The organism is Pseudarthrobacter naphthalenicus (genome assembly GCF_029076445.1).
GTDB classification, from domain to species: Bacteria; Actinomycetota; Actinomycetes; order Actinomycetales; family Micrococcaceae; genus Arthrobacter; species Arthrobacter naphthalenicus.
In genome coordinates this window covers 1-56,428 of the sequence record NZ_JARESG010000021.1, presented here as the reverse complement: position 1 = coordinate 56,428, position 56,428 = coordinate 1, and the positions used below count along the sequence as shown (strand labels likewise).

The window sequence follows — 56,428 nt, the reverse complement described above, 5'->3', positions numbered from 1 at the left end:
TCCTCGATGCTGCCAAGGCGTATATTCCGTCCATGGCAAAGGATCCGGTCCAGACCAACCCGGCTAATTATCGGGTGGCCTTTGAAAATGAACGTGTACGCGTGCTCGAGTATGTCGACTCCCCCGGGCACGCGACAACCGAACACAACCACCCCGACAGCGTGATGATCACGCTTAGTTCTTTCCGCCGCCGGATCTCGTCCAACGGGAATTCAATGGAGGTGGAGCTACCTGCCGGAGTCGCGCGCTGGGTGCCCGCACAGCAGCACTCCGGAGAAAACATCGGGGCGACTGACACCCACACGTTCTTCATCGAACTCAAAGAATCCCGACCGTCTCCCGATGGTGCGACAGAACACTTGGGACCGACACCCTCCTAGTTCGCTCCTCGGTCATGCCAGTTGTCTTCCTCGCCTACCGCACGGCAACGACCCGGAACGCCAGCTTTCAGGACTAGGGATTGACGTTCCGGTGGGCTTAAGCCGGTGTGCTCGTAGAAATCCGGCGGCTACTCGAAGATTTCGATGCGCGGTTCGCCCTGAACACCGCCCCGCTGCATGGCTTCCTTGAGGTCCTTCCGGCCGAAGAATGCCTTCGCGGTTTCTACATTGTCGAAATGGTGGATCACGAGGACATTGTTCGGATCATCGGCCATCCGGTACACGGATGCCTGGCTGACCCCGCCGTCGTTCTGCATGTCACTCACCGAGTCATAGACCTTGCGCCATGCGTCGTAGTCGGCGACCCGGTGAAGGATGATTGAAACAGCCATGGCTTCTCCTTTGAAGCGTGCCGCGCCATGTGCTCCGGACGGTCCTTGGGTCGAACGCTGCAGCCCTTGATCGTTGGGGGCGCGTACACAATTTGCCTGCGGCGACCCGGACTGAGCCGTCCAAAGCTGTATTACTCCCACGCTGACCAGGCTGTCAACGGTCCGCATTTTGCCTTGAGGTCGCAGGGGTTGTGCCAGTGCTGCTGATCAGTTCGTTTGTCGGCGGCCGCGCACCCTGATGACCTCAGCGACCCCGCCCAAGGCCATTGGGTAGGCCACGACGGCGGCCACGTACCGCTTCAGGTCGTAGGGGTTATCCAGTGTCGCCCATCCCACGAGAGCCCCCGGCAGCCCGACACAGATGGTCACCCAGAGGCGGTTCTCCCGCGCACCCGACCAGACTGCGGACGTGATGGACAGTGCGCAGCCGGCGAAGATGAAGCGATTGCCGATCCAGACCTGTTCCTGATCGGCTGGCACGGGCAGCCAGATATGCCAGCCGGCACGCCAGATCCCGTAGCCGATCATGGCCATCGAGGCGAGGACAAGCAGGACCCACGCGATGGTTCCAGCCCGCCGGCGCCCTGCATCAGACATCGTCATCCCCCTTACCCCTGAGCTTAGAGTGCCCGGGGGCTGGCAACTCTGGTGAGCCTACGACGAATGACGGTTCGTTTCTCCGTGGAGTATTCATGCGGCGCCAATGCGGGGTGTTCGCACTCGGTCATTTGCTTCTAGACTGGCGCCATGGACACCACAACGGATGAGCCCCGGCTGCGCGCCGCGGTGACAGCCCTCACCGGCGGACCTGCGGAGCCATTCACCCCAGGCCGGCGCCGACGCCTGAGCGGTAGCAAAGGCATCTCGCCAGGGCCGGTGCGAGTCCCGGAATAAGGAGCAGACCATGCCGGATCCGGAGCCCACCCAGTGATGTTTGGGAAGGTCGCCCTGGTTACTGGGGCGAGCCGGGGCATCGGGGCAGCCATCGCGGACGCCTTGGCACGCGCCGGTGCACACGTTGTTCTAACCGCGCGGGATCAGGATGCTTTGTCGCGCCAGGTGCAGGTCCTGAAGTCGGACGGGCTCCAGGCCACGGCCGTCCCCGCTGACGTCAGGGACGAGGCTTCTGTGAAGGCTCTTCTGGCGGAAATTCGTGAGCGGTGCGGACGTCTGGATGCCGCGGTGAATAACGCCGCGGGCGGCGGCCGGCCGCCGGCACCGTTAGGCGAGTGGACGGTTGAAGACTTCGACGGGGCCATCGCCGTGAACCTGCGCGGAGTCTTCCTGTGCCTGAAGTACGAAATCGAACTCATGCTTGAGACCGGAACCGGTGCAGCGATTGTGAACATGTCATCCACCGCTGGAGAGCAGGGCGTCGCCGGCCTCACCGGGTACACTGCGAGCAAGTTCGGGGTCGGTGGCCTCACCCGCGTGGCGGCCCTGGACTACGCCGCCCAGGGAATCCGGGTGAATGCGATTGCTCCCGGACCGATACTTACCGACCGGCTCGCCGCTGCAGGGCAGGCGGCCCAGGACGGGGTTGCCGCGACCGTACCGCTGGGCCGGATCGGTGTTCCCGGCGATGTTGCCGCCGCAGCCCTCTGGCTGTGCTCAGACCAGTCCTCGTTCGTCACCGGGACCGTGCTTACCGTCGACGGTGGCCGGCTCGCAGGAACACCGGCGTTCAAGGTCAGCGGTTGAGGCCGCACGCCTTCACTACGGGAGCTCGGTGTCTGGAACTGGACCAGACATATCCGCCCTACCGGGGCCAGGGATGGTTGACACACTCACTCGATCGAGGCGATGTACGCAGCTACGCTTTAAGGGACAAGAATGTCAGACCGGAGGCACATATGCCAGTACTCCTAATCGCCCGTTTTCGTGGGGACGTCGAAGAATTGACTCGAGCGTATGATCGGGCACATAAAGTGATCATGGATGCTGGCGGACCGCCTGGAGAACTGCGGCATCATTGCGCGCTAGGCGACGGCTCACTCTATCTGATCGGCGTATGGGAGTCCGAGGATCTGATGAGGACACGCTTCGCCAGTGAGGGCTTCAATAAAATCCTCGCTGAGTCTGGGTTCCCTTCCATGGACGAAGCCGAGATCACGATTCTGGATCTACACGCAGTCGAACCGCCGCTTCTTCCGCCTACAGGCCTCTCCCCGGGAACCCCTGCCCCCCAGGCCAGAGGCGTTTGAGGTTGTTTGGTTGCCCGGTCGAACGCCAATACCTCGTTATTGCCATCAAGATCCTGCTCTCAGGCAGCGTTGAACGAATGGGGGATGTTTCCGGAGCGCGATAGGCCCTCCGGGTCAGCCACTGGACTCGAAGTCGTCCTCCTGGAAGCCTCCCTCGGCCTCACCTGAGCCGCCCGGCCGGGAGCGGGTAGCCCCTAACCCTCTAAACAGGTACCGCGCCCAATGTACGCCGCAAGTGAGCTCGCCTAATGTGTGAAGCGGGGCCGGCGGTGAGTGGCGCGATCTATGGTCGTCGCACCACCCCCAGCCATCGCTGGCCCCTTCTACTCCGCCGCTTCCGAATCGCCCGGCCTTCCTGGGTGAGGCTGGCCCACTGTCGGCCCGATAGGCTTTCTCCCCATTACTACCGCCAAACGCCGCGCATCCTACCCGGAGTGGGTTCATATGTACCGGCAGGGCATCCCATCATCGAAAATCGCTCTCGATACCGGCGCGCCGTCGAGCACCGTCAGGTATCGCCTTCACCTGGCCGGTCGGGACGACCCCACTCTCCGTGACGCCCGCAAGGCTGCGCTGCGAGCTGTCACCCGCAAGACCTCCGCCGGCCAGCGGAACCTCGATGACATCATCGCGTTCCACAAGGCGGAGGGCCGACCGCCAACAACGGGCGGGCAGGCACCGCGGAAAAGGCACTGGGTGCTTGGCTGCACCGCCGCCGGCAGGACGCCGCAGTAGGTGCCCTTCCCCCGCCCACCGGGATGCCTTGAACATCGTCCCGGGCTGGGAGTACCGGCCACCTGAGAGGCCGACAACGCTGCCCGCTCGGGCCGCCGACTCGCTGAGCTGATCGAGTACCGCGCCGCCGGCAACGACTGGCCCCGGCACAAAGGGTGGCGACGATTCCCTCCCCGTTTGTGGCTAGTAGTTCTAGAAGCTGGGAGACCGGGTCCAGGATCCCGGGCCCGTGAGCGAAAAGCATCCTGGCTGGATGCAGTTCGCTGAGTTTGCGCAGCGAAAGTTCAGCTTCGTCAGCGTCCGCGGTGAACGCCGAAGGTGCACGGGTCAAAGTCCCTGTCACGGTGGCTACCGCATCCCCGACAAACAGGATTCCATCATCCTCCTGCAGCAGGCTGATGTGGCCCTTCGTGTTGCCCAGTTAGCTGCAGTGCGTTTTCCCCGTTTTGCCGAAATTGCGCCGCAGACGGAGCGACGGCAGCTCAAGGCAATTGCTTTGGGCGGCCGTGGGTCTTGGCTGAGGAGCGCGATGGCACCTTGAATCCGGGCACGCTCCTCCGGAAGCAGCACCCGTTCAGGGCACCCCCGCCCGGTCCCGGAGTGGTTACCGATCAAACGAAGTAAAAATGACCAACTCGTTGCATCCGGTCGTGACGCTGCAATGCGCAGCGAAGCCGACCGGGACGGCCAGCCAGGAGAAGCGAGCGGGGCCCGAGCATGGCGCTCACCGAGGTCAATGCCATGGCGGCACTGCCGCCCCAGAAACCGACAGCGATGGAGATCACCCCCGGCGGAAATCCTCAGTGCCGACGTCGCCCGGCAGGGTAGGACATTGACGCAGACAAAGTGCAGACATGAGCATACGATGCAGTCATTACCACGCCGGCTGTCCGGCGGCGGTGCCTGCACTGATGGCTCTGGGGGAACACAGTGAAGCAAAAAACAGCAATCATCACCATTGTCATCGCCCTGGTGCTCGCCGTTACGACTGCGCTCTATATTGTCCGGGCTACTGAAGACAGGGTTACTGCGGATTTTGTCGCCCGGGTCGATCGCTTCGCCATTCCTGCCGACTGGAAGCAGGAGTCGGAAATTGTCCGGCCGGAGCGCTTCCTGTGCATGAGCCCCAATCCGTGCCCAGCATCTCCAAGCGCTGGGATGCAGGCAAAGAGACCTCCCTGGATGAACTCAAGTCAGTGATCTCCGGGGTCGGCTTTGAGATGAAGATTGAAAGGAACTGCCAGCGGCGGGGCGACGCCATCGGTAACACGACTGTCTGTGAGGCCACGGGAAATGACGGTGCGTATGACTACATCCTGAACGTCGCCAGCCCCGATCCAAACGAACCCAACACCATTGTGCTCAGCGTGCAACCACACTTGTGATTCTGCAAAATCCTCTGAACGATTTATCTAGTCACTGGAGAAAAGGACGAGTCCCCTGAGAGCATGCAGGCCGCGCCCACGACCTTGAGCCGCAGGCCAGGGCGGCATTTCCGTTCAGTAACCAAGGGGGGTAAATGCTGTGCGCCCGAAACTCCCCACTACTTAACCGCCGCCACGTTGACGGCAGCACTCGCAGCTTTGGCGCTGATCGCTCCGCCGGCATCCGCTGCGGATCCGTTGACCGAATGTGTGCCAACGTGGAGACGATCTTTGCCCGGGCTCCCATGCATCAGCAGATAGGGCCGCTCATTCAGGATGGCCAGAGGTTCAGAAGACGAAGACTAGAAGTCCCAGTCCTCATCCTCAGTGTTGACAGCCTTGCCGATTACGTACGACGAACCTGACCCGGAGAAGAAGTCGTGGTTCTCGTCGGCGTTCGGCGACAGTGCCGAGAGGATGGCCGGGTTCACGTCGATGACGGACGCCGGGAACATGGCTTCGTAGCCCAGGTTCATCAGGGCCTTGTTGGCGTTGTAGTGCAGGAACTTCTTGACGTCCTCGGCCAGGCCCACGGAGTCGTAGAGATCGTGCGTGTACTGGACCTCGTTCTCGTACAGCTCGAAGAGCAGTTCGAACGTGTAGTCCTTGATCTCCTGCTTGCGCTCCTCGGACAGGCCTTCAAGGCCCTTCTGGAACTTGTAACCGATGTAGTAGCCGTGCACGGCTTCGTCGCGGATGATCAGGCGGATCAGGTCAGCCGTGTTCGTCAGCTTGGCCCGTGAGGACCAGTACATGGGCAGGTAAAAGCCCGAGTAGAACAGAAAGCTCTCCAGCAGCGTGGAGGCCACTTTGCGCTTCAGCGGGTCATCGCCCTGGTAGTAGTCCATGACGATCTGCGCCTTCTTCTGAAGGTTCGCGTTCTCGGTGGACCAGCGGAATGCCTCGTCGATCTCCTTGGTGGAGGCCAGCGTGGAGAAGATGGAGGAGTAGCTCTTGGCGTGCACGGACTCCATGAAAGCAATGTTGGTGTACACCGCTTCTTCGTGCGGGGTGATCGCGTCCGGAATCAGGGAGACGGCGCCTACTGTTGCCTGCACCGTGTCCAGCAGGGTCAGGCCGGTGAATACGCGCATGGTGAGCTGCTGCTCGTCCGGGGTCAGCGTGGCCCACGACTGCACGTCGTTGGACAGCGGGATCTTCTCCGGCAGCCAGAAGTTGTTGACCAGGCGGTTCCAGACGTCTACGTCCTTGTCGTCCTGGATGCGGTTCCAGTTGATCGCTTCGACGTGGCTAAGCAGCTTGACCTTCTCGGTCATGTCATCCCCTAAAAGTTGGGTTGGTTCTTTGAAGTTAAGCGTACGACGGCGGGCGGGCACCCGCCGTCGTACACTCACCGATTTAGTTGAAGATTAAAGCATGCAGCTGACGCAGCCGTCCACCTCGGTCCCTTCCAGCGCGAGCTGGCGGAGACGGATGTAGTAGATGGTCTTGATGCCCTTCTTCCAGGCGTAGATCTGGGCCCGGTTGATGTCGCGCGTGGTGGCGGTGTCCTTGAAGAACAGCGTCAGGGACAGGCCCTGGTCCACGTGCTGGGTGGCGGCGGCGTAGGTGTCGATGACCTTCTCGTAGCCGATCTCGTACGCGTCCTGGTAGTACTCCAGGTTGTCGTTGGTGAGGTACGGCGCCGGGTAGTACACGCGGCCCAGCTTGCCTTCCTTGCGGATCTCAATCTTGGACGCCACCGGGTGGATCGAGGAGGTGGAGTTGTTGATGTAGGAGATCGAGCCGGTGGGCGGCACAGCCTGCAGGTTCTGGTTGTAGATGCCGTGCTTCATGACCGAAGCCTTCAGCTCGCGCCAGTCCTCCTGCGTGGGGATGTGGATGTTCTTGAACAGCTCCGCGACCTTCTCGGTCTGCGGCACCCACTCCTGCTCCGTGTACTTGTCGAAGAACTCGCCCGACGCGTACTTGGACTTCTCGAAGCCGCCGAAGGTCTGCCCGGTCTGGATGGACAGCAGGTTGGAAGCGCGGATGGCGTGGTAGACCACCGAGTAGAAGTAGATGTTGGTGAAGTCCAGGCCCTCTTCGGAGCCGTAGTGGACCCGCTCGCGGGCAAGGTAGCCGTGCAGGTTCATCTGGCCCAGGCCAATGGCGTGGCTCTGGTCGTTGCCGCGGGCGATGGACGGCACCGAGGTGATGTTGGACATGTCCGAGACAGCCGAGAGGGACCGGATGGCCGTCTCGATGGTCAGGCCGAAGTCAGGGCTGTCCATGGTCTTGGCGATGTTCAGCGAGCCCAGGTTGCAGGAGATGTCCTTGCCGGTCTGGTCGTAGGACAGGTCATCGTGGTACGTGGTGGGCTGCGAAACCTGGAGGATCTCCGAGCACAGGTTGGACATGATGATCTTGCCGTCAATCGGGTTTTCCCGGTTCACGGTGTCCTCGAACATGATGTACGGGTAGCCCGATTCGAACTGGATCTCGGCGAGGGTCTGGAAGAACTCACGCGCCTTGATCTTGGTCTTCTTGATCCGGGAATCGTCCACCATCTCGTAGTACTTCTCGGTGACCGAGACGTCGGAGAACGGCATGCCGTACACCTTTTCGACGTCGTACGGCGAGAACAGGTACATGTCCTCGTCCTTCTTGGCCAGCTCGAACGTGATGTCCGGGATGACAACGCCCAGCGAGAGGGTCTTGATGCGGATCTTCTCATCCGCGTTCTCGCGCTTGGTGTCCAGGAAGCGGTAAATGTCCGGGTGGTGCGCGTGCAGGTACACAGCACCGGCACCCTGGCGCGCCCCGAGCTGGTTGGCGTAGGAGAAGCTGTCCTCGAGGAGCTTCATCACGGGGATAACGCCGGAGGACTGGTTCTCGATCTGCTTGATGGGGGCGCCCACTTCGCGGATGTTGGTCAGCGCGAACGCCACACCGCCGCCACGCTTGGAGAGCTGCAGCGCGGAGTTGATGGACCGGCCGATCGACTCCATGTTGTCTTCGATGCGCAGCAGGAAGCAGGAGACCAGCTCGCCGCGCTGGCGCTTTCCGGCATTCAGGAACGTGGGGGTGGCCGGCTGGAAGCGGCCTTCGATGATCTCGTCCACCATCTGCATGGCCAGCTTCTCGTCGCCGCGGGCCAGGTGCAGGGCCACCATGCAGACACGGTCCTCGTAGCGTTCCAGGAAACGCTTGCCGTCGAACGTCTTCAGTGTGTAGGACGTGTAGAACTTGAACGCGCCGAGGAACGTCTCGAAGCGGAACTTCTTCTTGTACGCGCGGTTGTAGAGCTCGCGGATGAAGTTCATCGTGTACTGGTCGAGGGTTTCGCGCTCGTAGTACTGGTTCTTCACCAGGTAGTCGAGCTTCTCTTCCAGGTCATGGAAAAAGACGGTGTTGTTGTTCACGTGCTGCAGGAAGTACTGGTGGGCAGCCTCGCGGTCCGCCCCGAACTGGATCTCACCGTTCGGTCCGTAGAGGTTCAGCATGGCGTTGAGCTCGTGATAGCCCAACCCCTTGTAGGCGGCCGGCATCTCAGGCTTCTCGAGGTCGACGCCGTGCTTCTCGACGGCGGCACTCGCGCGGGTGCCCTGGCCTTCGGCCCTGGTTACTTCTGTGTCTGCGACAGTCGTGTCCAAAACGTGTCCAATCCATTGTTTACGCGGGCCACGTCTTCTGGCGTGCCCATAAGTTCAAAGCGATAGAGCGGGGGTACGTGGCATTTCGCCGCGATGATGTCCGCGGCCATGCAGTAGTTGTCCCCAAAGTTTGTGTTGCCTGCACCGATGACCCCGCGGATCAGTTGCCTGTTCTGCGGGTTGTTCAGGAAGCGGATGACCTGCTTGGGCACTGAGCCCGCACCCCCGGTGCCGCCGTATGTCGGAACCACCAGCACGTACGGCTCGGTGGCGAGGAGCGGGGCGTCCTTGGCCTGGAGCGGGATCCGCGCCGCGTCGACGCCCAACTTGGCGACGAAGCGGCTGGTGTTCTCGGAAGTGGAGGAAAAGTAGATAAGCCGGCTGTGCGTGGTGACAGGCGGCAACGGGGCCGCCTGGGCCCTGGCTTCTGCCAGTGCTGCCACGGGAGTCACCTCATGTGTGGGTCGAAAAAATGCCGGTTGGCTGGAAGTGGAGGCTAGGCCACGGAGGAGACGGCAGCCTGTGCCAGTTCCTCGATCTTGTCCGGGCGGAAGCCTGACCAGTGGTCCTGGTCGGTGACCACAACAGGTGCCTGCATGTAGCCAAGTGCCTTCAGGCGCTCCAGTGCCTCGGCGTCCTGGGAGATGTCAACGCTCTGGTAGGCGATGCCCTTTTTGTCCAGCGCTCGGTACGTTGCATTGCACTGCACACATGCAGGCTTGGTGTAAACCGTAACGGTCATGGTTCCCTGTCCCCTTTATCGAAATCTTCGCTCGTCTTTGTCCCGCCCAAGCTGTACGTCGATACTACATGTAGTGCAGACGGCTCTTCGGAACCCCAAGATGATGTATTACAAGTATGTCATTTAATGCACTTTTAATCCACAGGCACCGGCCTTCAAAATGTCCGGATTCCAGGGTTTTTTGCGGACGAAATCCACACCCTGTGGAGTACTTCCCAACAATTAACGGCCAGCGTGTCGCGTTCTGGACGGCGTGTCGCCGTGCCCGGAACGTCGGCCAGAACAGTGCCGCCAACCACAACATGTAGTGGTCAGCACTACATGTTGTGAGGGGCCCATGGACCCGGGACGAAGCGGCGGCCACCCCGTACCATCAACCGTGTGGGCGACTGCCCTCACAGAAGCCGGACCTGGGCTACATCTGTAGCGGGGACTCCAAGGGAATTGAGGGTCAGCATGAAATTGAAGACACTAGCGTGGACTGCGGCCGCCACAGCCGCGACTGCCGCCGCCGGCGGAGCGGCTACGGACCCTAACAGCTCCTGGTACCGCCAGCTGCGCAAGCCGGACTGGCAGCCGCCGGCCCTCGCTTTCCCTGTTGTATGGACCGCACTGTACGCGGACCTTGCCGTCAGCTCCGCGGCCGCCCTGGACAGTAGCAACGGAGAAGACAGCGGGAACAGGAAAACCAGTGGCACCGGGGCTGGCAGCCAGAAGCCCGGCGGCACAGCGAGGAAGCAGGAAATCCGCGCCTATCGCGGCGCCCTGGCCACCAACTTCGTCCTCAATGCTGCCTGGAGCTGGCTTTTCTGGCGCTCACGCCGGCCCTGGCTCGCCGCGGCGGAGGCGGCAGTGCTGGCGGCCAGCAGCGCCGACCTGGTCCGGCGGACCTACCGGCTGAACCAACGGGCCGGGGTGTCGCTTGCTCCCTATGCGGCCTGGTGTGGCTTCGCCACCATCCTGTCCACGGCAATCGCCAGGCTCAACCCCGGAACTGGCATCCGGCAGAAGTAGCCTGCCGGTTCAGTCCCGGGCCACCAAGGTGTCCCGGATCTCCCGGCGCAGGACTTTGCCAATAAGCGAACGCGGCAGCGAATCGAGCACAACCACCCTGCGGGGCACCTTGTAGGCTGTCAGCTGCTCCCGGGCATAGGCCAACAGCGCCGCGGAATCGAGGGTGCTGCCCGGGATCGGGACCACCGCCGCCACCACGTCCTCTCCCCCGCCGGGCCGGGGCAGCCCTACCACGGAGACTTCGGATACGCCGGGGAAGGTGGCGATGACATCTTCCACCTCACTGGGCGAGACGTTGAAGCCACCGGTGATAATCAGCTCCTTGATCCGGTCCCGGATGGTGACGAAGTAGTCGTTGTCCACCGAGACGATGTCGCCGGTGCGGAACCAACCGCCGTCGAGCAGGGCCTCTTCGGTCTCCTCCGGCCGGTTCCAGTACCCCGCAAATACCTGCGGCCCGCGGATCAGCAGCTCCCCCTCCTCCCCCGGGGCCCGGTCCAGGGCCACGTTCTTCGGATCCACCACCCGGATGTCCGTCAGCGGGAACGGCACGCCAACGGTGCCGGGCTTCCTGCTGGGTCCGAACGGGTTGCCTATGGCGATGGGGGAAGTTTCGGTCAGCCCGTAGCCTTCGATCAGGTAGCCGCCGGTCGCTTTCTCCCAGGTCTCCACCGTTGCTGTGGGCAGGTTCATGGCGCCGGAGATGGAGAAGCGGATGCTTTCCAGGCCGATACCGCGCTCAGACGCCGCGGCGGCGATGCGGTCATAGATCGGCGGTACGGCGGGCAGGAACGTGGCAGGAGACTTCCTGAGGGCCTTCAAGACGAGGTCCACGTCGAACTTGGGGAACAGGACCAGCTTCGCGCCGATGCTGAGGGCGAACGTCATGCACACGGTGAGGCCATAGGCATGGAACATCGGCAGCACCGCGTAGACGGTTTCCTTGCCTTCCTTCAGCCCCGGCACCCAGGCCCGGCCCTGCGCGGCGTTGGCCTGCAGGTTGGCGTGGGTGAGCATGGCGCCCTTGGGCAGGCCGGTGGTGCCGGACGTGTACTGAAGGACAGCGAGGTCCTCGGCAGCGGGACGCGGATGTTTCTTCTTGAGCTCCCCGGCATCGAGGAGCTGCCGCCACGGCAGCACCGGACGCGTGGCGGCAGCTGGCCGGCCCTTCGCCTCGCCCCTGCCGACGGTAAGGGCGGCACGGGCCTTGCGGGCGGCGGGCACCGGAAGCCGCAGCGCCAGCCGCTGCGGCAGCGGCATCGCGGGGATCAGTTCCACCGAGACAATCGTGCGGAGTCCGACGTCGGCCGGCAGCTGACGCACCCGCTCCACCGCCTTGTCCCACACGATCGCGACGGCGGCCCCATGGTCCTCGAACAGGTGGCGCAGTTCACGGTCCGTGTAGAGCGGGTTGTGTTCCACCACCACTGCGCCGAGACGCAGCACGGCGTGGAAAGCGATGACGTGTTGTGGGCAGTTCGGCATCACGAGGGCCACCCTGTCGCCGGCTTTGACGCCCAGTTTCTTCAAGCCGGCAGCAGCCCGGCTGATCAGTCTTCCGAGCTCACGGTAGCTGGTGCCGGCGCCGAAGAACTCCAAAGCGGTCTTGGACCCGTACCGGCGCACGGACTTGTCTAAAAGGTCCACCAGTGAACCCTTCGGGAGCACCAAGTCCGCCGGGACACCAGGCCCGTAGGAACTGGTCCACGGGCGCTCACTCCAGGGCATCCCCGGCAGCGCTGCGGCACCCTGCCCTGTATCGTCGTCGGACGTCTTCCGCGTGGTCTTCTTCATCATCAGTCCTTGCCGCCGGAATCTGCCGAGTGTGCGCGCAATCTGCACGCCGCAAGAATCCTACCGGCGCGCGGACGGATGAGCGTGCCTACAACTGCAGTCTCGCTTGAATGTCAGACCCCCTTGTCATGATGGCTACATGAGGAACCCGGCAGTGGCAAAGGCATTTGCGGACATCACCGCGGCCATTACGGTGCTCACCGGCGTGGCCAGCGAATCTGGTCCCGCTGCGTTTTATTCGGCGGGCGATCCATTGCGGGAATTGTCCGAGGATTGCCTGGATATTCTGGCCGGCGCCGCGGCAGCTGACGCGCAGATTGCTGCTTTGAAGGCCGGGGCTGCCGTGACATACGCGGACACTGCCCAGGCCGCAGCGCCTCCGGACGCTTCGGTGCAGGCCCAGGAGATGGCGGTCACCGCGGAGGTCGCGTGTGCCATGACCATTGGTGACCGGGCGGCGGGTTCGTTCCTGGCCGTTTCCCAGGCCCTGACCACAACTTTGCCCCTGACCCTGGCCGCTCTGCAGGCGGGCACCATCTCCTGGCAGCACGCCCGGGTCATGGCGGACGAAGCCGCCACCCTTGACCGGGCCGGCGCCGCAGCCCTGGAGGCCCACTTCCTGGACCCGGACGCACCGGACGCCGCCCGGGGCTGTCCCGCCGGGGAAATGCCGGCGTCCCGGTTCCGTCACCGGGCCCGTACCTGGCGCGAACGCCACCACACCGAGAGTATCGAGACGCGCCACGCCAAGGGTGTCCTGGACCGGCGGGTGGAGTACTGCCCGGACCAGGACGGGATGGCCTGGGTCACGGCCTACCTCCCCGGGGACCAGGCAGTCGCCATCTGGAACCGGACCACCGCCATCTCCCGGGGCCTGCAGGGCCCGGCGGAGCAGCGGACCCTCACCCAACTCCGCGCCGATGTCTTCGCCGCCGCCCTCCTGACCACCGCGGACCTGACCACCACGGACCTGCGCAACAGCGGGGACCCGGCCAGGAATGGGAGCTCTGAAGAACACGACCCGGGGCAGGTCCCGTCGCCGCGGGCCCAGGTGCTGGTGACCGTGCCGGTGTTCTCGTTGCTCGGGGCCACCGAGGAGCCGGCCATGCTGGACGGTTACGGTCCCATCCCGGCGTCGATGGCCAGGGACCTGGTGGCGAACGGGGCCGAGTCGTTCCACCGGGTCCTGATTGACCCGCGCGACGGGGCGCCGCTGGAGATCGGCCGCACCAGCTACCGGCTCACCAAAGCCATGCGGCAATGGTTGCGGCTGCGGGACGGCAAGTGCCCGTTCCCTGGCTGCAGCAACAACTCACTGGACAACGAGGCCGACCATATCCTTGCCTGGGCCAAGGGCGGCACCACCGGAGTTTCCAACCTGGGACAGCCATGTCCCAAACACCACAAACTCAGACACTCCGGCCCCTGGACCCCCACCCCGGCAACCAAAGACCACCCGCCCGGCTGGATCTCCCCGTCCGGCCGGCACTACAAAAGCGAACACCAGGACTGGGAACCACCCCACTGGCCCAACCAACTCGAACCCCATGAAGAATCGAAGGACGGACCACAGGGGGGTCTCGCGGACGGCTACCCGGATCTCGTCCACATCGGACTCTCGCTTGGGGAAGAGGGCCTGGAGAGGCTCCTCCACGCCCGGGTTTGAGAAGGAACGATGTGCGGCGGTGGCTACAGCTGTGTCTCCCGTGGTTGCTACAGCTGCGCCTCCCGGCGGTCCAGCACAATCTGCTGCACGTCCAGGTAGCCGGACTGGAAACCGGCGCGGGAGTAGCAGAGGTAGAACAGCCACATCCGCTGGAAAACGGCGTCGAAGCCCAGTTCCCCCACTTCCTGCGAGCGCGCCATGAAGCGCTCCTCCCAGAGGCGCAGGGTCGCCGCGTAGTGATCGCCCATGCCCATCCGTTCACGCACCCGGAGTGTGGTGTGCTGCTGGGTCACGCCCTCGATCGCCCGCACGGACGGCAGGAAACCGCCGGGGAAGATGTACTTGTGCACCCACGTGTATGCGTTGCGCGTCGCCAGCATCCGGCCGTGCGGCATGGTGATGGCTTGGATGGCCACCTTGCCGCCCGGGGCCAGCACCCGGTCGATGGTCTGAAAGTAGATGGGCCAGTATTCATAGCCAACCGCCTCGATCATTTCAACGGAAACGACGGCGTCGAACTCGCCTTCCACCGCCCGGTAGTCCTGCAACGCGACCGTCACCTTGTCCGCGTAGCCCGCGGCCGCAATTCGCTCCTGCGCGAGCGCCCGCTGTTCGCTGGACAAAGTCACGCTGTAAACAGTGGCGCCGCGGGCAGCGGCGCGGAGTGCCAGTTCGCCCCAGCCGGTGCCGATCTCCAGCAGCCGGGTGCCGGATCTGACGCCGGCTTTATCCAGCAGCCTGTCAATCTTCGCCTGCTGCGCTTCCGCCAGAGCCTCCCAGGGGACCGAGTCCAACGCCCCCTCGCTCCGTGGGAACAGCGCCGAGGAGTAGCTCATGGTGGTGTCCAGGAAATTCGCGAAGAGCTCGTTGGACAGATCGTAGTGGCGTGAGATGTTGCTTCGCGTGTTCTGCTCTTCGTTGCGTTCCTGCCGCGGAGTCCGTGGCAGGTACAGGGTCCGCAGCGTCTGCAGCGGCTTTGGGATCAGTGTGTCCACCGAGGCAGCAAAGACCTCCAGTACCCCAGCCAGGTCCGAGGCCTCCCAGTCACCCGCCATAAACGATTCTCCGAGCCCGATGAGGCCGTTGTCCCCGATGCGCCGCTCGAAGTCCTCCGGCCGGAGCATTGTCATAACCGGAGCCCCGGGGCCGCCAGTGCCCAGGACTGAACCGTCAGGGTAGGCCACCTGCAGTGGCAACCGGCGCACGGCTGCCTTGAACAGCAGGCCTGCGGCCTTGCCCGCGATGACGGCCTTGGCGCCCGACGGCGCGTGCGCAACACCGGGCCAAACCTCCGGATCGATGGTGGCGGGCGACGCCGGTACCCCGGCAGCGTTGTCACCTCCAGCTTTGTTCCCGGCAAGGGGCAGCCGCGCGGACGTCGCGGCGGGAACCTGCGCAGCGGCCGTTCCGTTCTCATCGGTCATTGTCATTGAACTGCCTCCTGTGAGGGGTGATGTGGCCTTTTGACGACGGGCAGGCGCCTTGCCCAGAGTTTAACGCCCTGAAAACGGATTAATGCGGATACCAGCAGCGGCGCGGCCGGCACGGCGATGGCCGCCGCCAGGATGTTACCGAGGGTGGCCGGGCGCCGTTCACCATCCATGGTGGCGACGAAGGGCCGGTGCCCCTCGCGCTCCAGGACGATGGAGACGGAAAGCCGTTCCTCCGGAGCAGGCACCTTCATCCGGTAGCTCCCGTCGACGTCGTTGAACGGCGAGACGTAGAACGCCTTGGGCACGCTGGCCCTGCCGGAAGCGTCCGTGTCCAGGAGGTAGCAGTGGCGTTCCCCATAGGTGTTGTGGACCTCGGCGATGACGCACTGCAGATCCCCGGAAGCCCGGTAGCACCAGAAAAGAGTGAGTGGATTAAAGACGTGCCCGAAAACCCGGGCGCTGGTCAGCATCCGGATGGGCCCGCCGTCGGGCTCCATGCCCCGGGCCCGCAAAAACCGTTCCACGTTGCTGCGGATTGTGGAGGCGGGATCACCCAGGTGGTCGGCGGCCCGGAAAACAGCCAGCGCCCGCAGTAACCGGGGCAGCTTCGGCAACCGGTCCACGTCCACGAACCAGCTGTAGCTCCGGTAGGTGAATGCATTCTTCAGCGGGGTCTTCCGCACGTGGGAGATGGACGTGCGGTAGATCGCTGCCGTTGGGCTCATGCGCCCTCCGTTGCTGCCATCAGTTCCGGCTCGCCTGCAGTCGTTTCAGGAGACTCGACGCCGGGTGCGTCCCAAGCGCGTCCCAGGCTGGCCGCGGCCCGGACACCGGAGAGTGCGCCGTCCTCGTGGAAACCCCAGCCCAGGTAGGCGCCGGCGTAGGCGATCCGGTCATCGCTGAGCAGGGCGATCTGTTGCTGTGCGCGAAGGGACTCGGGTGTGTATTGCGGGTGCTCGTACACCATCCGGTCCAGCACACTGTCCTCCTTGATCAGTTCCGACTCCCCCAGGCTCACCAGGTATGGCCGGCCATCAGCAGGCTGCAGCCGCTGGAGGCGGGTGAGGTCGTAACTGACCAGGACCTTATCCGGCCTGGCATCGCAGCCGGGGAGCCGGTAGTTCCATGATGCCCGGGCGTTGTCCGCTGCGGGCAGGACGGCCGGGTCCCGGTGGAAGACTGTGTGGTTGACCGAGTAGGGCATGGCGCCAAGCGCCTCCTTTTCGGCCGGTGTGGCGTCGGCGAGGAAGCCAAGGGCCTGGGCCGGGTGTGTGGCAATGACTACCGCTTCGAAGTCTTCGATGCCCGCGGCGGTGTCCACTTCGACACCGAGGGCGTGCCGGCGGACAGCGGTCACGGGACTGTTGAGCCGGATGTCCGGGAGCGTCGCGGCCAGCTTTTCAACGTACTGGCCCGAACCGCCGGTGACCGTCCGCCACTGCGGCGAACCCTTGACGCCCAGCATGCCGTGATGGCCCAGGAAGGTGAAGAGGTACCTTGCCGGATAGGACAGTGCCGTGGTGGGGTCGCAGGACCAGACCGCACTCACCACGGGCGTCATGAAGTGGGAGATGAAGTAGGGGCTGAAGCGCTCCTTGTCGAGGAATTCGCCGAGGGTGAGCTCATCACCGCCGGTACCGGCGCCGGCGTCGGACGTTGCGCCCGCATCGATCAGCGCGCGCGCCCGCCGGTAGAAACGCATCACTTCAACCAGCATCAGCAGATAGCGTCCGCGCAGGAGGCTGGAAGGCCGGGCGATGATGCCTTTACCGCCGTCGCGGGCTCCCGCATACTCCAGGCCGCAGCCGTCGCACCGGATGGACATGCTCATTTCAGAATTCTGGGTCTTGACCCCCAGTTCCGCAAACAGCCGCAGCAAGGTGGGATAGGTCCGCTCGTTGTGGACGATAAATCCGGTGTCCACGCCAAGAGTGGAGCCGTCAGGCTGCGGGACGCTGTGCGTGTGTGCGTGGCCGCCGAGCCTGCTGTCCGCCTCGAACAGGGTGACCTGGTCATGCCGGTTCAGGATATAAGCGGCCGTCAGGCCGGCCACGCCGCTGCCCACGACGGCGATGCGCCTGGCTGCGGCGGCGCCCAATGTTGGGGGTAGTGACACCTTATGCTCCTCTGCTGAACGGTTGCCCTTGGATATACACAGGGCAATTCGGAACAGCGGGTGGGGTGGATGGGTCGATGGGTTGGCACTTTTATCAGCAACGAGCCGGCAGCAGTAGTGTGGGCTGGTGGTCAATCCCGTACATCTGAAGACCCTCCTTGAGGTTACCCGGCTGGGTTCGTTCTCAGCCGCCGCGGCACGCCTGGGCTACACGGCCTCGGCGGTGTCCCAGCAAATGTCCGCCCTGGAACGCGAGGCGGGGGTGATCCTCTTCCAGCGTTCGGCACGCAGCGTGGTTCCCACCGAGGCCGCAGTGGTGATGAGCCGGCACGCCGCGAAAGTACTGACGGACATTGAAGCCCTGATGGCCGCTGCCGCCAAAACCCAGGGCAGTAAGAGCCAGGAACTCCGGCTGGGCATCTTCCCCAGCCTTGCCACCTACGTCCTGCCGCGCATCCTGAAGAACCCTGCATGGAAGGACCTGGGCATTGATCTCCGGGTGTCCGTTGCCGAACCGTCCCAGACCATCCAGGGTCTCCGGTCCGGCGGTGACCTGGATGTGGGCCTGGTGTTTCAGGTGGGCCAGTCCGGCTTGGCCTGGCCGCAGACAATCAACAGGCAATGGATCGGCGATGACAACTTCCGCGTGGTGCTTCCGGCCGGCTGGGGCTTCGGACCCGAAGCGAAAGTGGCTGCGGACCATCTGTCAGAACTGCCGTGGATCATGCACCACCCCGGGAGTCCGGATGCCGTGGTGATCGACCGGCTTTTTGCAGGCTGCAACCTGCACCCGCGGGTGGTGGCACGCAGCGATGATTTCCATGCAAGCCTGGAAATGGCCGCGGCCGGGCTGGGCGCCGCGCTGGTACCGGAGCTTGCGCTGCGGAACCGGCCAGCCGGCGTCGTGGTGCTGGACGTGCCGGAGGTACGGCTGGCCCGGAACGTCTTCGCGCTCGTCCTCAACGAGAAAAAAACCGCCCGCGTCCAGCTGTTCGTGGACCTGCTGGCTGAGACTCTGGCGGGCCTCGGGACGGCGGGGAAATAGCCCCGAACGCTGGAATGCGCAGCGCTGGGGGTCTATGTTGAAGATATGAACAGGGTAGCGAGCCAGCACTTTGGAGAAATCGAGCTCAACCACGGCAGGGACCACAACGTCGCTGCCAAACATGAACTCGGCGGCCAAACCCTGGAACTCGACCTGAACATCAACGCGCACGACCATTTCGACGAAGCTGCCATGCACAAGGTGGACTACCGGCTGCGTTTCCTTCCAGAGCTCGTGGACGAAGTCCGGGAGATGATCGCCGAAGAACTGGGGCAGGAAGGCACCAGCCCGCAGGAGTACCTCAATTTCCATTGCAGCGCGCTCAAGACTGAGACGCTGCAGAAAATCTTCGGTGTCCAGAACCGCAGCCAGCTCACCCCTGATGTCTTCCTCAAAGCCCTCAAGCTCGGCCATGTGGGCATCTTCCCCGGCCAGCCCGAACGCTACTTTGTCCTGGACTTCACCTTGGGGGCGCACTTCACCGACGAGGTACTGGTGGCCTCAGCGGATGAGGACGGCGTCGTGGACGACGAAATCCTCTGGGAGTCCTGAACCCGCACCCGTTAAACCCCGAAGGTCCGCCTGCGTAGCGTTCACTGGGCTGCGCCGCGTCCGCGACGCAGCGTAGCCAGCCGTGCGGTGTACTCGTTCTCATCGATTTCACCGCGGGCAAACCGCTCAGCGAGCAAATCCTCCGCTAATTCGTGACCTGGCCCTCGGGCGTCGTACCGCCGGCCGCCGGCTCCCAGGGCTCGCGCCAGAAGGACGATGGCGGTGATGATGGTCCCCCAGAACAATACAAAGCTCACGATCGTCAGGACATAGCCCCAGCCTCCCATGTCTCCGCCCCAGTACATCATCGCTAACGCCTCCTGAATGTCGATGCCCGCCCTTTCTTTGACTATCAGGTGCGGCCCTGTGAAGTGTCAGAGCCTTTGGTCCCCTACGCCGGGCGACGGCCGCTCCACCCCCACCAATTCCGGCCCCGGGAACACCGGCCCCGCCACTTCCACGCTCCGCCAGTTCCACGCTTGCGGTCCACCCACCGGGACTGGGGACCTTTAGCCCTACTGCGCTCCGCTGGCCCGTTTTCACCATTAGCTATGGATAAGCGCAGACGATGGCGCCTAGCGGCGTGGCTGCTTTTCGCCGGTGTGCTGGCCTCCCTGGTGGCGGGCCTGTTCCACGCCGAATCAGGGGACGCCAACGATCATGTGGCCTCGTTCGCGGCGTATGCCGCCAGCGGGATCTGGACGTTTGTGCACCTGGGCCAGTTTGTGGGCATGGCCCTGCTGATCGCCGGGCTGTTTGTCCTCCTGCCTGCCCTTGTTGTCCGGCCGGGCCTCCTCGCCGTGACCGCCAGATTCGGCGCCCTGGCCGCGGCAACCGCTCTAGCTCTGTATGGCGCGCTCCAAGCCGTGGACGGCGTCGCCCTCAAACACGCCGCCGACGCCTGGGCAGCCGCTCCCGCGCCCGAGGAGCCGGCGCGTTTTGCCACCGCCGAGGGCATCCGCTGGCTGGAATGGGGCATGCGAAGCTATCAGAGTTTTATGCTGGGAACCGCCCTGGTACTTTTCGGCATTGTCATAGCCGCAACGCGTCAAGTGTCCCGCGTCATCGGCTATCTCATGGTGCTGTCCGGGGTTGCTTACCTTGTTCAGGGCTGGATCATCGGAGCGGAAGGATTCGCACCCGCAAACACGTTGCCCACCCTGATCGGAATTCTGGCCACCGTCGCCTGGAGCCTGTGGTTGCTCGTCAGTGCCCTGCGGATGCAGCCGCCCGCCCGCTCAACCGCCGGAACCTAAAGCGCGACGGCGGCCGCTCACCGAAAGGTGACCGGCCGCCGTCGGGCTTTATTCAGATGTCCAGCGGGACGCCTTAGTTGGCCGCGGCCAGCAGGCCCGCCCGGATGGTCTTGGTGGCCTTGACCAGGTTACGCAGGGACTCTTCGGTCTCGGCGTAGCCGCGGGTCTTCAGGCCGCAGTCCGGGTTGACCCAGAGCTGTCGGGACGGGACGTGCTTGACGGCGGTGGCCAGCAGTTCGGTGACCTCAGCCTCACCCGGAACACGCGGCGAGTGGATGTCGTAGACACCCGGGCCCACGCCGCGGCCGAAGCCGTGGGACTCGAGGTCGTGGACAACCTCCATCCGTGAGCGGGCAGCTTCGATGGAAGTCACGTCGGCGTCGAGCCCGTCGATCGCGTCGATGATCACGCCGAACTCCGAGTAGCAGAGGTGGGTGTGGATCTGGGTTGCGTCGGCGGCACCGGCGGTGGCCAGCCGGAAAGATTCCACGGACCACTTCAGGTAGGCTGCCTGCTCTGCCTTGCGCAGGGGCAGAAGCTCCCGCAGGGCAGGCTCGTCCACCTGGATGATCTTGATCCCGGCTGCTTCGAGGTCAGCGATCTCGTCGCGCAGGGCCAGGCCCACCTGGTTGGCTGTCTCGCCCAAAGGCTGGTCGTCGCGGACGAAGGACCAGGCCAGGATGGTGACCGGCCCGGTGAGCATGCCCTTCATCGGCTTGCCCGTCAGCGACTGGGCGTACTCAGCCCACTTGACCGTGATGGGGGCGCTACGGGTGACGTCGCCCCACAGGATGGACGGCCGGGTGCAGCGTGAGCCGTAGGACTGGACCCAGCCGTGGACCGTGACGTCGAAGCCGTCGAGGTTCTCGGCGAAGTACTGGACCATGTCGTTGCGCTCGGGTTCGCCGTGCACCAGGACGTCGTAGCCCAGTTCCTCCTGCAACTCAACAACGCGCTTGATCTCGTCCTTCATGAGCTGCTCGTACTGTGCGTTAGTGAGCTCGCCCTTGTTGTTGCGGGCACGGGCCGACCGGATCTCGGAGGTTTGCGGGAAGGAACCGATGGTGGTGGTGGGCAGCGGCGGCAGGTGCAGGGCCTTTTCCTGGGCAGCCTCGCGGACCGCGTACTCGGAGCGGCTGAAGTCGGCGTCGGTCAGCGAACCGGTGCGGGTGCGGACCTCCTCACGGCGAACTCCCGCGGCGGCGGCGCGGCCGGCGATCGCGGCCGATGCCTCGTCAATGGCTGCCCGGGCAGAAGCGGGATCGGCCAGGTAAGAGGCTAGTGCCTTGACCTCAACAGCCTTCTGGTCAGCGAAGGCGAGCCAGCTGCGCAAGTCGTCGGAAAGCTGGCCCTCTTCGGTGACATCGTGCGGGACGTGCTGGGTGGATGTGGAGGTACTGACGGTGACGCGGCCGGCCGCCGCCTTCAGTTCATCCAGCTTCGCGGCTGAGGCGGCGAGGTCGTTGCGCCAGATGTTATGGCCGTCAACGACGCCGGCAACCAGGGTTTTGTCCCCTAGGGCAGCGAGCGCCGCTGCCGAGGGAACGGCGCCCTTGAAGGCGTCGATGTGCAGGGCGTCAATGGCGGTGGCAGCCAGGGTCCCCAGCTGGCCGTCCAGGGCTCCGTACGGGGTGGAGACGAGGATCTGCGGGCGCCTGGCGGCGCCGGACAGCACCTCGTAGGAACGGGCGACGGCCGCCTCGATTTCCGCTGCCGGCGTATCGTGGTCAACCACCAGGGCGGGCTCATCAAGCTGGATCCAGCTCGCACCTGCGGCGGCGAGCTTTTCGAGCAACTGCGTGTAGACCGGCAGGATGTCTTCGAGGCGTGACAGCGGCGCGAACCCTGCGGGGGCGTCGTCGGATGCCTTGGACAGCAAAAGGTAGGTGACCGGGCCAACAATGTACGGGCGGGTCTCGATGCCGTTGGCCAGGGCGAACTCGAATTCCGCCACGATCCGGTTGGAGGCCAAGGCAAACGTGGTCGCCGGACCGATCTCCGGAACCAGGTAGTGGTAGTTGGTGTCGAACCACTTGGTCATTTCCAGCGGCTGCTGGTCCTTCGTACCGCGGGCCAGGGTGAAATAGCCGTCGATGTCCAACTGGCCCTCGGCGTCGAGGAGGTTGCCGAAACGGGCCGGAACCGCGCCGAGGTGGGCGGTGGCGTCCAGCACCTGGTCGTAGTAGGAGAACGTTCCCGGGACGGCGGCAGCTTCGGTGAGGCCCAGATCCTGCAGCCGCCGGGCGATGCTCAGCTGGATGTCCTTGGCGGCCGCGTCCAGCGCGTCGGCATCGATCTTGCCGGCCCAGTAGGCCTCGACTGCCCTTTTGAGTTCTCGGCGGCGGCCGATCCTCGGGTAGCCCAGGAGGGAAGCGGCGGGGAACGGGGTGGCGGGGTTGTTTTCAGGCATGGAAGATTCCTTTGAAGTCTTGAAGCGGGGAAGAAGGTTGTGTGCAGGCGGGGTCAGCTGGCCAGCTGGCGTACCCCGGCGTCGGAGCGGGTGTCTGTGTTCGGCCGGGCAGCCGCGGTGGAGCGGGTCACGGCAGTGGAGCGGGCGCTGGATTGAGCAGCGACGCTGCGTTGGGCGGCGGCGCTGCGTCGGCCAACCGAACGTGCCTGGCGCGGCAGTGACAGTTTGTCCAGGACCTCCAGGGCGCTGACATGTTCGTTGAATGTGTAAAGGTGGATGCCCGGCGCCCCGGCGTCCAGGGCTGCGTTGGCCAGGTCCACAGTGGCCCGGACCCCGATCCGCAGCCGCTCGGCGTCGGTCTCTGCCCCGGCCAGGAGTGCCAGGAGTTCCGGTTCCGGTTCCACGCCCGTCAATTCGCCAAGACGGGTGACGCGCCGAAGACTGGTCAGCGGCATAACGCCCGGGACGATGGGAATGGTGACGCCGGCGCGGCGCGCACGGCTGACAAGGTCGGCGTACTGCTCAGTGCGGAAATACACCTGCGTGATGGCGAAGTCAGCGCCGGAGCGCTGCTTCGCGAGCAGTACCTCGACGTCGTGGGCGACGGTGGGCGACTCCGGGTGCCGGGTGGGGTACGCGGCTACTCCCACCGCGATCTTGCCTGCGCACAGCAGCGCTGACCGCCTCTGTTCGACACGGCGGATGAGCTCAATCAGGTCCTGGGCATACCGCAGCGACCCGGGGACGGGCGGCTCGCCGTCCTGGGGGCGGTCTCCCCGCAGCGCCAGGATGCCCCGCACCCCGGTGTCCAGCAGCTCCCCGATGATCTCAGCCAGTTCCTCCGGGGTGTTGCCCACGCAGGTCAGGTGGGCCAGGGGCCGGAGGGTGGTTTCGAGCAGGAGCCGGTTGATGAGTTCGACGGCGGTGTCCCGGTTTGAGCCACTGGCACCGTACGTGACCGAGACGTAGTCCGGCTCGGTGGTCTCCAGTTCCCGGATGGTGGTCCAGAGCGACTCAGCCGCAGCAGGAGAACGCGGCGGGAAGAGTTCGTAGGAAAGCGCCACGGGGGCGGTTTCGCAGAGATTTGGATGTGTTTCGATAAGGCTTGGGGGTGACATTTGCGTCCTTGGCTTTGGGCCATTGGCAGCTTCCGGTCAACATAGTGTGACCGCAGGCCGGGCAATGAATTGAGTTTGGGGAACACGGACAAACTTCTCAGGGACGCAGTCGCGACTGTTACGCCTGGAACGAAGTTTTCCGTGAGCAAATGTCAGGCCCACATGGGGGCACCCACACCCTCCGGATCGGAGGATCGCTGACACGTTACCTCGGTAACTTGTATAGAACTCTAAGAGCCGGCGGCGCCCCGTTCAAGTTCGCCGCCGAATTAAGACGCAGTTTTACGTCTTGTTTCGGCGCTGCATAGAATTTTGTTCGCCTACCAGGGCCGGTCCGCTCCCGAGCCGAAGTCATTGTCCCGGAGGTACTCGTCCCGTTCCTGCCCCGAGTTCCGCTCGCTCCGGGCCTCCCGGGTACTGTCCTTGAGCTGGTCAAGCTGACTCTGGTTCCGCGGTTCTGCCGGCTGGCCGGATTCCCCGGGCGTCTTCGCAGCCCCGGGTTTGCCGGGGCCGGCATTCTCTTCGCCCTTCCGCGTCAACCGCTCCCCGGCCTGGTTGAGCTTGTCCGCCGCTCCCGTCCCGGGCCCGCCCTCAGCGCTGGCATCAAAGCAGTTGTCCGGGGCAGCCTTCACCACCGTCAGTCCTTCGGCGAAAAGGCTGGCTGCGGAGCCTTGGTCCCCCGCGGCGGCCTGAAGATCACCGAGGCGTTCGATACTGAGCGCCAGGTTAACCCGGATGGCACATTCGTCAACGTGGCCCGCACGTTCCAGTGCTTCCTCAAAGCTGCGGCGGGCTCCGGCGTAGTTCCCGGCGAGGAACAAACCGTCACCTTCCACGAAAGGCGCCTTGTGGGGCTCGGTGAAGTTAGCGATGCGCAGCCCGGCCGCGGCATCGGCCACTGCACCGGCGTCACCGCCGTCGAAAGCCTCCTCTGCCTGGCCGGCCAGCACCCCGACGCTGAGCAGCTTGGCGGCCAGGCAGAGCAGAAGCAGCACCGGCAGGAGGGACCACCGGAGCAGCCGGCGACGGCGCAGCAGCCTGTCGCCGGGCATCTCGCATAGGGGCTGCCTCATGTCCGCGCGTCCCCTGAGTGCCGGACCGCGACGGTCTGCGCGCGGTCCGGCACGGAGTTTGCGGCCGGCAGCCGCAGCCAGTGCCGCAGCAGTAAAACCGCTTCCCGCAGACAGAGCGTGAACGCGCCAAGGGCGAAGATCCAGTACAGCTCAAAGCGTCCGTCCAGACCTACGCCCTCCGGTGCCCGTTCAAGCTTGCCGGGATCCGCTGCCTGCATCATCGGCGCCACGGCATCACCCGCATCGCGGTGAACATACGGAATTCCCAACTGGCCGGCTATCCACTGCAGCCTTCCTTCGTCGATAACGGACAGCGCATCCCCGCCGCTGCCTGACGTGCGGTCCTGGATATAGCCGGGCCCGGTATCGCCGCCGGAACGCGACCCGCTGTTTTCCCTCATCCGGCCACCCTCCGCTGTGCCATAGCCCAGCACGGCTCCCCCGTTCACCAGGCCGCCGCCGACCTGGATGCCTTCCGGCGCCGCGGCGCTGGTCTGTTCCCCGTCGCCCAGATAAAAAACCAATCTGGGCCGTTCGGGGTGGCTGTCTCGCGCGGCGCGCAGCCGCTCCGCCAGCAGCTTGGCAGCCGACGTCACGCTGCTCCCCTTGGAAAAGGCTGGCATCTGCGGCTGCAGCACAGCGACGGCGGTGTCCAGCGCCGAGGTGTCCGTCGTAAGGGGCATCCGGACTACGGCATTGCTGTCGAATGTCAGGACGGAGAATCGCGCGCCGGCCAGTTCGCCGGCGATGGCCAGGATGTCCTGGCGGACACCGTCCAGCCGCGGCGATTGGTTGCCGTAGTCTTCGGCCACAATGCTGCTGCTGGTGTCCACGAGAAAGAAAACGTTGACGTCCGAGGTGGCCGTCTGGGTGTTTCCGCCGGGAATCCCGGGCCTGAGTGCGGCGGCCAGGAGCAACAGCACCATGACGCTCCTGAGCAGCCCTTCGTGGAGCCGGCCGCGGCCCCGCCCGGCGCCACGCTGCCGGAACGCCCGCACCGGCCGCCAGGCCATGGACAGCACAACGGCGCCAATGAGGGCGGTCATCAGCCACAGGGGAAGGACAGGTTGCAGGGTCATGGCTTCAGCCGCCAGGATGCGCCTGCCAGGACCAGACCGGACAGGAGAGCCACCGTCAGCGGCACGTTGGGCACGTCCGAAACCACGGCCCGCGGTGCACCCTTCAGCGCGGCCGCTTCCGTGTCCTGCACCCTGCGGACGATGTCCACCACCGCATCCGGGTGATCCAACGGGTAGTACGCCCCGCCGCTGGCGTCGGCTGCTTCCCGCAGCCTTGCGCCGGGCTGCGCAGGCCCGGGACCGTAATCAAAGTCGCCGGGATTCAGCGCATACACCTTGACGCCGCGCTCCCTGGCCAGGGTGCCGGCTTGCTCCAGGGTGAAGATCGGATCCCCGGAGAGGTAATTGTCCGTCGCCAGCACAACGGACCGCGAACGCTGGCCTGGTGCATCCGGCCCGGCCCCGCCGGTTGGTGATGGCGCCCTGCCGGCGCCTGCGGGCGGGAACCCGGCGACGCAGGACGCCAGGCCGTCGCCGATCAGCGAGGACCCGCGCCCGCTCCAGGTGCCGTCCAGGAAGCCCGCACTGCCGGGGTCGCCGTCGAAAGCCGCTTTGGCCAGCGTGAGCTGTTCCTGCACGTACTCATAGTCGTCGGTCAACGGAAAAACCTGGACCGCACTGCTGTCGAAAATGGTGAGGCCGATTCTTTCGCCGTCGAACTCCTTGGCCAGGACGCCAAAGACCTCCACCACGGCAGAATCGGCGCTGCTCATGGAGCCGGAACTGTCCAGGCACAGCATGATGTCCCGGCTCCGCTGCTCAGGCCGGACGGTGGTCAGCTCCACCGGCCGCGCCGCCGCTACCACCGCGGAAACGAGAAGGGACGCGGCGGCGAGCGCCGCAACGGCAAGCCAGCGGCGGTGCCGGCGCAGGGCAGCCTGGTATTCGGGCAGAGCGGTGAGGCGGTCCGCGTGGGCAACCGGCCGGCGTCGTGCGTTTGCCTGCGGGCGGAGCGCCCGCCAGAGTGCTGCGGCCGCCAGGAGCAGCGCAGGCGGAATCACCCACCAGAACATCAGTTCCATTGCCCCACCGCCTGCCGTGCCGTCTCGGCCGATTGCGGCACCGGCGGCAGCGGTTCCATTCCGAACTCGCCCGGATAGATCCTCCGGACTGCCTCTGCGATGCCGGGAAGCGGGTAGCCTTCCAGCTCGGCCAGGGTCATTCGGGGCGCATCCACTCCTGTCACGTCCCGGGCAAACGTGCGCACCAGCAGGCTGAGCTTCTGGTGGGATTCACGGGAGCTCAGCAACCCGGCCCGGGCATCAGCGGCCACCGCGTCAATCCGCTGCAGATAGGTCTCCTTAAGCCCTTGAAGGTCCGACGGCGTGGTGAACGGGGCCGCGGCTGCGGGCCGCCGTTGGCGGGTGCTGAGGAATACGAAGCAGTACCAGCCCAGGGCCACCGCCAGCAGGGCAAAGCCGGCCCACATCCAGGCGCCGCTGTATTGCAGCGGCCCGATGAGGCCGCCGTCAGGCTGCATGCCGGTGCCTTTCGAGCAGGGCGAAAAGTTCCGTGATCACCTTGCTGCTGCCGGTCACATGGCCTTCGGTGATGCCGGCGCGGCGGAACATGTCCTGCCGCCCGGAGTCCCGCTCCCCTGCTGCCCTCACGTAGGCCTCCGTGACTGCGGTGGATGAGGCCAGGTGTCCCAAGAGCGTGCCGGAATCAGCCACGCTGAAGGCCTCCCCGGCGCAGCCATCTCCGGCAAGGACGGCGTCGCGGATGGTGAGCCAGAGGATTTCGTGCTGGGCACGAAGCCGGCGCAGCAGCTGTTCCAGCTCCGGGCCGGCCGCAAGCTCGTCGGCCACAACAAAGATCAGGAACCTGCCTTTGACCGTGCGGGCCACGTGTTCCAGCTGGGCCTCGATCCGGCTGGGCCCGGAGTCCAGGCCCGTGGCGGAATCAATCGTCCGCAGGACCCGTTCCAGGTGCGCCTCCCCGGCCTTGGCCGGGGTCGCACGCGTGCCGTCAGCGTCCCCGCAGACCAGGCCCACCACGTCGCCGTGCCTGTGCGCGAGGTACCCCATGACCCCGAGCGCCATGAGGGCGATGTCCTTCTTGGCTTCGCCGTCGCGGGCTTCGGCGGCCATGTTCCGGCCCGTATCCGCTACCAGCAGGACGGTCTGCCGCCGGGCGGCAACATGGCGTTTGATGAGGGGTGACCCGTGCCGGGCGGTGGCTTTCCAGTCGATATCGCGGACGTCGTCGCCGGGAACGTAGGCCCGGAGGTCGTCAAAATCGAGGCTGTGGCCCCGGAAGACTGAAGCGTATTCGCCGTCGAGCATGCCGCGGGCTTTTCGGTGGGCGAAGACGGCCATTTTCGACTTTACGCGGGTCAGGAGGCTGGTCATTGCCGGGCTCAGGGGGTCTGAACGGAGGCCACGATGGCGTCGATGACGCTTTCCACCGGGACCTGCTCGGCAATGGCGTCAAACCCCAGGATCAGCCGGTGCCGCAGGACACGGTGGGCGAGGGATTTCACGTCCTCCGGGATCACGTGGTCCCTGCCGTTGAGGAGCGCCACGGCCCGGGCGGCCCGGCTGAAGGCGATGCTGGCGCGGGGGCTGGCGCCGAATTCGATGAACTCCGCGAGCCTGCGATCGATGTATTGCCCGGCGTTGCGGGTGACATATACCAGGCCCACGATGTAGTTGATGATGGCGGGATCGATGTAGATCCGGCGGACCAGGTCCTGTGCGCCCAGAACGGCGTCAAGGGAGGCGGCTGCAGCAGGTTTCTGTTCCGCGGTGAAGACACCGGCGTCGATCCGCCGGAGGATCTCCGTCTCCTCGGCGGGCGAGGGGTAGTCCAGCACGTCCTTGAGCATAAAGCGGTCCATCTGGGCCTCCGGCAGCTGGTACGTTCCTTCCTGCTCGATGGGGTTCTGCGTCGCGAGCACCAGGAACGGCGAGGGCAGTTTGTACTCCTGCCCGCCGATGGAGGTCTGCTGTTCCTGCATCGCTTCGAGCATGGCGCTTTGGGTCTTGGCACTGGAGCGGTTGATTTCGTCGAGCAGGACGATGTTGGCGTGCACCGGACCCAGCTGAGTGATGAAGGTGCCCTTGGCGGCGTCATAGATCTGTGTTCCCACGATGTCGCTCGGGAGCAGGTCCGGGGTGCACTGGATGCGCCGGAACTCCGCGCTCACAGCCTCGGCTACGGTCTGGGCCGCGGTGGTCTTGGCGAGGCCTGGAACGCTTTCCAGCAGGATGTGACCGCCCGTCAGGAGACCCACCAGCAACGACTCGCGCAGCCGCGCCTGGCCCACCACTTTGGCATCGAAGCTGCGGGAAATATTCGCCACCACCTGCTGCGCGCGGGCCAGTTCCACCGGTTCGATTCGTGCGGGCGCACTGGTCTGAAGCAATGGATCTCCCCCTGTTGGCTTGCTGCGTGGTGATTGCGGACTGCTGGTGTAGCCGGCCGGCGGCTTTCCGCCCGCCATCCTATCCAAGCCACCTGCGCAAATACCTGCAATGGGGACCCCTCCCCATGACAGGTCCCCGGGTCTATCCTGATGAAATGATTGAGCTACCAGCCAGTTACCAGGCCTATCTCGCGGACAAAAGCCCTACGTTCATCGACACCGTTCGGCCCATCCTGATGCAATCCGCCGCGGATAAGGCCCACGGCGTCCGGGTCCTTAACCTGCCTCACGGCCATCAGGCGCACCTCGACGACACCATTCCCTATGGTGTCGTCGTGGAGGACATCGACTGAGAGTTCCGGCGCAACAGTGCTGCCCTGGGCCCCCAGCCGCGGATATCCGTAGGGGTCCCCGGGGGGCAAGGAACTGCGGCTAAACCTCCAGGAGCAACCGTTGTGACCGGGGCGCCAGCGTGTGTTCCAGGACCAGGCAGGCAGCGCCAACGGCGCCCACATCCTCACCAACCCCGGTGCCCACAACCTCGATGGAGTGGATCAGCCGGGCCGCGCTGTTGGCATCCACCAGGGCCGGGATCTTCTGCAGGTAGCGGTCCGCGATGCGGCTCCAGAACGGGCCGCCAAAGACCACCCGTTCGACGTCGAGCGTGTTGGTGACTACACAAACGGCACGCGCCACGAGGACTGCGGATTTGTCGATGATGGCCAGTGCTTTTTCGTCGCCGGCATCGGCGAGGTCGCACAACTGCGCGAAGCTCTGCTGGACCTCTGCCCCGTTGTTGTGGTTCGCGGAGCCGTCCAGAATCCCTGCGCCTACGGCTTCCGCCACCAGCACCTTTGGAATCACGGAGGACTTCACGCAACCCCGCAGGCCGCAGTCACAGGGAGGCCCGTCCGGATCCACCATGATATGGCCGATCTCGCCCGCATTTCCCGATGTTCCACGCACCACTTCATCGTTGAGCACAATGCCGCAGCCGATGCCCGTCCCCATGTACATGAACACGAAGCTGCCCGCACCGCTGGGGCCGCCGGCCCAGGTTTCGGCGACGGCGGCACTGGTCACGTCCTTGTCAACCAGGACGGAATAGCCGGTGGCTTTGGCCAGGGCGTTCCGGAGTTCAACACGGTCCCAGCCCGGCAGCAGCGGCGGGTCAACCACGGTGCCGTTGTCCAGGTCGATGGGGCCGGGGGCGGCGAGGCCCAGGCCTGCGATCTTGCTTGCATCCACGCCGGACCCGGCAACCAGCTGTTCGATTTCGGTGGCCATGGTGGCGATCACGGCGGCAGGATCATTCCCGCCCGGGGTTTTGATGCGGGCGTGCTGCACAACTGCGCCGACGAGGTCGAGGACCACAAAGGTGGTCACGGCAGGGTCCAGGTGGACGCCCACGGCGTACATTCCGGCCGGGTTCAGTCGCAGCATGGTGCGGGGTTTGCCCGGTCCGCTGCCTTCTTTGCCGGCTTCGACAATCAGGTGCTGGTCCAACAGCCGGCGCGAGATGTTTGAGATGGTCTGCGGGGAAAGGCCTACGATCTGAGCCAGCTCAACGCGGCTCAGGCCTCCGGATGAGCGGCGGATGGCATCGAGGATCACCGTCAGGTTGAAGTCCCCCATGCGCGGTAGGTTGGTCCCGCGCCGTGGAGCCGAGGGCTGGCGTATGTCTGGCACGGTCTCCCCTAGTATTTGCGGCCGGGTTCTGGTGATGTCTGAATGCTACGTTACCGCCAGTTCAACGCCCAGAGCCGGAGGCGGACTGCGGCGCGGTCCCGTGGTCAGGCCCGTTTGGTGCTGACCGCCACCGTGAATTTGTGGTTGCTGCCCTTGACCGTGGTGGGACCCACCAGCCGTTCCAGGGCCGGCAGGTACTGCAGGTGCCGGTTGAAGACCGTCCACAACTGACCGCCGGGAGCGAGGACCCTGGCCGCCGCCCCAAACAGCTTGAGCCCTGCCCCGGCATGCACGCTGGCGCCCAGGTGGAACGGCGGGTTCAGCAGGACCAGGTCGGCACTTGCGGCGGGCAGGGCGCTCATGGCGTCGTCCTGGAGCGCCGTGATCCGGTCCGTGAGGCCGTTGGCCCGGGCGGTGGCTTCGGCCGAGGTGACGGCAGCGGCGGAGCGGTCTGTGGCTGTGACGCGCGCCGCGGGGTTCGCCTTCGCGTACATGGCGGCGAGGATCCCCGTCCCGCACCCGAGGTCCACAGCGTGCGCGGCGGCGGGCATTTGCGGCAGAAAGGTCAGGAGAAACCTGGTGCCGATGTCCAGCTTCGTGCCGGCGAAAACCGCGCCGTAGGCTGCAACGTCGAGGTCCAGCTCGGCGAGGTGTTCGACGACGGGCCCGGGGCTGCGTGCGGCCGCACCTTCGCCAGGTACGGGCTTGGGGTCGCCGGCAATGATCAGCCGTGATTTCTGCCGCGCCAGTTGGGGCTGGACGGTTTGGAAGTGACGCTCCAGGACAGCGTTCATCCCCAGTGACATGTGCTTGACCCGCCCGCCGGCGATGAGCACCACCTCCGGGGCGGCGTACCGGGCCACGGCGTGGGAGATTTCCTCGAGCTCCGCCAGCGTGCGGGGCAGCTGGAGCAGCACGGTCCCGGCACCGGCGAGCAACTTTTCCCCCAAAGGAAGCTGCTGGTAGCCTGCCAACCCCAGGACGGCGGCGTTGTTCCGCAGGGCACGCTCCCCCGTGATGAGGTCCTCGTGGACCCGGACCTGCCCGACGCCCAGGACCGCCAAGGCCCCCAAGGTAAGGGCGCCGTAGCGGTCACCGATTACTGCCAGGCTGCCCGGCGCATCCACGCGGCCGGCGGCGGCTTCGAGCAGGAGCCTGTCCGTGGCGTCCCAGGCCTGCAGGTTGGGCGCCTCAACATCGGGGTACCGCCTGAGCCTGCCGAGGATGTTGTCAAGGCTGTTCTCTGCCACGTTGTTCCTGCCGTTTGCCGGTGTGCCGGGTGGTTGGGTTGTCACTGCTGGAATGCGGGCAATTTCAGAATGGCAGCCACTGCCGCCCTGCCCGCACGGTTCGCCCCGATGGTGGACGACGACGGCCCGTAGCCCACGAGGTGCACGCGCGGCTCGGCTGCCACCTGGGTTCCGTCCATGGCGATCCCGCCGCCGGGTCCCCTCAGGTGCAGCGGCGCGAGGTGTTCAAGCTCCGCGCGGAAGCCGGTGGCCCACAGGATCACATCCGCCCGGAGGAGGCTGCCGTCGGTGAGGCGGACGCCGTCGGGCTCGATGGACGTGAGCATGGGCTGCCGCCGCAACGCGCCGCGCTTTTCCGCAGCCTGCAGGGCAGGTGTCCGGATCAGGCCGGTCACGGCAACAACGCTCTGCGGGGGCAGTCCCAGCCTGACGCGCTCCTCCACGAGGGCGACGGCGTCGTGCCCCGCTTTTGCGTCGAAGGTGGCGTCACGCCATTCGGGCTCGCGGCGGGTGAACCAGCTGGTGGTGGTGATCCGGGAGATCTCATCCACCAGCCCGACGGCGGAAATCCCGCCGCCCACCACAATGACGTGTTTACCGCGGAACTCCTCAGCCGAGACGTAGTCGGCCACGTGCAGCTGCCGGCCGAGGAAGGTGGCGCGGCCCGGATAGATGGGCCAGAAAGGCCTGGTCCAGGTGCCGGTGGCGTTAATGACGGCTTTGCCCGTCCAATCGCCGTGATCGGATCTGACCAGAAGGCGGCCGGCCGGATCCGTGTCTTCCCTGGCAACGGAGGAGACCTTGACCGGGCGCAGGACTTCAATCCCGAGTTGCCGTTCATAGGCCTCGAAGTACCTGCTCAGGAATTCTGAGCTGGGTTCCGCCGGGTCCACATCGGGCTTGGCAATTCCGGGGAGGTCGCTGATGCCGTTCACCGTTTCCATGATCAGGCTCTTCCAGCGGTGCCGCCACGCACCGCCCGGGCCCTGCTCGGCGTCGAGGATCGTGTATCCCAGCCCCCGGCGCTTCAGGTGGTAGGCCGCGGAAAGACCCGCCTGCCCGGCGCCGATGACCACAACGTCGGTGGTTCCGTTTTCCATGTCCGCAGGCCGGATTCCGCTAGACCTTCTTCACCACGGAGGATTTCAGCTGCATGGGCCCCACTCCGTCCACCTTGCAGTCGATGTCATGGTCTCCCACGCCGTCGACGAGCCTGATGCCGCGGACCTTGGTTCCCACCTTGATCACACCGGAACTTCCCTTGATCTTCAGGTCCTTGACCACCGTCACGGTGTCCCCGTCCGCGAGGACGTTGCCCACCGCATCCTTGATGATCCGCGGCCCCGGTTCCCCGTCGTCGGGCGCCGTCCCGGGGGCCCACTCATGGCCGCACTCCGGGCAGACCAGCAGCGCACCCATCTCGTAGGTGTGGACACTGGCACATTCCGGGCACGGCGGCAGGGACTCATTCACACCCCCATGATAATCGGGCCGCCGCACTGACAGGCGCGCGCCGCCGTCGTACTGTTGGGCCATACCTGAAGAAAGGCACCGAGCATGGCAACGGAGAATCGGGCAGCACCGCTGCTGGCGAAAGCATTGGGCATTGTCCTGGGTACAGATGAAATACCGCTGAGGTTACGTGCGTGGGACGGTTCAGAGGCGGGGCCGCCGGACGCACCCGTGCTGGAGTTCAGGCACCGCCGGGCGTTGCGGCGGATTTTGTGGTCGCCCGGTCAGCTGGGGCTGAGCCGGGCGTATGTTGCCGGGGACATCGACGCGCCTGGCGACATCTTCGCCGCCTTCACTGCCCTGAGCTCGGCGGGCAAGTTTTCCGAACCGGGTCCCTTCCGGCCGCTGACACCCCGCGAACTGGGCACACTGCTGCGGACGGCGGTCCGGCTCGGGGCGGTGGGACCCAATCCTGCGCCCCCGCCCGAAGAAGCAAGGATTACCCGCAAGGGCCGGCTCCACACGCGGCAGCGGGATGCTGCGGCAATTTCACACCATTACGACGTCGGCAACGACTTTTACGCCCTCGTGCTCGGTTCATCGATGGTGTACTCGTGCGCTGTGTGGAGTGAGGCTTCGGCCGCCGGCACCGAGGGGCTCCCGGCGGGTCTGGACGCTGCGCAGCGGGCCAAGCTTGACCTGGTCTGCCGGAAGCTCGGCCTCCAGCCCGGGATGAGGGTGCTGGACGTGGGCTGCGGCTGGGGCAGCTTTGCCCTGCACGCTGCACAGAATTACGGGGTCACGGTCGTTGGCGTGACGCTGTCCTCCGAGCAGGCCGTGCTTGCACGCAAACGGGCCGCCGAGGCGGGCCTGACCGAAAACGTCGACATCCGCGTGCAGGATTACCGGGATATCGATGACGGGCCGTTTGACGCGATCAGTTCGATCGGCATGTCCGAGCACGTCGGCCGGGAACAGACGCCGCACTATGTGGACACGCTGCACTCGCTGCTCCGGCCTGGGGGCCGGCTGCTCAACCACGCCATCTCCTGGAATGCCCGGCCAACCAAACCTGACCCCGATTCCTTCATCCCGCGCTATGTGTTCCCGGACGGCGAAATGCTGGGCCTCGGCGAAATGGTTACCGCGCTCGAAGGCGGCGGGTTCGAGATTCTTGACGTGGAGGCCCTGCGGCAGCACTACACCCTGACTTTGCGGGCATGGGTGCGGCGGCTGGAAACCAACTGGGACGAGGCAGTTGCCCTCACCAGCCTGGGCCGGGCGAGGATCTGGCGGCTGTACATGGCCTCCAGCGCCCTCGGATTCGAATCCGGCCTGACCGGAGTGAACCAGATCCTGGTTCAACGCGCCGGCGGTGCGCAGCCGCCGTTGCGCCGGACGGACTGGATCTAGCTGCCCGGTCCCGGCCGGCAGGCGGATAATCAAAAAGAGCCACCCCTGGGGGTGGCTCTTTTTGTGGACGGATGGTCCGGCTTGGTGGAGCTGAGGGGACTCGAACCCCTGACCCCCTGCATGCCATGCAGGTGCGCTACCAGCTGCGCCACAGCCCCAAATCGTTGTTCCCCCGGCCTTTCGGGCCGCTCGAAGCAACCTGATTAGCTTAATGGAAATCCGGGCCGTGCGCCAATCGGAGGGCGAGCTGGCCGGGCGGTCAGCTGCGGCGACGGGAGAAGTCCCCGCCGATGGGACTTCTCCCCCGGGAACGCGGGCGGGAAAAGACCACATGAGGGGGAATTGTGTGTCGCCAGCGCGGGCGTAACGGGCAACAAAAAAGTCCGCCGGAATCTTTCGATTCCGGCGGACTATCCGGTGGAGCTGAGGGGACTCGAACCCCTGACCCCCTGCATGCCATGCAGGTGCGCTACCAGCTGCGCCACAGCCCCGGACCTTCGCTGCCCCGTGATCTCCGGAGCAACTCAAATATCTTAGACCAGCATTTCCGAAAATTCCAAATCGGGCATATTCGGGCCGGTACGGCCGGTTATTCGGATTCCGAAGCGGCTGATGCCTTCGCGGATGCGTCGTCGGCAAGCTGAAGGTCGACGACGGGGCAGTCCTTCCAGAGGCGCTCCAGGGCGTAGAAGACGCGGTCTTCCTCGTGCTGGACGTGGATCACGATGTCAGAGTAGTCCAGCAGTACCCACCGGCCGCCGGCGCGGCCTTCGCGGCGGACCGGGCGGAGATCCTGCTTGGAGAGTTCTTCTTCAATGCCGTCCACGATGGCGTTGACCTGGCGTTCGCTGGGGGCCGATGCGATGAGGAAGACGTCCGCCAGGGCGAGGCGTTCGCTGACATCGAGCGCCACAATGTCGTGGGCGATCTTGTCCGCGGCGGCCTTGGCGGCGTGGCGGGCTGTGGCGATGGATGAATCTGATGCAGTCACGGGACTCCTTGTAGTTTTCTAAAGTTTTGTAGGGGGCGCAGCCGGTTAGCGGGAGAGACCGGTGGCGATGAGGATGACGCCCGAAATGAGGGCCACAATTCCGAAGACCAAAACGATGACCTGCATGAGCCGGAGCCGGTTGGCGCGGGCCAGGCCTGCCGTTGCCGCGTCCAGCGGTTCCAGCCCATGGGCGGAGCGTGCGGGTACGCGGTGCATGTCCTCGAAAAGACCTTCAGCCTCGGCCGAAGTATCGTCCGGCACTGCCGAAACCAGGCGCTTCGGCTCTGACGCCGCCCGGGCGGCAGCTTCGGCCCGGGCGATGACCCGCGACCGGCCCGACGGGCTCCCCGCTGCCGGTGCGGCGCCGGCCTGCCTGGATGCGGGAGAGGGCCGGCGGTTCTTGCCGCCTGGCCGGACTTTGGCTCCAGGCTGGGTCTGCACAGGCACGTAGGTGGTCGCCGGCGGTTTCATGACCGGCCGGTCGACACCCGGAACCTGGACGAATTCAAGCGGCGTAACCATGGCCAGGTTGTCCGCGGTTGCGGGACCCGACTGACCGGCGGCGGGACCTGGCTGAGCGGCCGGCCGGCCGGCAGCGGTCTGGGCGGACACGGCCTGGGTGGCTGCCGCCTGCCCGTGGGGGCCCTGTGCCTGGGTGCTCTGTGCCTGGGGGCTCTGTGGAGCGGAAGCCACCGCCTGCTCGGCCAGCTTCTGCTTGGCCATGGCCCGGCGGTTCAGGACGGCGGCACGCTCCGCGAGGGCGATCTGTTCCGCGAGGATGTCCGGGTCCACAGCCTCGGGGTCGAGGGAGGCGATGTGCTCCATTTTGGCAAGCTGGTTCTTGGCCTGCTCGGCAATGAGGGCACGCGTCGCCAGGGCCTGCTCCACGCTCATGCCGTCCGGCAGGCCCGTTCCTCCGGCGGGAGTTGACGGACCGGCTGCCGGGATACCCGGTGCGGGCGTGCCGGCGGTGGAAGCCCTGCCCGCTGCCGTGCCGGGTGCCTTACTGCCGGGTACCGGAGTGCCTGGTGCCGGAGCACCGGGTGCTGCGGCCGGGGAGCCTGGAGCTGCCGGAAGCGGCTTGCCCATCGGGGCGGCGATGATGGGGTTCGCTGAGGTGACAGCCTGTTCCTTGAGTTGCTGGAGCCTCAGTTGCCGCCGGGTGGGAGGACCGCCCGCCGAAAGCTGCCCTTCCTTTTCTTCAAGTTCCTTGATGGTGCGCAGCGCGGCACGGTCCCGCGCCCGGATTTCCGATGACCGCTGGGCCTGTGTTTTTTCCGGGACTGAATCCACCGGCGCGTCGGCCGCGCGGCGTTGTTTTGAGGCAGGCGAAACCTGGCCCGGGACCGTGGACCCGGTAGCCGTCTTCTCATCTCTGGCCTGCCGCAGTTCGCGGCGGCTGCGGACGGGGGGCTGTTCCTGACTCATTGAAAACTCATTCAGTACTTGCTGGCTCGTCTGTTTCGGTAAGTTGCTCAGCTTCGGGCGGAAAACCCTCGGCGTACAGCCCATATTTGGCGATGTATTGCACCACTCCGTCCGGTACCAGGTACCAGACGGGATTGTTCGCGGCCACCCTGGTGCGGCAATCCGTGGAGGAGATGGCCATGGCGGGCACCTCCAGCAGGCTGACGTCCTTCCGGCCCATCCCGTCGAGCACATGCCCCGGCCGGGTCACGCCGACAAAGTGGGCCAGCGACCACAGCTCATCGATGTCTTTCCAGGACAGGATCTGTGCCAGGGCGTCCGCGCCGGTGATGAAGAACAGGTCCGCATCGGGGCGCTGGGTCCGCAGGTCACGCAGGGTATCGATGGTGTACGTGGGGCCAGGCCTGTCGATATCCACCCTGCTGACGGTGAACCGGGGATTCGATGCAGTCGCGATCACCGTCATGAGGTACCGGTGCTCAGGCTTGCTGACGTGTTTATGCGTCTTCTGCCATGGCTGGCCGGTGGGGACAAAGACCACTTCATCCAGGCCGAACTTGGCGGCCACCTCACTGGCCGCAACCAAGTGGCCGTGATGGATGGGATCAAAAGTCCCGCCCATCACGCCCAGGCGCAGCCGTTCTTTCGCACCTTCACGGTGCAGAACACGGGAAATGTCAGTGGCCTTGGCCGCGGTCGTGCTTGTTGGGGTGCTGGCGGTGCGGATCCGCGTGCTCTTCGGTCGCGGTGTGGCGGTTGCCCAGGTTGGAGTAGGACAGCGTGATAAACATCAGCGCCAGCAGGATCGCGAACATCACGCCGCCGATCACGAACGGTGGCGCTATGAGCGGGGCCGCTTCCTCATGTTCAACGGCGGCGGCAACGGTCATGGCGATCTGCTGGAGCAGCATTTTCTCCCCTAGGGTTCAAGGATGTGGGCAGCGGATCTTCCCGCCGTTCCGGACTTCTGTCTATGTTACCGCGTTGTTAGCCGCGGACCTGGCCCTCGCCCTGCACGATCCACTTGGTGGTGGTGAGCTCGGTGAGGCCCATCGGGCCGCGGGCATGCAGCTTCTGGGTGGAGATGCCCACTTCGGCACCCAGGCCCAGCTCCCCGCCGTCGGTGAACCGCGTGGACGCGTTGACGATCACGGCCGCAGAGTCGATCTCCGCAATGAACCGTTCCGCGTTGGCCAAGTTGTTCGTGAGGATCGCTTCGGTATGGCCGGTGGACCAGGTGCGGATGTGCTTCACAGCGTCATCGAGGCTGTCCACCATGGCCACAGCGAGATCGAGGTCCATGTACTCGGTACCCCAGTCCTCATCCGTGGCGGGGGTGGATTCGATGGAAGCAGGCAGGGCGGCGCGGATGCGATCGTCCGCGTGAAGGGTGACGCCGGCACCGCGCAGTGCGGCGGCAACGGCCGGCAGCACCGTGGAGCGGGAGTGGACCAGCAGCGTTTCCACGGTGTTGCACACGCTGGGCCGCTGGGTTTTTGCGTTCAACAGGATGTCCACTGCCATCTCTTCACTGGCGGATTCGTCGATGAAGATATGGACGTTACCTTCGCCGGTCTCGATGACGGGAACGGCGGCGTTCAGCACAACGGACTGAATCAGGTCCCGGCCGCCGCGGGGAATCAGGACGTCCACACGGCCACGCGCCCGCATCAGCGCGTTGGCTCCTTCCCGGCCGTACTGGTCCACCGTCTGCACGGCGTCCGAGGGCAGGCCAACGCTGTTCAGGGCGTCACGGAGCACCTGGACCAGGGCTTCATTCGTGGCGGCCGCAGCCGTGCCGCCGCGGAGGATGACGGCGTTGCCGCTCTTCAGCGCGAGGCCGGCGATGTCAACGGTCACGTTGGGACGGGCTTCGTAGATAGCTGCCACCACGCCCATGGGTACGTTAATCTGGCGCAGCCGCAGGCCGTTGGGCAGGGTCTGGCCGCGGACCACGTTGCCTACGGGATCCGGCAGCGTGGCCAGGTTCTCCAATGCGTCCACCAGCCCGGTGATCCGGGCGTCGGTAAGGGTCAGCCGGTCCAGCATGGCCGCCGAGGTTCCGTTCGCCTTGCCTGCCGCCACGTCCTTGGCATTGGCCGCCAGGATGATGCTCTTGCGTTCCAGGAGGGCGGCGCCGATGGCGCGGAGGCCGCGGTCCTTCCAAGCCCGGTTGGCGCGGGACATCCGGCGGGCTGCCTGCTTGGAGCGGTCAGCAATGGCGTGGACGGCAGCCTCGACCTCCTCCGCCGACACGGACACTGCAGTCTTCGGCGACGCGGCATCCGGCGCCTTCGGGGCATCGGAGAGTCCCGTGTTGTCTCCGGAAGTCGCAGCAGTAGCGTGGGTCAGTGCCTCAGTCATGATCCAAGTTTAGGCGAGTCAGGGCCTCAGACCAGCACCAGGTCATCAACGTGAACAACTTCACGGTCATAGCCGCGCCCCAGGGCCTTGCCCAGTTCCTTCGTGGACCGGCCCAGCATTTGGGGTAACTCTGCCGCGGAGTAGTTGACCAGGCCGCGGGCGATGACCGTGCCGTCCATGCTGACCATTTCAATGGCGTCCCCGGCTTCAAAGTCGCCTTCGACGGCGGAGATGCCGGCCGGGAGCAGGGAGGTGCGGCGGTGGCGCACTGCCTTGACGGCGCCGTCGTCGAGAATAAGCCGTCCCCGGACCGAGGCAAGGTGTGCCAGCCACAGCAGGCGTACGGGCTTGCGGGCACCGTTCACCGTGAACCAGGTGCCAACATCCTCACCGGCCAGCGCTGCCGCGGCATTGGTGGTGGAGGTGACCAGTGCGTGGATGCCGGAGCCGGCAGCTATGGTGGCGGCCTCGACTTTGGTGGTCATACCCCCGGTGCCCACCCCGGCTTTGCCTGCCTTGCCGATGGTGACGCCGTCGAGGTCCTGCGGGCCTTCCACCAGGGGAATCCTCTTTGCCCCGTGGGCGGGCGGCCCGTCATACAGGGAGTCGACGTCGGAAAGCAGCACCAGCGCGTCGGCCCGAACCAGGTGCGCCACCAGGGCAGCGAGCCGGTCATTGTCGCCAAAACGGATCTCATGCGTTGCCACGGTGTCGTTTTCGTTGACGACCGGCACCACACCCAGGTTGACGAGGCGGTCCAGCGCGCGGAAAGCGTTGGTGTGCTGGCTCCGCCGCATCAGGTCATCGGCCGTGAGCAGCACCTGGCTGACGGTCACGCCGTGGGCACCGAAGGCCTGCGTGTAACGGGCCATCAGCAGGCCTTGGCCCACGCTGGCCGCAGCCTGCTGCGTGGCCAGGTCACGCGGCCGCTTGGCGAGGCCAAGCGGCGCGAGTCCGGCAGCGATGGCGCCCGAGGAGACCAGGATGATCTCCGTACCGGCGTTGCGCTTGGCCGCCAAGGCATCCGCCAGGGCGGTCAGCGCCTCCTCCGAGATGCCGCCTTTGATGCTGGTCAGCGACGACGAACCCACTTTGACAACGATCCTGCGGGCGCCGGCGAGCAGGCTGCGGTCGGCGGTCCGCTGTCGCGGTGCCGCCGTGGCAGAACTACTGGTCATCTTCTGCGCCCAGTCCACTCTCCTTGAGCGGCTTGGCGACGCGGCGGCTGCTGACCGATTCGGTCCAGATTCCAGCCTTGCGCTCGGCTTCGAGCTCGGCACGCGCGGCGGCCTTGGCATCCTTGCGTTCCTGCTGCTCCTCGCGCTTCTGGCCGCGGGTGGGGCGGTCGCCGATATCGGCGAACCGGACATCGGTGCCGCGGGGTGCAGCGAGGAGTTCCGCGCCGGCCATCATGGTGGGCTCCCAGTCGAAGACGACGCCGTCGTCCTCGCCGATCACCACAGTGTCACCCGGTTTGGCGCCCTGCTTGAACAGTTCGTTTTCCACGCCCAGCTTGGCGAGGCGGTCGGCGAGGTAGCCGATGGCTTCCTCGTTGGTGAAGTCGGTCTGCTTGACCCAGCGCACGGGTTTGTCACCGAGGACGCGGAACAGCGGCTCCAGGTTCTTCTCTTCGCGGCGGATCTTGAAGCCTGCTTCGTTGACGGCGCGGGGCCTCAGGACCGGCGGCTGGACCTTCGGCGGTGCGGCTGCGAGGGTGTCGCGGGCGGCCTGCACAATTTCGGCCATGGCGAAGCCGAGCTGGCGGAGGCCTTCGTGGCTCGTCGCTGAAATTTCGAAGACCCGGTAGCCGCGTGACTCCAGCTCGGGACGCACGAATTCAGCCATGTCCTTGCCGTCCGGCAGGTCCACCTTGTTCAGGGCCACCAGGCGGGGGCGGTGGTTCAGCGGAACCACGTCGCCGTCCGTGCCGGCGTAGCTCATGTCAACCGCGTACTTTTCCAGTTCGGCTTCGATGATGGCCAGGTCCGAAAGCGGGTCCCGGTCCGCTTCCAGCGTGCCGCAGTCCAGCACGTGCACCAGGGCGGCGCAGCGCTCCACGTGGCGCAGGAAGTGGTGGCCGAGGCCCTTGCCCTCACTGGCGCCTTCTATGAGTCCGGGGACATCGGCGATGGTGAAGCGGACATCGCCCGCCTGGACAACGCCCAGGTTGGGGATCAGCGTGGTGAAGGGGTAGTCGGCGATCTTGGGCCGGGCCGCAGACATGGCGGCGATCAGGCTGGACTTGCCCGCGGAGGGGAACCCCACCAGCGCGATGTCCGCGATGGACTTCAGCTCCAGGACGATGTCGCTGGACTCCCCTTCGATGCCCAGGAGCGCGAAGCCCGGGGCACGGCGCTTCTGCGACGACAGTGAAGCGTTGCCGAGGCCGCCCTGGCCGCCGGCGGCCGCAACGTATTCGGCGCCTTCGCCCACGAGGTCAGCCAGGACGGTGCCGTCCTTGGACTTGACCACGGTGCCGTCGGGCACGGGCAGGATAAGCGTCTCGCCGCTCTTGCCGCCGCGCCAGTCCCCCATCCCGGGTCCGCCGTTGGTGGCGTGGCGGTGGGGGGCGTGGTGGTAGTCCAGCAGGGTGGTGGTCTGGTGGTCAACGCGCAGGATGACGTCGCCGCCGTCGCCGCCGTTGCCGCCGTCGGGACCGCCCAGGGGCTTGAACTTCTCGCGGTGGACGGAGACACAGCCGTGGCCGCCGGTACCGCCGGATACGTGCAGTACTACCCGGTCTACAAAGCTCGCCACGTGGATCTCCTCAGTGCTGTTTCCTGGACGCCCGCAGGCGCCAAGATGATTGTAATGCGGTTAAAAGAACAGTGGAGCGGACCAAATGGCCCGCTCCACCGCTTCAGAACTATTTGTTACTCTGCAGCTGCAGCGGTAACGATGTTGACAACGCGGCGACCGCGGCGGGTGCCGAATTCGACAGCTCCCGGGGTCAGTGCGAACAGGGTGTCGTCTCCGCCGCGGCCAACGCCGGCGCCCGGGTGGAAGTGGGTGCCACGCTGGCGGACGATGATCTCGCCTGCGGAAACTACCTGGCCGCCGAAGCGCTTGACGCCGAGGTACTGGGCGTTGGAGTCACGACCGTTGCGAGTGGAGCTCGCGCCTTTTTTATGTGCCATTTGAAATGCCTGCCTCTAAATTCTGGGGAATCTGCTGAAAACCTGAACAGTAACGAAGGTTACTTGATACCAGTGATCTTGACCTTGGTCAGTTCCTGACGGTGACCCTGGCGCTTCTTGTAACCGGTCTTGTTCTTGAACTTCTGGATGACGATCTTCGGACCACGGAGGTCGTTGAGGATCTCAGCCGTAACAGTTACCTTGGCCAGGTCCGCAGCTGCGGAGGTGACCTTGTCACCGTCCACCAGGAGCAGGGCGGGCAGCTCAATGGTGCTGCCAGCTCCACCGGCGACGCGGTTGAGGGTAACGAAGTCTCCAACGGAGACCTTCTCTTGCCGGCCGCCTGCGCGGACAATCGCGTACACCACTTGGGAACTCACTTCTCTCGACGTTTATAACTAAATTTGCGTGCGGGCCCGGAACCAAAACTGGCTGGGATTCCCGCTGTGCCTCAACGCCGTGGGATCATAACCCAAGTGTTGGCGTAAGCACCGAAGATCTAGAATACGCTAATTTCGCCTTCGGCTGCAAATGAGGCTGGTTACGGCCGGTCGTCTGTGATAGGTCCCACTAGTGAACCGTCCGGACAATCCGAAACCGTGCCTGACTATCATACCGGCTGCAGACACCGCAGCCGTTCAGGCGTGCAGGCGCGGCGCGTCGAAGAAATCCAGCTCGAATCGGCAGGAGTGCCTGAACGCCTGAAGCATTGCGGCCTGTTCGTCCGCGGACGCCTTGCTGCCGGGCTCGCCGGCCATCGCGATCGCTTCGCGGGTTGCCTGAGCGAAGTCCTCGTCGGCATAGGTCCGCAACCATTCGGCATAGGGGTGGGCTTCGGGTGCGCCCGCTGCCAGGAACTGCGCATGCAGGGTCTGGCCCACTTCCGCGTAGAGCCAGAAGCACGGCAGGACTGCCGCCACCAGCACGGCGTAGCTGCCGGAGGCGGAGGCCGCAAGCAGGTGATCCACGTACGACTTGGTGACCGGGCCCAGGATGCGCTCCACGGTGCGGGTGCTGAGCCAGGTGCGATGCAGCTCGGATTCGACCTCGAGGCACTGTTGGGCGGACCTGGCCCAGAACAGCTGGGCGGCCTCCGTAGGCGCCAGCGCGCTGGCCCGGGCCAGGGCACGGGAATAGCCGTTGAGATAGATGGCATCCTGGGCGAGGTAGTAGGCGAACTGGTCCTCTACGAGAGTGCCGGCCGCCAGCCCGCGGATGAATTCGAGCCGGTAGATGGCGTCCAGGTCGGGGGCCGCCGCCCGGCGAAGGGTCGCAGCGAAATCTTCGCCGGTGAGTTCCGCGGCTGCGGATTGGGCTGCGGGATCCCCGGCTGCGGATTCAGCCGGAACCGGCGCACCGCCAACAGGTTTCCCGCCGGCCTCAGGCTGGTGGAAATGGTGGAAATGGTTAATTGGGCCGCTCCCGCTTCCCACCTCCAGCAGCCCGGACGCCTGAAGTGCACCCGCGAGCCAGGGCTTTACCTCCCGCAGTGACGCCTCCCAGTCCCCCAGCCTGGCCTGCGCCGTGGCCATGGCCGAGGACAGCGAGCAGCCGGTGCCATGGCTGTTGCGGGTGGGAATCCGGTCTCCGGCCACTTCCACCACCGGGCGTGACAGCAGCCCCCCGGCGTTGACGAGGGCATCCGGGCACGCACCGCCGTCGAGATGGCCCCCCTTGACCAGGATGGTGGCGCCGGTGGCAGCGGCCAGGCGCTTGCCCTGTTCCAGCGCGGTGGCCCAGCTGTGGGCGCGCGGCGCGGCCACAAGGATCGCCAGTTCGGCGAGGTTGGGCGTGATCAGGTCCGCCAGCGGCAGCAGGGTCCGCAGGGCAGCCTCCGCGGATTCTTCCAGCAGCCGGTCCCCGCTGGTGGCCACCATGACCGGATCCAGAACAACGACGGCGGGACGCACCTTTTCGAGCCAGCTGCGGACGGTGTCAATCACCTCCGCGTTGCCCAGCATGCCGATCTTGACGGCGTCGATGGTGATGTCATCACTGATCGCGTCAAGCTGCTGGCGCAGGAAGCCGGCCGGCGGCACGTGGACATCCCGGACCCCCCGGGTGTTCTGCGCGGTCAGGGCGGTGATGGCTGCCATGCCGTAACCGCCCAGGGCGGCGATGCTCTTGAGGTCGGCCTGGATGCCTGCCCCGCCGGACGGATCCGATCCTGCGATGGACAGCACCCGCGGAGTATGTCGCACCCCCGCCGCCGCCGCCGTCGAGGATCCGGGTGCAGGGCGCCGGGCAGAACCCTGCGCAGCAGATTGCGTTTCCTGGCTGCTGGAAGATTCTGAGGACGCGGGAGGAAGGACATAGGTCGAAGCCAAAGGAGACATCCCTTCGCCGGTACTAACCGGACAGGTTCAACGGGTGTGGATCTCAGCCGGCCCTTTGCGCGGCACCCCGTGTCAGTAACCCACCCTAGCGTTTACCCGCGTTTGCCGCCTCACATGAAGCCGAAACGGCGGAAGCCCGCACCGCCCCGGAAAAGGGCTGTGCGGGCTTCCGTGGAGGTGTCCAAGCCAACGGGTCAGAGTTCCGAAGCGGGTACTCCTACGCCGAGGATAATCGGCGCGTTGGTTTCTTTCGGCGCAGCCGCCGCACGGGCTTCGGTGCGCTCCGGCGCCTTGGCAGCATGCGTATGACCGGCACTGGCGACCTGAACGGCTTCGTGATGCTCCACCGTGGTGGCGTTGGCTGCGCCCTGGGCTCGGCTCGCGCTCCGGTTCCGCCGCGGACGGCGGGCCCGGGGCTGCTCGGTGTGGTCGGAATAGTCCTTCTCCGCCACGGCGGGAGCCTGGGCAGGTGCCTGGGCCTGGGCGGGAGCCTGGGCGGGTGCCTGGCCCTGGGCCTGCGAAGGCGCCGGACGGGCAGGCTCGGCGGGGGCAGCCGGGGCCGGTTCGCCAAGCTTGGCGAACGCCTCCGCCAGGCGGTCCAGGGTCAGCGCCGGAGCCTGGGGCTGTTCCTCGTGATGCTCCACGAACGGCAGCACCACCTGCTCGCCGCCGAACGTGAGGACCGCGGCAGGGCGGCCGGTGCTGTCCGTTTCGGACGGATGTGCCGGCGTCGAAGCAGGGGTTGCCGTGCCGGGGGTGCTGCCGGCAGCGCCTTGGGCTACTTCCTCGTCGTGCAGGTGGGCGGCGTGTGCAGCGGCTGCGATGTTGGCCAGGGCCACCCTTGTCGCTTCAGCCTTGGCATGGCGTTCGGCATCTGTCGGATCAGGGTGGACCGTGTGGATCTGCACGGGAGCTGCCGGCGCTACGTCCAGCGGCTGGCCGCCGCGGCCGCGGCGGCGCTTCCGGTCGGTCCGGGCGCCCTGCTGGGCTTCCGGGCGGGCGTCGTTGCGCTGATTGTCCGGCCGCTGTGTGTCCGGCCGGGTGTCCGCCCGCTGCACGTGGTGCTCGGCGGCGACGGTGTTGGCGCGGCGGTGCTCCACAGGATCGTCGTGGGTGACAATTCCGCGGCCGGCGCAGGCCTCGCACTGTTCCCCGAAGACTTCCAGCAGGCCGGTGCCCATGCGCTTGCGCGTCATCTGCACCAGACCCAGCGAAGTCACCTCAGCCACCTGATGCTTGGTGCGGTCACGGCCCAGGCATTCCACCATGCGGCGGAGCACGAGGTCGCGGTTGGACTCAAGGACCATGTCGATGAAGTCGATGACAATGATGCCGCCGATGTCCCGGAGCCGGAGCTGCCGGACCACTTCTTCGGCCGCTTCGAGGTTGTTCTTGGTGACGGTTTCCTCGAGGTTGCCGCCGCTGCCGGTGAACTTTCCGGTGTTGACGTCCACCACGGTCATGGCTTCGGTCCGGTCGATGACCAGCGAGCCGCCGGAGGGCAGGAAGACCTTGCGTTCGAGTGCTTTGTGGATCTGCTCGTCGATCCGCCAGGCCGAGAAGATGTCCTGGTCCTTGGTCCACTTTTCCAGCCGGCCCACCAGGTCCGGGGCCACGTAGGTTACGTAGGCCTCGATGGTGTCCCAGGCCTCTTCACCGGAGACGATCAGCTTCGAGAAGTCCTCGTTGAAGACGTCACGGACCACCTTGATGGTGAGGTCCGGTTCGCCGTACAGCAGTTCGGGGGCGAGGATCTTGGTGGAGGTGGACTGGCTTTCAATGCCCTCCCACTGTGCACGCAGCCGGTTGATGTCATGCGTGAGTTCCTCTTCAGAGGCACCCTCCGCGGCGGTGCGGACGATCACACCGGCGTGCTCAGGCAAACGGTCCTTGAGGATGCGCTTGAGGCGGTTGCGTTCGACGTCGGGCAGTTTGCGGGAGATGCCCGTCATCGAGCCCCCCGGGACGTAGACCAGGTAACGGCCCGGGAGGGAGATCTGGCTGGTCAGCCGGGCACCCTTGTGTCCCACGGGGTCCTTGGTCACCTGGACCAGGACGGTGTCCCCTGACTTGAGCGCATTTTCGATCCGGCGCTGCTTGCCTTCGAGGTTAACCGCGTCCCAGTTCACTTCACCGGCGTACAGCACGGCGTTGCGGCCGCGACCGATGTCAACGAATGCCGCTTCCATGGAGGGCAGGACGTTCTGCACCTTGCCGAGGTAGACGTTGCCGATCAGGGAGTCCTGCTGGGTCTTGGAGACAAAGTGCTCCGCCAGGACGCCGTCCTCGAGGACACCGATCTGGATTCTGTCGTCGCGCTGGCGGACGATCATCTGACGGTCCACGGATTCGCGGCGGGCCAGGAACTCGGCCTCGGTGATCACGGTCCTGCGGCGGCCGGTGTCGCGGGATTCGCGGCGGCGCTGCTTCTTGGCTTCGAGCCGGGTGGAGCCCTTCACACTGGTCACGCGGTTGTTGACCGGCGCTTCGGTAACTGCCCGCGGAGCCCGTACCCGGGTCACCGTGTTGGGCGGATCGTCGTCTCCGCCCCCGGTCAGCTCCAGGTCCTGGTCGCCACGGCGGCGGCGGCGGCGACGGCGGGAGGTCACCCCTTCGTCGTTCTGGACGGCGTTTTCCTCGTCGTCGTCACCGGCACCGTCCTCGGCGCCTTCGGAACCGTCGGTGTCGGCCCCGGCGTCGGTATCACCGGCGCGGCTGCGGCCTCGGCGGCCGCGGCTGCGGCGACGCCGGCGGCCGTTGGCGTCATCGCCTTCGCCCTCTTCGGCGTCGTCCTCTTCCGCCTCTTCCACCGCTGCCGGAACAGGGCGGACGACGGCGGTCAGGTCCGGTGCCTGGAACAGGACCGATGTGGCTGAGCCCGGTTCCAGGAACAGCGAACCAAACGGGCTGGCCGGCTCTTCGGCCGGAGCAGCAACCTGGTCAGGGGTATCTGTTGCGGGGGTTGCAGCAGGTGCGGTCACAGCAGCCGCGGTTTCCGCGGCAGGGGTTACAGCGGCCGGGGTTACAGCGGCCGGGGTTACAGCGGCAGGTGCGGCAGCAGGCGTTGTGGCGGGGGCAGCGGCGCCAGGCGCGTCCTGCGCTTCGGCGGCGGGGGTGCCAGCGGCTGCCGGTTCTGCCGGCACGGCAGCGGCTTCCGGTGCTGAAACGTTCGGCGCGGAGGTCTTTCGGGTGGCTACCCGACGGCGGCGGACCGGCTTCGTGTCGGCGTCCGCCGGCTCGGAAGCCGCGGGGCCGGCCGTGGCAGGCGCCGCTTCCCCTTCCGCGGCGGAGGTTTCAGTGTTCTCCACGGCGAAGGCCGGCAGCGGTTCCGCGGCTTCGGGCTTCTTGCGGGCGCGGGTCCGGCGGACGGGGGCCTTGGTGTCCGCGGCAGCCTCAACGACGGCAACTGACTCCAGGACCGCGGCAGTCCCAGCGTCGGTATCGGTCAGGGACGGCTCAGCGGCGGATGTTGCGACCGCCGCCTTCGGGGCCGCTTTGCGGCGGGTTCGGGGAGCCTTCGGCGGCACCTCGGGAGTTTCAGGAGCCCCTGTTTCAGCATTAACGGCTGGTACGTGTTCATTTTCCATATGTAGCTACACTCCTGCCCCTGATGTGCCGCCACATCCGGCACCCAATGGGGCACCTATTGTCAAAACCCGCAGGCGTTGACAGAAGTCAAGTGGATACTCCCAGGTTCGCACCGGCAATGGGGTGCGGCAGCCCGTGGGAGCCGTCGGCTGTGTCCTGAAACCCGTTGTTCTACACGCCACAACCAGGTGCCGACCAATGGAATTGCGGGAGGCCGGATCAGAGAATCCAAAGCCTGCCCTGCTCATCATTGGCGGTCTTGAAACAAGCCACCGGACCGGAGTCCGAATGTGGGTCGGCCTCCAGCCATGTTCATTCTCTCACACCCCGGCCCCGGGACTGCGGAAGCGCGGTCAACGAATCCGCTCCGGAGAGCCGGGCTGCCAGGGCGGCTGAGGTGCGGTGCTGGCCGAGCCGCCCTATTTGCTGAGGGGTGTGTTCAGCCGCCGGCGTTACAATCGGGCTAGGAGCACCCGAAACAAAGGACGCCAGACACCATGCCCAGTATGTCCCCGCACGGTACCGACACCACGCCTGCTTCCCGCACGGTCGGGGCCTCCCCCGCTGGAACACCTTCCAGCGAGGTGGCGGAGAGGACGGCACCCGGCCTGCCGCGCATGACCCGCAACCGGCCTTTCGGCTGGCTGATGGTGATCACGGGCATCATCGGCTGGCTTGCCTCGGGAACCCTGGTCCTGGAAAAGCTCGAAGTCCTCAAGGATCCCAACCACGTCACAGTGTGCGACGTGAATCCTTGGATTTCCTGCGGCCAGGTGATGCAGACCTGGCAGAGCGCGGTGTTCGGGTTCCCCAACATGTTCATCGGCATTGTGGCTTTCGCCGTCATCATCACCGCGGGCATGGCCCTGCTGTCCGGCGCCACGTTTGCCCGCTGGTACTGGGTGGGGCTTCAGGCCGGCGTCACCCTGGGTTTCGCGTTTGTGGTGTGGCTGTGGTCCCAGGCGCTGTACTCGATCCACATCCTGTGCCCGTTCTGCATGATCGTCTGGGCGGCCATGATCCCGCTGTTCGTCTGGGTCACCATCAGGAATATTAGCCACGGCGTGATCCCCATGCCCTCAGGCGCGGCCAAGGTCCTGGGCGATTCGGGCTGGATCATCACGGCGCTGCTCTATGTCGCCGTCATCGCCACCATCTTCTTCGCCTTTATTCAAGTGTTCGCGGGCACGTCCGGCTTCTAGCACACACAGAGAAAAGCCCCCGTTTCCGAAGAAACGGGGGCTTTTCTGTGTGCGCGGGGCGGGGTCACTTGGTGCCCGATGGACAGCCCGGAGCGGGCTTTAAGAGACCCCGCGTTCCCTAGCCCTGAAACCAGATCTTGATTTCGCGTTCGGCCGAGTCCACGGAGTCGGAGCCGTGAACCAGGTTCTGCTGGACCTTCAGGCCCCAGTCGCGGCCGAAGTCGCCACGGATGGTCCCGGGGGCAGCCGTGGTGGGGTCGGTGGTTCCGGCGAGGGACCGGAAGCCTTCAATGACGCGGTGGCCTTCGAAGATCGCGGCCACTACCGGGCCGCTCAGCATGAATTCCACAAGGGGCTCGTAGAACGGCTTGCCCACGTGCTCTTCGTAGTGCTGCTCCAGGAGTTCGCGGCTGGCGTCAACTTTTTTCAGCTCGGCGAGGGTGTACCCCTTGGCCTCAATGCGGCTCAGGATAGCGCCGCTGAGGTTGCGGGCCACGCCGTCGGGCTTGATCAAAACGAGGGTGCGCTCAATGCTCACAGTTGCTCCAATGCGTTTGGGGGGTTTCGGGACAAGTCTACGAGGCCGGCGGGGTGTCCCCGTGCGCGGCGTTCCATTCAGCCTGCTCGCGTTCGCGCTGCGCGGACTCCGAGTCGATCCTGATCCCGGTGCGGATCCCGTACCACCAAGCCAGGCCGAACAGTGCGCCCACCAGGAACATCATCGGCTCCACGATTCCGGTGAGGATCAGCACGATCTGAAGGATCCAGCCCAGTGCCACTCCCCACGGCTTGGAGAGCACCGCACAGGCGAATACCATGACCAGGCTGAGCGCAATGCCGGTCCCCAGAATCAGGGCCGGCGGGAATTCACCGCGCCTGAGTCCGAAGACGGCAAGGGTGGCAAAAAAGACCACAAAAGCTTCGAGCAGCAGGACCGTGGAGGCGAACATCACCTTGGTGGAACGCCGCTTTTTGGGCATCCCCGGACGCCATTCACGTTGTGCCTTGGTCAGCTTTGCCACGGCTAGGCCTCCGTCTTTCCAAGCAGGATCCGGGCCTCGGCCACCAGGGTGATCGAACCGGTCACCAGGACGCCGCCGGACAGGTCATCGTTGGCTTCAGCACGTTCCACAGCCCACTCCAGGGCGTCGTCGAGCTTCTCCGCAATGTGGATGTTGTCCTCGCCAAACCCCAGTTCCACGGCCAGTTCCGCCAGCTCCGCCGCCGGGACAGCGCGCGGGGAGTTGGACTGCGTGAAGCAGTATTCCTCCGCCAGGCCGCCCAGGGATTCCTTGAGCTGGCGCAGGATCTCCTCGGCGTCCTTCTCCTTCAGCACCCCTACCACCGGGACAAGCCGGGTGAAGGTGAAGGCTTCCTGGATTGCTTCGGCGGAGACTTTGATGCCGTCCGGGTTGTGGGCTGCATCCACAATGATGGTGGGTGCGGTCCGGACAACCTCCAGCCGGCCCGGCGAGGTGACGGACGCGAAGGCTTCCTGCAGCACTTCTGGGTCCAATTCCTTCTCGCCGCCGAAGAAGGCTTCGAGCGCTGCCACGGCCACCGCGGCGTTCTGGGCCTGATGCGCGCCGTGCAGCGGCAACAACAGGTCCGGGTACCGGCCGGCGATGCCCTGGATGCTGACTACCTGCCCGCCCACGGCAACGGTCCGTGACTCGACGCCGAATTCGACGCCTTCGAAGCGGAACGGCACCCCTACGTCCTTGGCCTTTTCAAGCAGCACCTGGGCAGCGTCAACAGGCTGTGCGGCGCTGACGAGGTAGCCGCCGGGTTTGATGATGCCGGCCTTTTCGTAGGCGATGTCTTCGGTGGTGTCGCCCAGCAGGTCCGTGTGGTCCAGCGAGATGGGCGTGATCACCGAGACCTGTCCGTCGCCCACGTTGGTGGCGTCGGTGATGCCGCCGAGGCCCACCTCGATGACGGCAACGTTAACCGGCTGGTCAGCGAAGATGGCGAAGCCCAGAATGGTCAGGCACTCAAAATAGGTCAGCCGGGGCTCCCCTTCGGCCTCCAGCTCGGAATCGACAATCTGCAGGTAGGGCCGGATCTCATCCCAGATGCGGACGAATGTTTCGTCGCTGACGGGGTGGCCGTCGATGCTGATGCGCTCGGTGACCTTGGACAGGTGCGGGCTGGTGTAGCGGCCGGTGCTCAGGCCGTGGGCACGCAGCCCGGCTTCGATCATCCGGGCCGTGGAGGTCTTGCCATTGGTACCGGTGACGTGGATGATCGGGTACGCCTTGTTGGGCTCGCCCAGAACGTCCATGGCCCGGAACAGGGGCGCCAGCCGCGGCTCCATCTTGTTTTCGGGCGCACGCCCCAGCAGCTCGGCGTAGACGCTTTCTACGGAAAATTCGTCAGTCATGGCTCAGGCCTCTGCTTTTTCGACGGTGATGCGGGGGTCGCCGGACTCGGCCGGAACAGTGTCCAGCTCAAGGGTCAGGGTTTCGGTCTTGACCAGCTCGGTGTTGGCCACCAGCGCATCCAGGACAGCCTGGCTGGCCGTCACGGTGGTCCGGATCCGGTCGCTGACATTCAGCCCGGCGTCCTTGCGTGCCTGCTGGATGGCCCGCACCAGATCGCGGGCGGTTCCTTCGGCTTCGAGCTCCGGGGTGAGCTCAGTGTTGAGCACCACGAATCCGCCGCCGGGCAGCACCGCTACTGACGCCGATCCGCCGTCGGCCTCTGCCACCACAGTCTCCAGGGTGTACTCCTGCGGTTCCAGCTCCAGACCACCGGCGGTGACCACGCCCTCGTCGGAAACGGACCAGTCGCCGGACTTGGAGCCCTTGATGGCCTGCTGGACGTTTTTGCCCAGGCGCGGTCCGGCGGCCCGGGCGTTGACCACGAGCTTCTGCTCGATGCCGAATTCCTCCGGGGAGGCGCTCTCTGCGTCCAGCAGCCGGACGGAACGGATGTTCAGTTCATCGGCGACGACGGCGGCGAAACCTTCCAGCGCATCCGCGCCGGGTGCCACGACAGTCAGTTCCTGCAGCGGCAGGCGGACGCGGAGGTTCGCGGCCTTGCGGAGCGAGGACCCGGTGGAGCAGATCTGCTGCACGCGGTCCATCGCTTCCACCAGCGCGGCGTTGGCCGGGAAGAGGTCAGCGTCCGGCCAGTCGGCCAGGTGCACTGAGCGGCCCCCGGTCAGGCCGCGCCAGATCTCCTCGGAGACCAGCGGCAGCAGCGAGGCGGCCACGCGGGACACCGTCTCCAGCGCGGTGTACAGGGCGTCGAACGCGTCGGCACTTTCATCGAAGAAGCGCTGGCGGCTGCGGCGCACGTACCAGTTGGTGAGCATGTCCAGGTAGCTGCGCAGTTCGTCGCAGGCGCCGGAGATGTCGTAGCTGTCCAGTTGCGCGGTCATGTTGCGGACCAGGTCCCCGGTGTTGGCCAGCAGGTACTGGTCCAGGGTGTCGGCGTAGCCGTCGTAGCGAAGCTTTGCCTCGTACCCGGCCGCTTGTCCTGCAGCAGCGTTCGCGGCGTTGGTGTACAGCGTAAAGAAGCTGTAGACATTCCACAGCGGCAGAATGACCTGGCGGACGCCGTCGCGGATTCCCTGTTCGGTGACCACCAGGTTTCCGCCGCGCAGGATGGGGCTGGACATCAGGAACCAGCGCATGGCATCTGACCCGTCGCGGTCCAGGACTTCGGAGACGTCGGGGTAGTTGCGCAGGCTCTTGGACATCTTCTGCCCGTCAGAGCCCAGCACGATGCCGTGGCTGATGACGTTCCGGAAGGCCGGCCGGTCGAAGAGCGCGGTGGAGAGGATGTGCAGCATGTAGAACCAGCCGCGGGTCTGACCGATGTACTCCACAATGAAGTCGGCCGGGTTGTGCGTGTCGAACCAGGCTTCGTTTTCGAACGGGTAATGGACCTGGCCGTACGGCATGGAGCCGGAGTCAAACCAGACGTCCAGGACGTCCTCCACGCGGCGCATCACGGACTGGCCCTCTTCGGGGGTCCGGGGATCGTCCGGGTTCGGCCGGGTCAGTTCGTCGATGAAGGGGCGGTGCAGGTCCACCTGGCCGGCCTTGTTCAGCGGCAGCCGGCCGAAGTCGGCCTCGATCTCGGCGAGGGAGCCGTAGACGTCGGTGCGCGGGAATTCGGGGTCGCTGGACTGCCACACCGGGATGGGGCTGCCCCAGTAGCGGTTGCGGCTGATGGACCAGTCGCGGGCGTTGGCCAGCCACTTGCCGAACTGGCCGTCCTTGACGTTCCCCGGGATCCAGTTGATCTCCTGGTTCAGCTCGGACATCCGGTCCTTGAACTTGGTCACTTCCACGTACCAGGAGGACACTGCGCGGTAGATCAGCGGGTTGCGGCAGCGCCAGCAATGCGGGTAGCTGTGCTCGTAGCTGGCCTGGCGGACCAGGCGTCCCTGGCCGCGGAGCACCTGGGTGATGGGCTTGTTGGCGTCGAACACCTGCAGGCCCACGATGTCGTGAAGGTCGCCGTGGCTGAAGAGCGGCAGGAACTTGGCACCTTCGTCCACGGACAGGACCACCGGGATGCCTGCTTCTTCGCAGACCTTCTGGTCGTCCTCGCCGTAGGCGGGGGCCTGGTGCACGATGCCGGTGCCGTCGGTGGTGGTGACGTAATCCGCCACCAGGAAGCGCCAGGCGTTCTGGGTGCCGTACTTTTCGGTGTCGCTGAAATCGTGCCACAGCGGCTGGTACTGCAGGCCCTCAAGTTCCGCGCCCGTGTGGGTTGACACGACGGCGGCCTCGGCGGAGGCGAAGTCCTCGTAGCCCAGGTCCTTGGCATACGTCGAGAGCAGGTCGGCGGCCAGCAGGAAGCTGCCGGTGACCGGCGCGTCCGGCGCGGCAGCCTTCACGCCACCGGGACCGGCAGGGAGGACGGCGTAAGTGATGGAAGGGCCGACGGCGAGCGCAAGGTTCGTGGGCAGCGTCCAGGGGGTGGTGGTCCAGGCAAGCGCCTGAACGCCGGCCAGCTGCCGGGACAGCTCCGACTCCCCCGCCGTGATGGGGAAGGTGACGGTAACGGTCTGGTCCTGGCGGTTCTTGTAGACGTCGTCATCCATGCGCAGTTCATGGTTGGACAGCGGCGTCTCGTCCTTCCAGCAGTACGGCAGCACTCGGTAGCCGTTGTAGGTCAGGCCCTTTTCGTGCAGCTGCTTGAAGGCCCAGAGAACGGACTCCATGTACTCGACATTGAGCGTCTTGTAGTCGTTGTCGAAGTCCACCCAGCGGGCCTGGCGGGTGACGTAGCTCTTCCACTCGTCGGCGTACTTCATGACCGAGGCTCGGCAGGCATCGTTGAACTTGTCGATGCCCATGGCCTCGATCTGGGTCTTGTCCGTCATGCCCAGCTGCTTCATGGCTTCGAGTTCGGCGGGCAGCCCGTGGGTGTCCCAGCCGAAGCGGCGCTCAACCCGGCGGCCGCGCTGGGTCTGGTAGCGGCCCACCAGGTCCTTGGCGTAACCGGTCAGCAGGTGGCCATAGTGCGGGAGGCCATTGGCGAAGGGAGGTCCGTCGTAGAAGACGAACTCGTTGCTGCCCGGCTGGCCGCCGGGCGCATCGACGCTGCGCTGGTCGATGCTGGCCTGGAAGGTGCCGTCCTGCTCCCAGTACTTCAGGATGCGCTCTTCGATCTCCGGGAACTTAACGGAGGCAGAGACGCCGGCGCCGCTCGAAGCGGTGGCCGAAGGGGAAGATGAGGCTTTGGGATAATACGTCATTCTCGACATCCTGGGTTGAACTGGTGAACCGTCCGGACACTGCCGGCCGGTTCTTTTCAGGATGCGAGGACGGCTCCTGTGTTGTCCTGGGACTGTTGTCCCGGGACGACACACTGACCGCGGTACCACCTCACTTACCGGCGCTGCACCTGCTCCGCGAAGAGCCGGGGCCGCACCGGCCGCTCATTACAGCTGTAACGGGCATACCCGTCCGGTTCTAATGACACCGCTGCCGGTTTCCAGGCGGTCGGTGCGTTCTTCCGGAAGCTCACCGGTGATAGCCGGGTCATAGCCACCATAGAGTCTACTATCGCCGGGCCGTTCACCGCCATTCCCCGCGTTGACTCATAGAAAACCTCCGCGTAGCCGGATACGTTGCCTCAATTGAAAACCTCCGCGTAGCGGCGTGGTTTCCGGCGGTGGCAGCGGATGCGGGTTATGCCCGTTTTCATGGAGCTCACTA

At 65.6% G+C, this 56,428-nt stretch carries 51 protein-coding genes, 2 tRNA genes and 1 riboswitch; of the genes, 12 read left to right on the top strand and 41 right to left on the bottom strand.

Annotation, left to right across the window (positions count from 1 at the left end; all coding sequences use genetic code 11):
* The first annotated feature begins 32 nt into the window (after nt 1-32).
* Entirely contained in the window at nt 33-380 is a 348-nt protein-coding gene (locus tag PY310_RS17570) for a cytoplasmic protein (protein WP_275215751.1), read from the top strand.
* A gap of 128 nt (nt 381-508) precedes the next feature.
* Here the strand turns inward: PY310_RS17570 and PY310_RS17565 are convergent, their stop codons facing one another.
* Complete coding sequence (locus tag PY310_RS17565) at nt 509-772, bottom strand: hypothetical protein (protein WP_275215750.1); 264 nt, start codon at nt 770-772, stop codon at nt 509-511.
* 207 nt (nt 773-979) lie between these two features.
* A complete protein-coding gene (locus tag PY310_RS17560) occupies nt 980-1,369 on the bottom strand; it encodes a hypothetical protein (RefSeq protein WP_275215749.1) in 390 nt (129 codons plus the stop codon).
* Between the two features lie 333 nt (nt 1,370-1,702).
* On the opposite strand from PY310_RS17560, the gene PY310_RS17555 reads away from it, so the two are divergent.
* Together PY310_RS17555 and PY310_RS17550 are read left to right on the top strand one after the other, a co-directional pair.
* Nucleotides 1,703-2,473 carry an SDR family NAD(P)-dependent oxidoreductase gene (locus PY310_RS17555; protein WP_275215769.1) on the top strand — a complete coding sequence of 257 codons (771 nt, stop codon included), beginning with the start codon at nt 1,703-1,705 and terminating at the stop codon, nt 2,471-2,473.
* Between the two features lie 947 nt (nt 2,474-3,420).
* Nucleotides 3,421-3,711 carry a hypothetical protein gene (locus PY310_RS17550; RefSeq protein WP_275215748.1) on the top strand — a complete coding sequence of 97 codons (291 nt, stop codon included), beginning with the start codon at nt 3,421-3,423 and terminating at the stop codon, nt 3,709-3,711.
* Here the strand turns inward: PY310_RS17550 and PY310_RS21680 are convergent.
* Entirely contained in the window at nt 3,602-4,081 is a 480-nt protein-coding gene (locus PY310_RS21680) for an MBL fold metallo-hydrolase (RefSeq protein WP_419095517.1), read from the bottom strand. The genes PY310_RS17550 and PY310_RS21680 overlap by 110 nt on opposite strands.
* 745 nt (nt 4,082-4,826) lie before the next feature.
* Here PY310_RS21680 and PY310_RS17540 point away from each other — a divergent pair.
* On the top strand, nt 4,827-5,096 hold the full coding sequence (locus PY310_RS17540) for a hypothetical protein (RefSeq protein WP_275215746.1): 270 nt from the start codon (nt 4,827-4,829) through the stop codon (nt 5,094-5,096).
* A 341-nt stretch (nt 5,097-5,437) separates the two neighbouring features.
* On the opposite strand, the gene nrdF is transcribed toward PY310_RS17540, so the two are convergent.
* The 4 genes from nrdF to nrdH all read right to left on the bottom strand — a co-directional run bounded on the left by nrdF (nt 5,438) and on the right by nrdH (nt 9,473).
* Complete coding sequence (nrdF, locus tag PY310_RS17535) at nt 5,438-6,412, bottom strand: class 1b ribonucleoside-diphosphate reductase subunit beta (RefSeq protein WP_275215745.1); 975 nt, start codon at nt 6,410-6,412, stop codon at nt 5,438-5,440.
* Nucleotides 6,413-6,505: 93 nt separating this feature from the next.
* On the bottom strand, nt 6,506-8,626 hold the full coding sequence (gene nrdE, locus PY310_RS17530) for a class 1b ribonucleoside-diphosphate reductase subunit alpha (RefSeq protein WP_275215768.1): 2,121 nt from the start codon (nt 8,624-8,626) through the stop codon (nt 6,506-6,508).
* Nucleotides 8,627-8,700: 74 nt separating this feature from the next.
* A complete protein-coding gene (nrdI, locus tag PY310_RS17525) occupies nt 8,701-9,174 on the bottom strand; it encodes a class Ib ribonucleoside-diphosphate reductase assembly flavoprotein NrdI (RefSeq protein ID WP_275215744.1) in 474 nt (157 codons plus the stop codon).
* 53 nt (nt 9,175-9,227) lie between these two features.
* Nucleotides 9,228-9,473 carry a glutaredoxin-like protein NrdH gene (gene nrdH / locus PY310_RS17520; RefSeq protein WP_275215743.1) on the bottom strand — a complete coding sequence of 82 codons (246 nt, stop codon included), beginning with the start codon at nt 9,471-9,473 and terminating at the stop codon, nt 9,228-9,230.
* Nucleotides 9,474-9,929: 456 nt separating this feature from the next.
* Here nrdH and PY310_RS17515 point away from each other — a divergent pair, with 456 nt between their 5' ends.
* Nucleotides 9,930-10,487, top strand: coding sequence for a TspO/MBR family protein (locus PY310_RS17515; protein WP_275215742.1), 558 nt, complete (start codon nt 9,930-9,932; stop codon nt 10,485-10,487).
* A 9-nt stretch (nt 10,488-10,496) separates the two neighbouring features.
* On the opposite strand, the gene PY310_RS17510 is transcribed toward PY310_RS17515, so the two are convergent.
* Nucleotides 10,497-12,215: a long-chain-fatty-acid--CoA ligase gene (locus PY310_RS17510; protein WP_275215767.1), complete on the bottom strand. Its 1,719-nt coding sequence runs from the start codon at nt 12,213-12,215 to the stop codon at nt 10,497-10,499.
* Between the two features lie 205 nt (nt 12,216-12,420).
* Here PY310_RS17510 and PY310_RS17505 point away from each other — a divergent pair, with 205 nt between their 5' ends.
* Nucleotides 12,421-13,947 carry an HNH endonuclease signature motif containing protein gene (locus tag PY310_RS17505; protein ID WP_275215741.1) on the top strand — a complete coding sequence of 509 codons (1,527 nt, stop codon included), beginning with the start codon at nt 12,421-12,423 and terminating at the stop codon, nt 13,945-13,947.
* A gap of 47 nt (nt 13,948-13,994) precedes the next feature.
* Here the strand turns inward: PY310_RS17505 and PY310_RS17500 are convergent, their stop codons facing one another.
* Genes PY310_RS17500 through PY310_RS17490 form a run of 3 tightly spaced genes read right to left on the bottom strand, consistent with a single transcriptional unit; the run spans nt 13,995 to nt 17,496 of the window.
* Complete coding sequence (locus PY310_RS17500; RefSeq protein WP_275215740.1) at nt 13,995-15,377, bottom strand: class I SAM-dependent methyltransferase; 1,383 nt, start codon at nt 15,375-15,377, stop codon at nt 13,995-13,997.
* Nucleotides 15,374-16,105 carry a DUF1365 domain-containing protein gene (locus PY310_RS17495; protein ID WP_275215739.1) on the bottom strand — a complete coding sequence of 244 codons (732 nt, stop codon included), beginning with the start codon at nt 16,103-16,105 and terminating at the stop codon, nt 15,374-15,376. Before PY310_RS17495 ends, PY310_RS17500 begins: the two co-directional genes overlap by 4 nt.
* Nucleotides 16,102-17,496: an NAD(P)/FAD-dependent oxidoreductase gene (locus tag PY310_RS17490; protein ID WP_275215738.1), complete on the bottom strand. Its 1,395-nt coding sequence runs from the start codon at nt 17,494-17,496 to the stop codon at nt 16,102-16,104. The genes PY310_RS17495 and PY310_RS17490 overlap by 4 nt, the downstream gene beginning before the upstream one ends.
* A 127-nt stretch (nt 17,497-17,623) precedes the next feature.
* Between PY310_RS17490 and PY310_RS17485 the strand changes: the two genes are divergently transcribed.
* Together PY310_RS17485 and PY310_RS17480 are read left to right on the top strand one after the other, a co-directional pair.
* The gene (locus PY310_RS17485) at nt 17,624-18,541 is read left to right on the top strand and encodes a LysR family transcriptional regulator (RefSeq protein WP_275215737.1); all 918 of its coding nucleotides are present in this window, start codon (nt 17,624-17,626) and stop codon (nt 18,539-18,541) included.
* A 45-nt stretch (nt 18,542-18,586) separates the two neighbouring features.
* The gene (locus PY310_RS17480) at nt 18,587-19,093 is read left to right on the top strand and encodes a DUF2004 domain-containing protein (protein WP_275215736.1); all 507 of its coding nucleotides are present in this window, start codon (nt 18,587-18,589) and stop codon (nt 19,091-19,093) included.
* A 41-nt stretch (nt 19,094-19,134) separates the two neighbouring features.
* On the opposite strand, the gene PY310_RS17475 is transcribed toward PY310_RS17480, so the two are convergent.
* Complete coding sequence (locus PY310_RS17475) at nt 19,135-19,401, bottom strand: SHOCT domain-containing protein (RefSeq protein ID WP_275215735.1); 267 nt, start codon at nt 19,399-19,401, stop codon at nt 19,135-19,137.
* A 243-nt stretch (nt 19,402-19,644) separates the two neighbouring features.
* Between PY310_RS17475 and PY310_RS17470 the strand changes: the two genes are divergently transcribed.
* On the top strand, nt 19,645-20,349 hold the full coding sequence (locus PY310_RS17470; protein WP_275215734.1) for a DUF4386 family protein: 705 nt from the start codon (nt 19,645-19,647) through the stop codon (nt 20,347-20,349).
* Nucleotides 20,350-20,422: 73 nt separating this feature from the next.
* On the opposite strand, the gene metE is transcribed toward PY310_RS17470, so the two are convergent.
* The 8 genes from metE to PY310_RS17430 all read right to left on the bottom strand — a co-directional run bounded on the left by metE (nt 20,423) and on the right by PY310_RS17430 (nt 29,396).
* On the bottom strand, nt 20,423-22,759 hold the full coding sequence (gene metE, locus PY310_RS17465) for a 5-methyltetrahydropteroyltriglutamate--homocysteine S-methyltransferase (protein ID WP_275215733.1): 2,337 nt from the start codon (nt 22,757-22,759) through the stop codon (nt 20,423-20,425).
* Between the two features lie 53 nt (nt 22,760-22,812).
* The gene (locus PY310_RS17460) at nt 22,813-23,877 is read right to left on the bottom strand and encodes a methylenetetrahydrofolate reductase (protein ID WP_275215732.1); all 1,065 of its coding nucleotides are present in this window, start codon (nt 23,875-23,877) and stop codon (nt 22,813-22,815) included.
* Nucleotides 23,878-24,197: 320 nt separating this feature from the next.
* Complete coding sequence (locus tag PY310_RS17455) at nt 24,198-24,950, bottom strand: tetratricopeptide repeat protein (RefSeq protein ID WP_275215731.1); 753 nt, start codon at nt 24,948-24,950, stop codon at nt 24,198-24,200.
* Nucleotides 24,947-26,029, bottom strand: coding sequence for a vWA domain-containing protein (locus PY310_RS17450; RefSeq protein ID WP_275215730.1), 1,083 nt, complete (start codon nt 26,027-26,029; stop codon nt 24,947-24,949). Before PY310_RS17450 ends, PY310_RS17455 begins: the two co-directional genes overlap by 4 nt.
* Nucleotides 26,026-27,051 (bottom strand): VWA domain-containing protein, encoded by a 1,026-nt coding sequence (locus tag PY310_RS17445; protein ID WP_275215729.1) that lies wholly within the window; start codon nt 27,049-27,051, stop codon nt 26,026-26,028. Before PY310_RS17445 ends, PY310_RS17450 begins: the two co-directional genes overlap by 4 nt.
* Nucleotides 27,042-27,509, bottom strand: a complete 468-nt coding sequence (locus PY310_RS17440) for a hypothetical protein (protein WP_275215728.1) — start codon at nt 27,507-27,509, stop codon at nt 27,042-27,044. The genes PY310_RS17445 and PY310_RS17440 overlap by 10 nt, the downstream gene beginning before the upstream one ends.
* Nucleotides 27,499-28,380, bottom strand: a complete 882-nt coding sequence (locus PY310_RS17435) for a DUF58 domain-containing protein (protein ID WP_275215727.1) — start codon at nt 28,378-28,380, stop codon at nt 27,499-27,501. Before PY310_RS17435 ends, PY310_RS17440 begins: the two co-directional genes overlap by 11 nt.
* An 8-nt stretch (nt 28,381-28,388) precedes the next feature.
* Nucleotides 28,389-29,396 carry an AAA family ATPase gene (locus PY310_RS17430; RefSeq protein WP_275215726.1) on the bottom strand — a complete coding sequence of 336 codons (1,008 nt, stop codon included), beginning with the start codon at nt 29,394-29,396 and terminating at the stop codon, nt 28,389-28,391.
* A 155-nt stretch (nt 29,397-29,551) separates the two neighbouring features.
* On the opposite strand from PY310_RS17430, the gene PY310_RS17425 reads away from it, so the two are divergent.
* Nucleotides 29,552-29,749, top strand: coding sequence for a hypothetical protein (locus PY310_RS17425; RefSeq protein WP_275215725.1), 198 nt, complete (start codon nt 29,552-29,554; stop codon nt 29,747-29,749).
* Between the two features lie 79 nt (nt 29,750-29,828).
* On the opposite strand, the gene PY310_RS17420 is transcribed toward PY310_RS17425, so the two are convergent.
* From PY310_RS17420 to PY310_RS17405, 4 genes are all read right to left on the bottom strand, one after another.
* Nucleotides 29,829-31,031: an ROK family transcriptional regulator gene (locus tag PY310_RS17420; RefSeq protein WP_275215724.1), complete on the bottom strand. Its 1,203-nt coding sequence runs from the start codon at nt 31,029-31,031 to the stop codon at nt 29,829-29,831.
* 158 nt (nt 31,032-31,189) lie between these two features.
* Nucleotides 31,190-32,335 (bottom strand): class I SAM-dependent methyltransferase, encoded by a 1,146-nt coding sequence (locus PY310_RS17415; protein ID WP_275215723.1) that lies wholly within the window; start codon nt 32,333-32,335, stop codon nt 31,190-31,192.
* A 41-nt stretch (nt 32,336-32,376) separates the two neighbouring features.
* Nucleotides 32,377-33,435: an FAD-dependent oxidoreductase gene (locus PY310_RS17410; RefSeq protein WP_275215722.1), complete on the bottom strand. Its 1,059-nt coding sequence runs from the start codon at nt 33,433-33,435 to the stop codon at nt 32,377-32,379.
* 19 nt (nt 33,436-33,454) lie between these two features.
* Entirely contained in the window at nt 33,455-33,808 is a 354-nt protein-coding gene (locus tag PY310_RS17405; protein ID WP_275215721.1) for a zinc ribbon domain-containing protein YjdM, read from the bottom strand.
* An 84-nt stretch (nt 33,809-33,892) separates the two neighbouring features.
* Here PY310_RS17405 and PY310_RS17400 point away from each other — a divergent pair, with 84 nt between their 5' ends.
* Nucleotides 33,893-35,200, top strand: a complete 1,308-nt coding sequence (locus PY310_RS17400; RefSeq protein WP_275215720.1) for a class I SAM-dependent methyltransferase — start codon at nt 33,893-33,895, stop codon at nt 35,198-35,200.
* A gap of 82 nt (nt 35,201-35,282) precedes the next feature.
* Here PY310_RS17400 and PY310_RS17395 read toward each other — a convergent pair.
* The 13 genes from PY310_RS17395 to PY310_RS17335 all read right to left on the bottom strand — a co-directional run bounded on the left by PY310_RS17395 (nt 35,283) and on the right by PY310_RS17335 (nt 49,043).
* A tRNA-Ala gene (locus PY310_RS17395) sits at nt 35,283-35,358 on the bottom strand.
* A gap of 260 nt (nt 35,359-35,618) precedes the next feature.
* Nucleotides 35,619-35,691: transfer RNA gene (locus PY310_RS17390), tRNA-Ala, on the bottom strand.
* A 98-nt stretch (nt 35,692-35,789) separates the two neighbouring features.
* Nucleotides 35,790-36,191 (bottom strand): ribosome silencing factor, encoded by a 402-nt coding sequence (gene rsfS, locus PY310_RS17385; RefSeq protein ID WP_275215719.1) that lies wholly within the window; start codon nt 36,189-36,191, stop codon nt 35,790-35,792.
* Between the two features lie 45 nt (nt 36,192-36,236).
* Nucleotides 36,237-37,619: a hypothetical protein gene (locus PY310_RS17380; RefSeq protein ID WP_275215718.1), complete on the bottom strand. Its 1,383-nt coding sequence runs from the start codon at nt 37,617-37,619 to the stop codon at nt 36,237-36,239.
* Nucleotides 37,620-37,626: 7 nt separating this feature from the next.
* Nucleotides 37,627-38,295, bottom strand: coding sequence for a nicotinate-nucleotide adenylyltransferase (nadD, locus tag PY310_RS17375; RefSeq protein ID WP_419095516.1), 669 nt, complete (start codon nt 38,293-38,295; stop codon nt 37,627-37,629).
* Between the two features lies 1 nt (nt 38,296).
* Entirely contained in the window at nt 38,297-38,530 is a 234-nt protein-coding gene (locus PY310_RS17370) for a hypothetical protein (protein WP_275215717.1), read from the bottom strand.
* 76 nt (nt 38,531-38,606) lie between these two features.
* Entirely contained in the window at nt 38,607-39,983 is a 1,377-nt protein-coding gene (locus tag PY310_RS17365; protein ID WP_275215716.1) for a glutamate-5-semialdehyde dehydrogenase, read from the bottom strand.
* Between the two features lie 26 nt (nt 39,984-40,009).
* Nucleotides 40,010-41,161: a glutamate 5-kinase gene (gene proB / locus PY310_RS17360; protein WP_275215715.1), complete on the bottom strand. Its 1,152-nt coding sequence runs from the start codon at nt 41,159-41,161 to the stop codon at nt 40,010-40,012.
* Nucleotides 41,151-42,740, bottom strand: a complete 1,590-nt coding sequence (gene obgE, locus PY310_RS17355; protein WP_275215714.1) for a GTPase ObgE — start codon at nt 42,738-42,740, stop codon at nt 41,151-41,153. The genes proB and obgE overlap by 11 nt, the downstream gene beginning before the upstream one ends.
* A 116-nt stretch (nt 42,741-42,856) precedes the next feature.
* A complete protein-coding gene (gene rpmA, locus PY310_RS17350; protein WP_120949928.1) occupies nt 42,857-43,120 on the bottom strand; it encodes a 50S ribosomal protein L27 in 264 nt (87 codons plus the stop codon).
* A 59-nt stretch (nt 43,121-43,179) separates the two neighbouring features.
* Nucleotides 43,180-43,488: a 50S ribosomal protein L21 gene (gene rplU, locus PY310_RS17345; RefSeq protein WP_255769572.1), complete on the bottom strand. Its 309-nt coding sequence runs from the start codon at nt 43,486-43,488 to the stop codon at nt 43,180-43,182.
* 270 nt (nt 43,489-43,758) lie between these two features.
* On the bottom strand, nt 43,759-45,456 hold the full coding sequence (locus PY310_RS17340; protein WP_275215713.1) for a bifunctional hydroxymethylpyrimidine kinase/phosphomethylpyrimidine kinase: 1,698 nt from the start codon (nt 45,454-45,456) through the stop codon (nt 43,759-43,761).
* A riboswitch (TPP riboswitch) is annotated at nt 45,439-45,536 on the bottom strand. It overlaps the preceding gene by 18 nt.
* A gap of 114 nt (nt 45,537-45,650) precedes the next feature.
* A complete protein-coding gene (locus tag PY310_RS17335; RefSeq protein WP_275215712.1) occupies nt 45,651-49,043 on the bottom strand; it encodes an Rne/Rng family ribonuclease in 3,393 nt (1,130 codons plus the stop codon).
* 498 nt (nt 49,044-49,541) lie between these two features.
* Between PY310_RS17335 and PY310_RS17330 the strand changes: the two genes are divergently transcribed.
* On the top strand, nt 49,542-50,246 hold the full coding sequence (locus PY310_RS17330; protein WP_275215711.1) for a vitamin K epoxide reductase family protein: 705 nt from the start codon (nt 49,542-49,544) through the stop codon (nt 50,244-50,246).
* 118 nt (nt 50,247-50,364) lie between these two features.
* Here PY310_RS17330 and ndk read toward each other — a convergent pair whose 3' ends face one another.
* The 4 genes from ndk to ileS are packed head-to-tail and all read right to left on the bottom strand — an operon-like array spanning nt 50,365 to nt 55,965.
* Nucleotides 50,365-50,784 (bottom strand): nucleoside-diphosphate kinase, encoded by a 420-nt coding sequence (ndk, locus tag PY310_RS17325; RefSeq protein WP_275215710.1) that lies wholly within the window; start codon nt 50,782-50,784, stop codon nt 50,365-50,367.
* 37 nt (nt 50,785-50,821) lie between these two features.
* Nucleotides 50,822-51,268, bottom strand: coding sequence for a DUF4233 domain-containing protein (locus PY310_RS17320; RefSeq protein WP_275215709.1), 447 nt, complete (start codon nt 51,266-51,268; stop codon nt 50,822-50,824).
* Nucleotides 51,269-51,270: 2 nt separating this feature from the next.
* The gene (locus tag PY310_RS17315; RefSeq protein WP_275215708.1) at nt 51,271-52,629 is read right to left on the bottom strand and encodes a bifunctional folylpolyglutamate synthase/dihydrofolate synthase; all 1,359 of its coding nucleotides are present in this window, start codon (nt 52,627-52,629) and stop codon (nt 51,271-51,273) included.
* A 3-nt stretch (nt 52,630-52,632) separates the two neighbouring features.
* Nucleotides 52,633-55,965 (bottom strand): isoleucine--tRNA ligase, encoded by a 3,333-nt coding sequence (gene ileS / locus PY310_RS17310; protein WP_275215707.1) that lies wholly within the window; start codon nt 55,963-55,965, stop codon nt 52,633-52,635.
* Nucleotides 55,966-56,428: the final 463 nt, after the last annotated feature.

What these genes read in the sequence shown, in the direction of transcription:
- ileS (WP_275215707.1), bottom strand. Translation starts at nt 55,965, where the DNA reads ATGACGTATTATCCCAAAGCCTCATCTTCCCCTTCGGCCACCGCTTCG.
- PY310_RS17500 (WP_275215740.1), bottom strand. Translation starts at nt 15,377, where the DNA reads ATGACAATGACCGATGAGAACGGAACGGCCGCTGCGCAGGTTCCCGCC.
- PY310_RS17400 (WP_275215720.1), top strand. Translation starts at nt 33,893, where the DNA reads ATGGCAACGGAGAATCGGGCAGCACCGCTGCTGGCGAAAGCATTGGGC.
- PY310_RS17560 (WP_275215749.1), bottom strand. Translation starts at nt 1,369, where the DNA reads ATGTCTGATGCAGGGCGCCGGCGGGCTGGAACCATCGCGTGGGTCCTG.
- rpmA (WP_120949928.1), bottom strand. Translation starts at nt 43,120, where the DNA reads ATGGCACATAAAAAAGGCGCGAGCTCCACTCGCAACGGTCGTGACTCC.
- PY310_RS17455 (WP_275215731.1), bottom strand. Translation starts at nt 24,950, where the DNA reads ATGAGGCAGCCCCTATGCGAGATGCCCGGCGACAGGCTGCTGCGCCGT.
- PY310_RS17515 (WP_275215742.1), top strand. Translation starts at nt 9,930, where the DNA reads ATGAAATTGAAGACACTAGCGTGGACTGCGGCCGCCACAGCCGCGACT.
- PY310_RS17555 (WP_275215769.1), top strand. Translation starts at nt 1,703, where the DNA reads ATGTTTGGGAAGGTCGCCCTGGTTACTGGGGCGAGCCGGGGCATCGGG.
- PY310_RS17435 (WP_275215727.1), bottom strand. Translation starts at nt 28,380, where the DNA reads ATGACCAGCCTCCTGACCCGCGTAAAGTCGAAAATGGCCGTCTTCGCC.
- PY310_RS17370 (WP_275215717.1), bottom strand. Translation starts at nt 38,530, where the DNA reads ATGCTGCTCCAGCAGATCGCCATGACCGTTGCCGCCGCCGTTGAACAT.
- PY310_RS17340 (WP_275215713.1), bottom strand. Translation starts at nt 45,456, where the DNA reads ATGTCTCCTTTGGCTTCGACCTATGTCCTTCCTCCCGCGTCCTCAGAA.
- PY310_RS17315 (WP_275215708.1), bottom strand. Translation starts at nt 52,629, where the DNA reads ATGACTGACGAATTTTCCGTAGAAAGCGTCTACGCCGAGCTGCTGGGG.
- PY310_RS17480 (WP_275215736.1), top strand. Translation starts at nt 18,587, where the DNA reads ATGAACAGGGTAGCGAGCCAGCACTTTGGAGAAATCGAGCTCAACCAC.
- metE (WP_275215733.1), bottom strand. Translation starts at nt 22,759, where the DNA reads ATGCCTGAAAACAACCCCGCCACCCCGTTCCCCGCCGCTTCCCTCCTG.
- PY310_RS17380 (WP_275215718.1), bottom strand. Translation starts at nt 37,619, where the DNA reads ATGAGTCAGGAACAGCCCCCCGTCCGCAGCCGCCGCGAACTGCGGCAG.
- PY310_RS17470 (WP_275215734.1), top strand. Translation starts at nt 19,645, where the DNA reads ATGGATAAGCGCAGACGATGGCGCCTAGCGGCGTGGCTGCTTTTCGCC.
- PY310_RS17425 (WP_275215725.1), top strand. Translation starts at nt 29,552, where the DNA reads ATGATTGAGCTACCAGCCAGTTACCAGGCCTATCTCGCGGACAAAAGC.
- PY310_RS17365 (WP_275215716.1), bottom strand. Translation starts at nt 39,983, where the DNA reads ATGACTGAGGCACTGACCCACGCTACTGCTGCGACTTCCGGAGACAAC.
- PY310_RS17420 (WP_275215724.1), bottom strand. Translation starts at nt 31,031, where the DNA reads ATGGGGGACTTCAACCTGACGGTGATCCTCGATGCCATCCGCCGCTCA.
- PY310_RS17330 (WP_275215711.1), top strand. Translation starts at nt 49,542, where the DNA reads ATGCCCAGTATGTCCCCGCACGGTACCGACACCACGCCTGCTTCCCGC.
- PY310_RS17510 (WP_275215767.1), bottom strand. Translation starts at nt 12,215, where the DNA reads ATGCCCTGGAGTGAGCGCCCGTGGACCAGTTCCTACGGGCCTGGTGTC.
- PY310_RS17450 (WP_275215730.1), bottom strand. Translation starts at nt 26,029, where the DNA reads ATGACCCTGCAACCTGTCCTTCCCCTGTGGCTGATGACCGCCCTCATT.
- nrdE (WP_275215768.1), bottom strand. Translation starts at nt 8,626, where the DNA reads ATGCCGGCCGCCTACAAGGGGTTGGGCTATCACGAGCTCAACGCCATG.
- PY310_RS17460 (WP_275215732.1), bottom strand. Translation starts at nt 23,877, where the DNA reads ATGTCACCCCCAAGCCTTATCGAAACACATCCAAATCTCTGCGAAACC.
- PY310_RS17335 (WP_275215712.1), bottom strand. Translation starts at nt 49,043, where the DNA reads ATGGAAAATGAACACGTACCAGCCGTTAATGCTGAAACAGGGGCTCCT.
- PY310_RS17475 (WP_275215735.1), bottom strand. Translation starts at nt 19,401, where the DNA reads ATGATGTACTGGGGCGGAGACATGGGAGGCTGGGGCTATGTCCTGACG.
- PY310_RS17445 (WP_275215729.1), bottom strand. Translation starts at nt 27,051, where the DNA reads ATGGAACTGATGTTCTGGTGGGTGATTCCGCCTGCGCTGCTCCTGGCG.
- nrdF (WP_275215745.1), bottom strand. Translation starts at nt 6,412, where the DNA reads ATGACCGAGAAGGTCAAGCTGCTTAGCCACGTCGAAGCGATCAACTGG.
- nrdH (WP_275215743.1), bottom strand. Translation starts at nt 9,473, where the DNA reads ATGACCGTTACGGTTTACACCAAGCCTGCATGTGTGCAGTGCAATGCA.
- PY310_RS17570 (WP_275215751.1), top strand. Translation starts at nt 33, where the DNA reads ATGGCAAAGGATCCGGTCCAGACCAACCCGGCTAATTATCGGGTGGCC.
- PY310_RS17440 (WP_275215728.1), bottom strand. Translation starts at nt 27,509, where the DNA reads ATGCAGCCTGACGGCGGCCTCATCGGGCCGCTGCAATACAGCGGCGCC.
- PY310_RS17410 (WP_275215722.1), bottom strand. Translation starts at nt 33,435, where the DNA reads ATGGAAAACGGAACCACCGACGTTGTGGTCATCGGCGCCGGGCAGGCG.
- PY310_RS17505 (WP_275215741.1), top strand. Translation starts at nt 12,421, where the DNA reads ATGAGGAACCCGGCAGTGGCAAAGGCATTTGCGGACATCACCGCGGCC.
- PY310_RS17565 (WP_275215750.1), bottom strand. Translation starts at nt 772, where the DNA reads ATGGCTGTTTCAATCATCCTTCACCGGGTCGCCGACTACGACGCATGG.
- PY310_RS17550 (WP_275215748.1), top strand. Translation starts at nt 3,421, where the DNA reads ATGTACCGGCAGGGCATCCCATCATCGAAAATCGCTCTCGATACCGGC.
- PY310_RS17495 (WP_275215739.1), bottom strand. Translation starts at nt 16,105, where the DNA reads ATGAGCCCAACGGCAGCGATCTACCGCACGTCCATCTCCCACGTGCGG.
- proB (WP_275215715.1), bottom strand. Translation starts at nt 41,161, where the DNA reads ATGACCAGTAGTTCTGCCACGGCGGCACCGCGACAGCGGACCGCCGAC.